Below are 57,671 nucleotides of genomic sequence, written 5' to 3'. Positions count from 1 at the left end.
GCCCGGACTCCTCCTTGGTGCGCTGGGTGTGCACCGCCGTCCAGTCCCAGCTCGCCTCCTCGCGGAGCCGGTCGACGCGCTCCCGGTCGGCGGCGGCCCGGCTGAACTGCCACAGGGCCACGGGGAGCTGGGTCGGCATGATGTTGTGGTCGAACCAGCCGGAATCGTCGTGGCGCATGGGCGCCATGAGGGTCGGCTCGTGCTCCAGCCCGCGCAGGTGGGGCCGCCAGCGCCTGGTGATGGTGGAGACGTCGGCGGGGCGGCGTCGTTCGGCCCGGCCGAGCACGACGTCCAGCGGGTTGCGGGCCAGGTCCAGGTAGGAGGCGTCGCCCGTCAGCAACGTCGCGTTGGAGGCGCCGACGATCGCCGCCGTCCCGACGGGCGGCAGGCCGTGGGGCCAGGACCAGCCGTAGTGGCCGCCGTACCAGCGGCCGTCGAGGTGCTCGCCGACCACGCCGTGCAGGCCGGCGTTGTCGGGGACGACGTCGCGGCCGTCCAGCCGCCGCCGCCAGGCGTCGACGTACTTCACCACCCAGTCGGCGTGGCGCGACTCGCCGCCGAGCAGGTAGGCGTTGGTGACGAGGCTGGTCGCGCAGAGGTTGACGATCGTGTCGCCGCGTCCCATGCGCTCCCACATCACGCGGCCGTACGCGCGGGCCCGCGCCGGGTCGGCGGCCAGGTCGTCGAAGGGCGCGGCCTCGTCGATCCAGTCGAGCGGCAGCCCGTAGGGGCGCAGGGCCAGGCTCCACGGGAAGTACACGTCGTGGTCGCTGAAGCCCCAGCGGGGGCCGGCGGCGCCGTTGTGCGGCGCGCGGATGACCCGGTGCTCGGGGTCGTAGTTGGGGCCGCCGGGCAGGTAGAGGTCGGCGAAGCGCCCGGCCAGCTCCCTGAGCTCGCCGTCGCCGGGCGTAGCGAGGCAGAGCCCGTAGAACAGCAGCATGCCCTCGCCCTGGTGGAACCAGTCGTAGCCGCGCTCGAACTCCTCGACCAGCATGCCCATCCCGGTCAGCTGGGCGGTGACGCCCCGCCAGTGGCGTCGCGCCGCCGTCAGGACGTCCGCGCTGCCGCCGAGCAGGTAGAGCGTCGGCCAGTTGAAAAACGCCTCGTAGAAGTCGTCCACCCCGTCGCGGCCGTCGAGCCCCTCCCCCAGCCTGTCGCGGAAGACCAGCCGGCCGTCGTCCTCGGTGTAGCGGTCGGAGAAGATCCGCCACGCCTTGTCCTGGACGGCGAACAGCTCCCGCTCCAGCACGGCCCACCGCGGCGGGGTCGTCAGTCCGCGGGAGGCCCGCACCTCCGGCACGCGCGCGGCGTCGAAGGCCGTCACCTCCCGCCACCGCCCTCTGCCGCGCCGCCGGGGAGTCTTGCTGCCATGCGCATGAGAACACCTGTAATCGCTGATCGATAGCCGATGATTAGAATCATCATGAGCTCGGATCAACGTGTCAATACTGGCCGAACATACGGAGCACAGGTGATCGACTGCCACGCCCACCTCTGGGACCTCGACGGCGGCTATCCGTGGATCACGCCGGAGTCACCCCATCACCGGTCGTTCACCGCCGGCGACCTGGCCGCGGCGGGCGACGGCCTCGGCCTGACCGGGACGATCCTGGTCGAGGCGTCCAGGGGCGACCGCGGCGAGACGTGGCGGCTGCGCGACCTGCGCCTGCGTCACCCCGGGCTGATCGCCGGGCACGTCGGCAACCTCAACGTCCACGCCGGGATCGAGCCGTCCCGGTTCCGGGACCTCATGGACGAGGCCCGGCCCAACGGGATGCGGCTCGGCGGCCCCTCGTGGGCGGCCACGCCCGCCTCGGCCCGCGCGCTCGTCCCCGTGCTGGCCGGGCTCGGGGTGGCGCTCGAACTCAACCTGCACGCCGCCGCGGTCGGCGTCGCGGCCGAGGTCGCCGCGCGGCACCCGGAGCTGACCGTGGTCGTCGACCACCTCGGCAACCCGCCGAACCTGCTGGCGGCCGACCCGGGCGAGTGGCGCGAGCACGTGCGGCAGGCGGCCCGCACCCCGAACGTGATCATGAAGATCTCCGGCCTGCTCACCCAGCAGCACGGCGTGCCGCCGGGACGGGTGGCCGCCCTGGTCGCCCACGTGGTCGAGACGTTCGGTCCCGATCGGTGCGTCGTCGGCTCCGACTGGCCGATCTGCCTGCCCCGCGGGTCCCGCGCCGAGTCGCTGGAGCTGGCGACGCTCGGGCTCGCCGGGCTGACGGCCGGGGAGCGCGAACGGGTGCTGCGCACCACCGCCGAACGCGCGTACCGCCTGGCACCCCCGGTTGACAACGCTCCTGAGCCCCTGCTTCGATGCGACAGTTGATCGATAAGCGATGATTGGTTAATCGATGGCCCATTTCGACCTCCCCCAGGACCAGCTCGAACGGTACCTGCCGCCCCTGCCGGAACCGGCGGACTTCGATGCGTTCTGGGCGAAGACGCTCGCCGGCGCCGACGGCATCGACCTCGCCATGACGGCCGAGCCGGTGCCGAACGGGCTGGCCACGATCGACACCTTCGACGTCACGTTCGCGGGCTACGGCGGCCATCCCGTCAAGGGCTGGCTGCACCTGCCGGTGACCAGGACCGGCCCGCTTCCCGCCGTCGTGGAGTACCTGGGGTACGGCAGCGGCCGCGGCGTGGCCCACGAGAAGCGGCTCTGGGCGTGCGCCGGTTACGCCCACTTCGTCATGGACACCCGCGGCCAGGGCGCGGAGACGCCCGACCCCGACCCGGCGACCGGCGACGTCGCGGCCCCCGGCTTCCTGACCCGCGGCGTGCTCGACCCCGAGCGGTACTACTACCGCCGCCTGTACACCGACGCCGTGCGGGCCGTCGCGGCGGTGCGCACGCATCCGGAGGTGGACGCGTCCAGGGTCGCGGTGACCGGGACCAGCCAGGGCGGCGGGATCGCCCTGGCCGCGGCCGGGCTCGTCCCGGATCTCGTGGCCGTCATGCCGGACGTGCCGTTCCTGTGCCACTTCGGGCGGGCGACGACGTTCACCGACCAGCCGCCGTACGTGGAGTTCACCCGGTTCGTGAAGCTGCACCGGGAGCACGCCGGGACGGCGATGCGCACCCTGTCGTACTTCGACGGCGCGACGCTCGGCCGCCGGGCCAACGCGCCGGCGCTCTTCTCCGTCGGCCTCATGGACCGCATCTGCCCGCCCTCGACGGTGTACGCGGCCTTCAACCACTACGGCGCGCTGCACGACCTGCCCCAGGCGCGCAAGCGGATCAGCGTCTACCCGTTCAACGACCACGAGGGCGGCGGCCCGGCGCACGAGGCCGTCAAGCTCGCCTGGCTGGCGGACCGGCTGGCCGAACAATCGATACCTGCTAACCGATGATCGCGTATCATGACAGCGGGGATCGGGGACGCGCGAGATCGCATGATGAGGACTTCATGGCATCGACACGGCAAGCCAACAGTGACTTCGCCTCCAGACTGGCCACGAGCAAAGACTCGGTCCGTCCCACCTTGATCTCCGATCGGGTGTACGAGCTGCTCCGCCAGGCCATCGTCGAGGGCGACCTCGCGCCGAACGAGCGCGTGGTGGAGTCGGAGATCGCGCGCCGTCTGGGCGTGAGTCAAGCGCCGGTTCGCGAGGCCGTCAAGCAGCTGGCCCGCGAGGGGCTGCTGGTGCACGTGCCACGCCGCGGCAACTTCGTCGTCGAGATCTCCACCGAGCACGCCGAGTACGCCCGCCAGGTGCGCGAGCCGCTCGAACGCCTCGCCGCCCAGCTCGCCGCCGGGCAGGTCACCGACGACCAGCTCGGCGAGCTGGAGGACCTCGTCGAGCAGATGCACCAGGCCGTGGCGATGAACGACGTCGGCAGGTTCCGCGACATCGACATCGCCTTCCACACCAGGGTCAGCCAGATCGCGGGGAACCCGTTCCTGACCCGGATGTGGGAGGTGCTCGAACCGAGCCTGCGCGCGCTGCGCGCCATCGCCGACCCGCTCTTCGACGGCGACTGGCACGCGATGGCCGACGAGCACGGCCGCCTGGTCTCGCTGCTGCGCGACGGCGACCCCGCCAAGGCGGCCGAGGCGTTCGCCGACCATTCCGCGGGCCGCTCCCCCGTCCCCGACGGCCGCACCCGCAAGAAGAGCACGCCCTCTGCTCGCTGAGCCCAGGATGTTGTTGTTCCAGGTGGGATTCGCCTGATCCCGCCCCCTGAATCCCGCTAACGTGGGGCACATGGCAGTTGATCAACGTGGAGGCGCGGGGGTGGCCGGCGACAGGCAGGTGGCGGTCGATCTCAAGACGAACGTGCCGCACTCGGCACGGGTCTACGACTACCTCCTGGGCGGCAAGGACAACTTCGCGGCCGACCGCGCGGCGGCCGAGGAGGTCGTCAAGATCGCCCCCTACATGCCGACGTCCGTACGCGCCAACCGCGACTTCATGGTCAGGGTGGCCCGCCACCTGGCGGCCGAGCGCGGCGTCGACCAGTTCATCGACATCGGCACCGGGCTGCCCACCTCGCCCAACCTGCACGAGGTGGCCCAGCAGGCCGACCCCGCCGCCCGGGTCGTCTACGTGGACAACGACCCGCTCGTCCTCGTCCACGCCCGCGCCCTGCTCACCAGCACCCCGGAGGGCAGAACCCGCTACATCCAGGCCGACCTGAACGACCCGGACGCCATCATCGGCTCGGCCGAGGTCCGCGACACCTTCGACTTCGCCCGTCCCGTCGCGCTGTGCCTGATCGCCGTGGTGCACTTCATCCGCGACGACTCCGACGTCCGCTCGATCATCGAGCACCTGATGAAGCCGCTGCCGCCGGGCAGCTTCCTGGCCCTGTCCACCATCACGCTCGACAGCGCGCCGAGCAGGCTGGTGAGCGAGGCCGTCGCCCAGTACAACCGGCGCGGGATCATGTCCAAGGCCCGGACCAGGGCGCAGATCGAGGAGTTCTTCACCGGGTTCGAGCTCATCGAGCCGGGTGTGGTGCCGGTGCACCGGTGGCGGCCCGACGAGCGGGCGCTGCTCGTGGAGGACTCCATGGTCTCGATGTACGGCGGGGTCGCCGTCAAGGCCTGACGGGCCCCCGGAAGGCGGTGGCGAGGGCGCCGAACTCGGTGATGCGCAGGACCCGCGCGGCCAGCGCGTAGAGGCCGGCTCCGATCGCGCCCGCGGCGCAGAGGGTGATGAGCGAGCCGGTCCAGTCCGCCCCGAGCGTGGCGCCGAGGACGCGGTTGACGACGGCCGCGGCGAGGCCCGCGACGATCGCCGCGGCGAGCATCCGGGCGTGGGTGCGAAGCAGGCGGTGTCCGTCGACCCTGCCGATCCGGCGGCGCAGCAACTGGGCGGTGAGCAGCAGCGCGGCGGTGTAGGCGACGGCGGAGCAGGCGGCCAGGGCGATGACCACGTCCGGCCCGGGCGCGAGTCGTGCGGCGGCCAGGCAGGCGGCGACGGTGACGGCGGAGACGCCGACGCTCAGCAGAGCCGGGGTGCGGGTGTCGCCGAGTGCGTAGAAGACGCGCACCATGATCTGGTAGCCGGCGAAGGGGACGAGGGCGAGGCCGTAGGCGGCGAGCACCGCGCCGGTGAGCCGGGCGGCGGCGGGCGAGGCGTTGCCGTGCGCGAACAGCACGGTCGTCAGCTGCGGGCCGAGCGCGACGAGCGCTGCGGCGGCAGGGACCAGCACCACGCCGGTGAGCCGCAGGCTCCGGGACAGATCGGCGGTCATCCCGGCGAGGTCACGGTCGGCCGCCGCCCGGCTCATCCTGGGCAGGACCGCGGTGATGACGGTGACCGCGACGACGGCGTAGGGCAGCTGGAACAGGGTGTAGGCGTTGGAGTAGACGCCGACGGCGCCGGGCCCGGCCTGCGAGGCGATCCGGGTGATCACGAGGAAGACGGCCTGGGCCGCGGCCACGGAGGCGAAGGTCCATCCGGCCAGGGCGACGATGCGCCGGACGCCGATGCCCCGCGGATCGGCGCGCAACCGCGCCCGGAACCCGGTTCGCCGGCCGGCCACCACGAGAACCGCCATCTGGGCGGCGACCCCGGCGCTGGTGCCGATCGACAGCAGCAGCACCTGCACGCCGGTCAGCGACTCCAGCCTTCCGGTGCCGCCGATCAGCAGGAAGGCCGAGGCGGTGGCGATGACGACCAGGTTGTTGGCCACCGGCGCCCACATGGGCGAGACGAAGCGGCCGCGGGCGTTGAGGATCGCGGCCAGGGTCGCGCTCACTCCGTAGAACAGGATCTGGGGCATGAAGTACCGGGTGAGGACGACCGCCAGCCGCCGCTGCTCGGGGCTGAAGCCGGGAACGTAGAGGTCCACGATCAACGGCGCGGCGATGATCGTCACGATCACCACGGCTCCGAGGCCGTAGACCACCAGCGACAGCAGCCGCTGGGCGAACAGGTCGCCGTCGATGTCGCGGTCGGCGGCCGTACGAACCAGCAGCGGGACGAGCACGCCGGCCAGCGCGCCGCCGAAGACGAGCTCGTAGACGGTGTTGGGGGTGACGTTCGCCGCGGTGTAGGCGTCCAGCAGCCGGGTTCCCAGCCCCAGCGCGGCGACCAGCGCCAGCGTGCGGACGAAGCCGGTGGCCCTTGAGACGGTGGTGGCGATCGCCATCGCCCGTCCCGTCCGCATGAGCCTGGGCCGATCAGGCATGGGCGATCTCCTCCGTCTGCGCTTCGGCGCGGGAACGACGGCGTCGAGCAGGCCGACGCCGTCCTGCCGGACGTCAAGGCCCCTGGTTCTGGGGCCTCCTTACAGATCTACTGCGTTTCCGCCGAACGCATCGCCACGTCGTCGATCCGGAACGCGGACCCGGTGGGGGCGCTCCAGACGAAGGTCCAGTCGACGCGGGTCGCGCCCGTCGGCGCGGTGAACGTGCCGGCCGCCTCGGTCCAGGCCGTCTTCCGCGGCAGGGGGACGGCGTCGGTCCGCAGCACCGAGCCGTTCTCGTCGCGCCAGCGCACGTTCCAGGCGACCGTGGGCATGGTGGCCGCGGCCTCCCGGTACCACAGCGACACGCGGTAGCTCTTACCGGCGATCACACCGCTGTACCCGGGGTACTTGTCCAGCGCCACCGCGCTGCCGGACCCCTCGGTGCTGGTCAGCTGCAGCGAGCCCGTGCCGCCGTGCGCGTCGCCGGTCTGGTGCGCCAGGCTGGATCCGTACCAGGCGGAGTAGGGCGCCGTCGAGACGTCCTCGAAGGTCTGCTCGGTGACCGGCGGCACCTCGGGCGCCTTGCCGTCGAACGTGCTGCCGGCGTCCTGGCCGTACTGGGGGCCGACCCACTCCGCGGCCGTGACGCGCCTGCCCATGTCGTAGATCCTGAACTGCCACGGTCCCGTGTAGGTGTTGTCGTGCCAGGAGTTGTTCGACTCGTGGACGATCGACTTCTCGATCTTCTCCCCCAGGTACGGCGACCAGTCCGGGTGCGCCGTGCCCCAGTTGGACAGCAGGCTCATCTGCCCGCAGTACTGCGTCGAGCAGCCGCCGCCGACGGCGCCGGGGTCGAAGGAGAACGTGTTGTGGTGGATGTCGAGGTTCTTCGTCCACCAGCGGCAGTCGGTGTAGAGCGGCTCGTCCTTGATGGCGGGCGCCGCGCACTTCGAGGTGTTGGCCGGCCCGACGATCAGCGTGCAGTCGCTGGTGGTCGAGGCTGCGCTGCCGCAGAACCGGTCGGCGTTGGCCCAGGCGGTGATCCCGCCCCAGTTGTTCTCGAGCAGGTTGCCGGTGACCTCGATCTTGCCGGTCCGCGCCGGGATGCGCGGCTCGCCGTCCGCCTCGGACAGGTAGATCGCCGCGTCGGGGAAGGAGTCGCCCTTCGCCGCCCGCTCGGCGCCCGCCTTCCAGGTGTTGCGACGGAGGGTGTTGTTCCGGATCACGGCGTTGTAGCTGATCTCGTAGAAGATCCCGATCGACTCGTTGTCCTCGATCAGGTTGTTCTCGATGAGGAAGTCGTTGTTGTTGGTGTCCGCCCAGATCCCCGGCCCGTGGTTGTGGTGCACCCAGTTGCCGGTCACGTCGGCGCCGTTCACCGCCCAGAACTTCAGGCCACCGGTGCATCCGCAGCCTTGGCCCTGGTGTTCCCAGTCGTCGGTGTTGTTGCCGGTGACCTCGTTGTCCGCCACCACCAGGCCGGTGATGTGGTCGCCGTGCTGGGACGCGTTCAGGCCGAGCTGGCCGTTGTCCTTGATGCAGTTGCCACGGATCTGGTTCCTGGCCCCCGCCATCAGCGCCGCGCCGGAGTTGTCACGGAACGTGTTGTGCTCCAGGACCCAGTCGTCGGCGGCGCTGTGGTTGACCACGGCCTCCTCCTGCGGCGCGACGAACCCGGTGACGGTCAGGTGGCGGATGGTGACGCCGGTCGCCGTGTCGCCGAACGCGTACTGGTTCACGCCCTTCCCGTCCAGCACCGCGCCGGGGGCGCCGATGAACGTGGCGTTGTCACCGGGCAGGATCTGGGCGTACTGGGCGGGCTCCAGGGTGTGCGTGCCGGTCTCGAAGTAGTACGTGGTGTTCGCCTTGCGTAAGTCCACGCCGCTGTTGTCGCCCGCGGGCACCACCACGGCGCCGGCGGGCGGTGTGGCGGGGCCGTCCAGCGACGAACTCCCGCAGACGGCCGCCTTCGCCGCCGTCGCCTTGGCTGTTGACGTCACCTTGGGTGTTGTCGTTGCCGTCGTCGCCCTGGTCGCCGGATCGCCGGCGTCGCCACTGGCCGGCGTCGCGCCGCCCATGACGACAGCGGCGAGCGCCACCAACGCCATCGGCCACGTTCTTCTCATTCATCGTCTCCTCGGGGTTTCGGCCAGCCTTTACTGCCGTTGACTGCTGGCCGTCGTCACTGTAGCCCGCACCCGCCCACAAGATCGAAGCTTGGACAAATTGGACAAACTACTGCGCACGCCGGGGGCCGGAGCTCTGGCGTCGCCTCGCATCCGGCCCGTGTTCCGGACGTGATCGGAACGCGGCAGGATCACCGTCATGAGGCGGATGATCGTGACCCTGGTGGCCTGCGCCGCCCTGCCGGCAGGCGCCGCTCCCGCTCAGGCAGTGAGCAAGGACCCCGTCCAGGCGCTGAAGGCCGTTCTCGCGGCCGGACACGGCATGCACTTCACCGAGACGACCGCCCTTTCGGACGACGCCGGCGAACGAGCGGAACGCCGGCGCACCGGAGTCTTCGAACTCGATGCCAAGGGCGGCGTCAAGGCCCTGGACGTCACCACCACCGGAGGCGAGTACGGGCGCGAACGTGTCATCGGCTTCAACCACGACATCGGCGGCACCGGTTACCGATCCGGCGGCCTCATAGGGAAATGGCTGAAGAAGGGCAAGACCTGGTGGAAGGACTCTCACCAGCTGCACCTCTGGCACACCGAGTTGCTCGGCTATGACGAGCAACTCGTCAACCCGGCCGAGCCCGCGACCCTGGCCGCCCTGCTGAAGAACGGACGGCGGAGCGGGGACACCGTCACCGGCACGATCACGTTCAAGCAGCTCGGGCCGGCTTCCCGCTGGGCGGCGCACTCGACCCACGCGGAGTGGGATGCGGACACCAGGCTCGCCTACACCGTCACGCTGACCCCCGGGGGCCTGGTCAGCAGGGTGCGGAGCGCGTTCACCTTCGCCGACGGCCTCGACGAACTGGTGGGCAAGACCCTGCATGTCGACACCCGCTACAGCCGGTGGGGCGCCAAGGTGTCGATCAAGGCGCCGGCCCCCGGCGAGACGACCACCGAGCTGTGCATCGAGGGCATCTGCAACTGGCGCCTTCCGACCTGACGACGGGACGCCGGCGCTCCGCTCGTCCTCCGGGCCTTCACGCGCCGTCGAGCCGTCCGTGCAGCTCCGCGACCCGGTCAAGGGCCGCGCGACGAACCCGGCTGCCCGGCGTTCACCGCTCAGAAATGCCTCGCCGCGTCGTCAGTACTGGCAGCCCCTCGCCACCCGCGGAAGGATTGACGACCATGACCGACACCAGGCTGCCAGGCGACGACGCGGCCACGTTCATCGCGGCGGCCCGTACGGACGACGCGGCACGGTTCGCGCTCATCACGGAGCGCCACCGGCGTGAGCTCCAGGTGCACTGCTACCGGATGCTCGCGAACTACGAGGACGCTCAGGACCTGACGCAGGAGACGTTCCTGCGGGCGTGGCACAAGCGGGAGTCGTTCAAGGGCCACTCAGCGCTGCGGACCTGGCTGTACCGGATCGCGACGAACGCCTGCCTCGACTTCCTGGACAAGCGCAACGGCCGCATACCCGTGGCCGCCGAGCTGCCGGACGCGAGCCCGGAACTGCGCCACCTGCAGCCCTACCCGGACCGGGTGCTCCCGGAGGACCCGCAGGAATCGGTGGTGGCGCGGGAGACGATCGAGCTGGCGTTCATCGTCGCCGTCCAGCACCTGCCGCCGCGGCAGCGGGCGGTGTTCGTCCTGCGCGACGTCCTCGGCTGGCCGGCGTCGAAGGCCGCCGACGTCCTGGAACTGACCGTCGCATCGGTGACCAGTGCCCTGCAGCGGGCCCGCGTGACGATGCGCGAGCAGCTGCCCGGCCGCCGCCTCGACTGGCGCAGCCCTGCCACGCACGAGCTGTCGCGGGACGAGCGCGGCGTGGTGAGGTCGTACATGGACGCCCATGAACGCAACGACCTCGACGGGCTGACGGCCCTGCTGCGCGACGACCTGCGCTTCGCGATGCTGCCCGACCCGGGCACCTTGATCGTCACGGCCAAGGACGCGGTGGACGGCTGGGTCTCCCACGGGCTCTTCCGGCGCGGCTACGACGACTGGCGCTGCATCGCCACGACGGTCAACCTCATGCCCGCCGCGGCGCTGTACCTCCGCACCCCCGGCGACCGGGAACACCGTCTGTTCAACATCGCGGTCCTGCACATCGCCGACGGGAGGATCGCCGAGCTCACCGGGTTCGACGCCACCGGCAAACCATGGCTGGGCCTGCCCGCGACGCTGTGAGCGGACGAGCCCCTCGTCCGACGGGTCCGGCGCACGGGCCGGGCGTCACCGCATCCTCTCGGCCTGGCCTCACGAGCCGGGCGTCCGGCCCGTGCTCAGCGCCGCACCTCGTACCGGGTCAGCGCCGGACGTCGTACCCGGTCAGCGCCGGACCTCGTACCGGGTCAGCGCCACGCCGCCGGGAAATGCCCGCGTCTCGACCAGTTCGAGGTTCACCCAGCTGTCCAGCGCGGTGAAGAACGGCGTGCCGCCGCCCACCAGGACCGGGTGCGTGACGATCGCGTACTCGTCGATCAGCCCGGCCCGCATGGCCGCCGCGGCGAGCGTCGCGCCGGCGATGTCCATCGGGCCGCCGTCCTCGGCCTTGAGCCTGGTGATCTCGGCGACCGCGTCGCCGGTGACCAGGCGGGCGTTCCAGTCGACCTTGTCGATCGTCGAGGAGAACACCACCTTCGGCATGTCCCGCCAGAGGCGGGCGTAGGCGATCTCCGCCGGGGTGGCGCCGGGCCGCTGGTCGGCGGTCGGCCAGTGGGGGCTCATCGCCTCCCACAGCTTGCGGCCGTACAGGGACAGCTCGCTCGCCCGCATCTGGTCGTACCACCACTGGAACAGCTCGGAGCTCGGCGAGGAGTCCGGTCCCTCGCCCCCGCTCCAGCCGATGTCGTCGCCGGGCGCGGCGATGTAGCCGTCCACCGTCACGTTCATGCCGAAGATCAGTTTCCGCATCGCGCCAGCCTTCCGTGAGTCGATCTCATCTGTAACAGACGGGCGCGGCGCGGAAACCTCATCGGTGCGCGATCTGTCACATCGGATGGTCGTCCGGGCTCATCGGTACGAGCGCAACCGTGGAGTGCGCGGGCCGCAGCGCTCGGCCGGCCGCTCGTTCTCGTCCATCGGTCACAGCGTCCCGTCGTCAGGTTCACACAGGTGAGCCCTCGGACACGGCGGATGTGACGCGGCCGGCGCCGCCACGGAACGGATCAGAGCCGGATGCCCTCGATGATCTTCGTCAGCCCCGGCACGAGAGGCGGGGTCGCCATCACGGTGACGACGACTCCGGGGCGCTCGACCCAGCCCGAGTACACACCGGCCCCCAGCGCGCCGTCACCCCCCTGGCGAAGCACCTGGCGATCGCCGATCTTCGTGGTGGTCGTGTCACCGGAGAAGGTCCCGACGTGGAACGGCGCGTTCTTGAGCTGCGCCACGGAGGTCGCCTTCGGCCAGCACACCACCCTGACCCACAGCGACCGGTGCCGGCGGCTCATGTCGTCGCGGTCGTCCGACCACTGGTAGCTGTACTCGACCATGCCGTCGTGCTTGTCGACGAGGACCTGCCCGTAGGTGAAGCCCTTCGGGATGTGGTTGACGCGGACCCCCTTCATCGCCGCCGCGCCTCTCGCGGGCTTGTCCACCTTCACAGCCGACGAGCGCCGCACGTCCGCCTTGGAGGGGGCGGGACAGCTGGGACGCTCCGCCGCCTGCGCGGGGAGGGCCACGAGAGCTGCGGCAACGGGGAGCACGGCCAGGGCCGCAAGGTTCTGAATCTTGTTCATGTCAGGGTTGGATGCGTCCGGAGCTAGAAGGGTTCGGCACTCTTTTCACGGCATTTTGGGCGGAACTTCGTCGGTCATGAATGCATCAAACGAGCGTGTTGATCGAAGGAGACCCTCAGCGGCTGGGCCGGTACTGGCTGGCCGGACGGCTCGGCGCCGGCGGCCAAGGCGTGGTGTACGAGGCCTATGGCGAGGACGGACGCCGGGTGGCGATCAAGGTGCTGCACGGCGACCAGGCGGCCCAGCTCGGCCGGGAGGCGACGGCCGCCCAGCGGGTGGCCTCGTTCTGCACCGCGCCGATCATCGAGGCCAGGCTGGAGGGCCCGCGCCCCTACATCGTCAGCGAGTACGTGGAGGGCCCGAGCCTGCGCACGGCGGGCCGGATCTTCGCCGGTGACGACCTGCACCGCCTGGCCACCGCCATCGCGACGGCGCTGACCGCCATCCACGACGCCGGGGTGATCCACCGCGACCTCAAGCCCGACAACGTGCTGCTGGGCCCGGACGGTCCCCGCGTGATCGACTTCGGCATCGCCAGGACCGCCGAGATGTCGCTCACCGCGACCGGCGTGGTGAGCGGCACGCCCACCTACATGGCCCCCGAGGTGTTCATCGGCCAGCGGGCGGACGCCTCGGCGGACGTGTTCGCCTGGGGCGCCGTCATCGTCTTCGCCGCCACCGGCCGTGATCCGTTCCACGCCGAGAACCTGGGCAGCGTCATGCACCAGGTGTTGTCGGCCACCCCCGACCTGTCCGCGCTGCCCGGGACGCTGCGCCGGCTGGTCGCCTCGGCGCTGGCCAAGGAGCCGGCCCAGCGGCCGACCGCCCGCGAGCTGCTGCTGGCGCTGGTCAGCGGCGACGGCTCCCTCGACACGGCCCGCCTGCTGGCCCAGGGCGGCCACCGGGCCGCCGGGATCGGCGCGCAGGGGCACGATCCCGCGCTCGGCACGCTGGCCGAGCAGGCGTACACGATGCTCGACCCGGCCGAGCGCGAGCTGGTCCCCGAGGTGTTCCTGCGGCTGGTGACGGTGGACGAGGCGGGCGAGCTGTCGGCCCGGCAGGCCGAGCTGGCCGAGCTCGTCGAGGGACGGGCGTCGCACGAGGTGGCCGCCGTGCGGAGGATCCTCGCCGTGTTCGGCTACCTCCTGACCAGGCAGGACGGCGGCGTACGGCTGGCCAGGCCGGCACTCCCCCATGCCTGGCCGCGCTACCGCCGGTGGATCGAGGCCAACCTCGACGGCCTGGCCGTACACCGGCAGATCCTCACCGCGGCGCGGCGCTGGGAGGCGGCGGGACGCCGGGACGGCGACCTGTTCCAGGGCAGCAGCCTGGAGAACGCGTTGCACTGGGCGGCCACCGCCCGCCGCGACATCACCCTGTCGCCCACCGAACGCGACTTCCTGGCCGCGGCGGCCACCCTGACCAGGCACAGGGCCAGGCGCGCCCGGCTGACCTCGCTGAGCCTGGGCGGGCTGCTGGTGATCGCGCTGGTGGCCGGCGGGCTGGCCGTGCAGCAGAGCGCGGTGGCCGACGACCGGGCCGAGCAGATCGCCGGGCAGCTCACCAGGTCGGAGGCGGCCAGGCTGGCGGCGGCGGCGACCATGACCCGCCGGAGCGACCCGCGCCAGGCGATGCGGGCGAGCCTCGCGGCCTGGCGGCTGGACCACACGCCGGCCACCAGAGCTGCCCTGGTGGCCTCGCTCGCCCAACGCGAGACGGCGATGTTCGGCGACCCGTCCACCGCGGGCGACACGGTACGGACGCTCGGCGCCGACGGCCGCACGCTGATCAGCGCCGACTCCAGGACGACGCGCGCGTGGGACGTGCGGAACGGCCGTCTTCTGCGGACGCTCGCCACCCGGCCGGCCGAGCCGCTGGACAGCGTGACGCTGAGCCCGTCGGGCAAGGTGCTGGTGACCGTGACGGCCAAGCGCGCCGCCGCGGTGGACCTCGTCAGCGGCAGGCCGATCAGCGACTACACCTTCCCCACGGCCAAGGACCTCACGATCGAGTGGATCGACGTGACCTTCGAGCGGGACGACTCCGTCCTGCTTGAGGAGGCTGACCGGCGGACTCGCTGGGACCTGCGTACCGGCGCCGCCAAGACGCTCGCGCCCGCCCCCACGAGCACGTTCAGCCGGGACGGGGCCTGGCGGGCCGCACAACGCGGCCGCCTGCTGGAGCTGACCAACCTGCGGACCGGGGCGAAGGACCTCATCGGCGACAAGGACGGCGCCGGCACCCAGGGCACCTGGAACGGCGGCGCGGCCGTGTTCGGCCCCGGCCTCATCGCGACGGTGACGCCGGGGTCCATCCAGTTCTGGCGCAGGTCGGACACGCAACTGCTCACCACGGTCCAGGTTCGCGGGGACGAGGAGGCGGTGCAGGGGGCCTTCGACGGGAGCACGTTCCGCTACCTGCTGGGCGACCAGGTCTTCTCGGTGGACGTGGCGGACCTGGCCGTCGAGAACGACGATCACCTCGTGGGCACGGCGGCGCTGAGCGGTGACGGGCGGCTCGTGCTCCGCGACGGCGAGCTGTCGGCCGTCGGCGGGCGGAAGGTCGGCGCGTTGCCGGAGGCGGAGAACGCGGTGTTCAGCCCGGACTCCCGCTTCATCGCCGTGTTCGGGCCCGAGGTGCGGATCGTGGACGCCGCCTCGGCCGCCGTCCAGGGCACGCTGCGCACGTCCGCCGCCCAGGTGGCCTTCTCCCCCGACGGCGCCAGGCTGGCCGTGGTCACCGAGCGGGGCGGGGTCGAGCTGTGGGATCGGCGGACCAGGCGGCGGGTGTGGTCGGCCAAGGCGGGCGCGGCGACGTACGCGGCCTTCTCCGCCGACGGCCGGACGCTGGTGGTGGCGGGCGACCGCGTGCACCTGCTGGAGACGGCCGGCGGCAAGGCCCTGGGGCCGGCGTTCGGCGGCGGCGGCAGGGACGCCGAGGGGGTGCGCGCGTATTTCACCCACTCGGGCAGGGCGGTCGTGGTGCTCGACGCGCGGCGTCGGATGACGGTCTGGGACGTGGCCACGCGCCGCAGGCTCGCCACCGCGCGCGGGTTCGCCGATCCGGCCGCCTACTCGCCGCGCGAGGACCTGCTGGCCAGCCTCCAGGTGGGCGGCAGGGTGCGGCTCGTCGACGTGATGTCGGGCACGGACCTGGGCGCGCTGCTCGACGAGGGCGGCGGCCAGGACCCGGAGATCGGGCAGCCGCTCGACGTGGCGTTCACTCCTGACGGGTCGGCGGTGCTGACCGTGGACGGCAACGGCGTCGTCAGGCGGCACGCCGTGGGCGGGGAGGCGATGGCGGCGGCGGTGTGCGCGAAGGCGGGCGGGCTGAGCGCGGCCCAGTGGCGGGCGCTCGTGCCGACGCTGCCGTACAGGAAGGCGTGTCCCTAGCCGGGGGCCGCGCGACACCCTCTCGAAGGGGAAGTCCGCCCTACCGGAACAGGAGAACCCCGGTTCCGGGGGGGCGGGCCGTTGATCACCACAATCCCCGCGGTCGGCGAGAAGGCCGCGAAGAACGCATCTCGGACGGCCAGGTCCGCCTGCGCGCCGGCACTCTCTACGCGGCCTTCGACCGGCTCCAGGAAGAGGGCCTGATCACCGAGGACCGGGAAGAGATCGTCGACGGCCGGGTGCGCCGCTACTACCGGCTGACCGGCGACGGCGCCGCGAGGCTGGCGGCGGAGGCCGAGCGGATGCGCCGGCACGCCAAGGCGGCCACCGTACGACTGCGCGCGATCGGCTCGGGAGGCACGGCATGAGACCGTTCGAAGCGCGCTACCGCCGTCTCCTGGCCGCCTTCCCGCGGGACCACCGGGCGCGGCACGAGGAAGACATGATCGGCGTGCTCCTCGCCGGTGCGCGGCCCGGCCAGAGCCGTCCCCGTCCGCCCGACGCGGCGGACTTACTGTGGGGCGCGCTGCGCGTCCACGGGCGGCGAGCCTTCGGCCCGGCATCGGCGCCGGCGTGGCGCGCCGGGCTGGCGCTCGCCGCGGCGCTGTGGCCGTTCCTGATGCTGGCAGGCGCGCTGGCGGCAGCGCTGCTGAGGAGCGCCGAAAGCGTGCGGAACGTGGAGGCCGCCGCCGTGGCGCGGCCGATCTGGATCCTGTACCTGGCCGAGCCGATCGTCGTCGCGGCCCTGCCGGTGCTGGCCGTGCTGCTCGCCCGACGGTGGATCGCCGTGCTCGCGCTGGTCGCGCTCATGCTGGATCTGGCCGGCAACCCGTACCTGCTGGATGTGGACAGGCTGCTGTTCCCCAATCACGGCCCCGTCCTGCTGGCCGAGCTCGCGACCATCGTCATCGCGTTCGCGCCCGCGGCGCATCGCGCGATCACGGCCGTTCCGCGGCGCGCGTTCCTGCTGTGGGGGCCGCTCGCCGTGGTCGGGCTGACCGCCGGCAAGGCCATCGTGAGCTGGGTGGACGTGATCACCCACCAGGACATCGTGAGCTGGAAACCCGTGCCGTGGCTCGTCGTGGTCGGGCTGGCGGCCGGGTACGCGTGCCGGTCGGCCGTGGGGCGGCGGGCGGCGCTGCTGCTGTTCGTGCCCGCGGCGGCCCTCGGCGACCTCGGGGCCCTGCCGTCGGTGCCGACCTTCACGGCCCTCGCCCAGCTCGGGTGCGCGGCCCTGGCCTTCACCGCCGCGGCCGCCCTGACCCGGCGGCGGCGGCGGAGAAGCCTGAGACGAGCTCCGGCTTCTTGAGCAAGAACCCGCCACCGAGGGCCGCGCATGCGGTCAAGGTGGACGAGCGTCACGTCGGCGTGACAGCCGCCGTCCGGGGGTCAGTCCCAGGCGTTCGGTTCTGGAGGCGTCCAACAGGGCGTTGAACGGCTTCCCCTCGCCCGAACAGCTCGCCGGGGCGGATCCCGAGACGGTCCGGCGGGCGTTCGCCCCGGTCAACGACTCCCTGCTGACCGCCACCGAACGGGAGGCGCGCGCCGGAGCCAGGATCGTCGTCTGGCCGGAGGGGGGGCGGCGCGGCGCGCGAGGCCGACAAGCAGCGGCTGATCGCCGCGATCGCCGTCAGGACGGGCAGCTATGTGAACGCCGGACTGATCGTGATCACCGGGGCGCCGCCGTGCATGCGCAACGAGACGGTGCTCGTCGATCCGGCCGGGCGGGCCCGATGGACGTACGAGAAGGCCCGCCCGGTGCCGGGCATGAACCCGTTCGCCCCCGGGGACGGCAGGGTGCCGACCGCCGACACCCCGTTCGGCCGCCTGGCCAACGTCATCTGCTTCGACGCCGACTTCCCCCGCCCTGATGAGGCAGGCCGCCGGCGTGGACCTCATGCTGGTGCCGTCCAACGACTGGCACGGCTTCGGCGCCACGCACACCGAGAAGGCGGCCGTCCGGGCGGTGGAGAACGGCTACTCGCTGATCCGGCAGGCCGGCAACGGCCTGGCCGCGGTCTTCGACCCGCAGGGCCGGACGCTCACCTCGGCCGGCTACTTCACCACCGAGCAGCAGACGATGACCGCGTACGTGCCGGTCGCCGGCGATCCGACGACATATGCGCGTATCAGCGACGTGTTCGCCTGGCTCTGCCTCGCGGCGATGGCCGCACTCGGGGTCGTCGCCATGCGCGCCAGGCCCGTCACCCCACCCGGGGTCCGATCGGACCGGTGCCGGGAGACGATCTCCTGAAGCATGTCCGATCCGTACAAGCCCGAAGCCGTTCTCGCTGAATAGCGTCACGGCTGTGCCCCTCGGCGGGCGCAGGAGGACGGCCGGACCTGGACCGTCCGGATCGTCGTGCCCCTGATGAGATCTGTTGAGACGGAGTGCTCGTGAACATTGGAATCGGTCTGCCGATCGCCGTGCCCGGACGTCCCCCGCGGGAGGTCAGGCAGTGGGCGGAGGAAAGCGAGCGCCTCGGCTTCCACTCCCTGGGATCCATCGACCGCCTGGTCTACGACATCCTGGACCCGCTGGTCTCCCTCGGCGTCGCCGCGGCGGTGACCGAGCGCGTCCAGCTGTTCACCAGCGTGCTGAACGTCGGCTGGCGGGGCAACCCGATCCTGTTCGCCAAGCAGCTCGCCACCATCGACCTGATCTCGCAGGGCCGGCTCACGGCGGGCCTGGGCATCGGCGGCTGGCCGGACGACTTCACCCTCAGCGGCGCTCCCGCCAAGGGCCACGGCAAGCTCTTCGACGACACCCTGACCGAGCTGCGCCGCGTCTGGGACGGCGAGGTCACCAGCGTCTCGGGCCCGACCCCGCTGCCCGGCGAGGGCCGTCCCAGGCTGCTCATCGGCGGCCTGATCCCCGCGGGCTACGCCCGCGCCGCCCGCTTCGGCGACGGCTGGGTGGCGCCGACGCTGAGCCTGGACCTGCTGGTGAACGGCGTTCGGGGCGTCACCGGGGCATGGGCCGCGGCCGGGCGGCCCGGCAGGCCGCACATCCTCACCGGCCGCTACTTCTGCTGCGGTCCCGAGGCCGTGCGGCTCACCGACGAGTACGTGGCCCACTACTACGGCTCCAAGGAGTCGCCGTACTACGAGGCGGTCCGCGCCGACTCGCTCGACTCCGACGAGCGCCTGCTCAAGGAGCTGATCGCGTTGTCGGACGCGGGCGTGGACGACCTGGTGCTCTACCCGGCCGGCAGCTCCCTGGACCAGGTCCATCTGCTGGCCGAGGCGCTGGAGCGGGTGGGGGTCCGGCGGAACCCGACCTTCGAGTTCACCACGGGCTGACCTGGACCGGCCGACGCCCCACTCGACGACGACACGTGAGGACATGCCCGTGATCCAGCAGATCCAGCCGACGGGTGCCCCCGCTCCGGCCGCCGGGGCGGTGACGAGACTCGCCGGCGACGTCAAGGGCCCGGTCTTCCTCCCCGGCGACCCGGGATACGCCGAGGAGGCGGAGGGCTTCGACCGCTCCGTCGTCCACCACCCGGCCGTCATCGTCGGCGCGGCGGGCGCCGGCGACGTGGTGGCCGCGGTGCGCTTCGCCCGCGACCACGGCCTGGGCGTGGCCGTGCAGGCCACCGGCCACGGTGTGGGGCCGCCCGCCGACGGGGCCCTGCTCATCTCCACGCGGCGCATGGACGGCCACCGGGTCGATCCCGGGCGCCGCACCGTGCGGCTGGAGGCGGGCGTGCTGTGGCGGGAGGTCATCAGGTCCGCCGCCCGCCACGGCCTGGCCCCGCTGAACGGCTCGGCGCCGTTCGTCGGCGCCGTCTCCTACACGCTGGGCGGCGGCATCGGCGTCCTGTCCCGCCGCTACGGTTACGCCGCCGACCACGTCCGCTCCATCGAGGTCGTCACCGCCGACGGCGAGCTGCGCACCGCCTCGGAGGCGGAGAACACCGACCTGTTCTGGGCGCTGCGCGGTGGCAAGGGCAACTTCGGGGTGGTCACCTCACTGGAGATGGAGCTGGTGGAGGTGTCGCGGATCTACGGCGGCGGCCTGTTCTTCCCGGCCGAGTCGATCCGTGAGGTGCTGCACTTCTACCGCACGTGGGTCATCGGGGTGCCCGACGAGCTCAGCTCCTCCTTCCTGATGATGCCCTGGCCCGACCTGCCCGAGGTCCCGCAGGAGTTGCGCGGGCGTTTCGCCATGCACCTGCGCCTGAGCCACCTCGGCTCGCCGCAGGACGGCGCCCGGCTGGTCGAGCCGCTGCGCCGGATCGCCACGCCGCTGCTCGACACGGTCACCGACCTGCCGTACACCGAGGTCGGCACCATCCACAACGATCCGCCGACGCCCGGTTCGTACCACATCGACAACTTCCAGCTCACCCACCTCGACCACGACGCCGTCGAGGCGATCCTGGCGCTGGTGGGCCCGGGGTCGAACAGCGCGGTCGGCATCGAGATCCGTCATCTCGGCGGCGCGCTCGCCCGGCCGCCGCGCCTGCCGAACGCGGTCGCGCGCACCACCGCCCAGTTCCAGCTGTACTCCGCCGGCGTCCTCGGCATCGGCGCGGACGAGGCCGTGCACGCCGGGCACGACCGGGTCGTCCAGGCCCTCGCCCCCTGGAACAGCGGGACGCGCACGCTCAACTTCATGGCGGGCGTCGCCCACACCGACCCGCAGGACGTGCGGCAGGCGTTCACGCCGCAGGCGTACGAGCGGCTGGTCGCCGTCAAGACGGCCCACGACCCCGGCAACATGTTCCGCTTCAATCACAACATCCCGCCGGCGGCCGGATGACGGCAGGGGCGTCGTCCCGGCCGGGGCGCTCACCGTGCCGTCATCGGTTCCGGTGCGTTGTGGGCGCGACGGTAGGCCAGCGGTGACAGGCCCAGGTAGGTGTGGAAGTGCTTGCGCAGGGCGACGGGGTCGCCGAAGCCGCAGGCGGCGGCGATCCGCGCCACGCTCAGGTCGGTGCACTCCAGCAGCAGGCGCGCGTGCGCCAGCCGCCGCTGCGCCAGCCACTTCTGCGGGCTGCTGCCCACCTCGCCGCGGAACCGCCGGGTGAAGGTGCGCACGCTCATGTGCGCGTGCCGGGCCATGTCCTCCAGGGTGACCGGCTCGGCCAGCCGGTCCAGGACCCACTGCCGGGTCGCCGAGGTGGACCGGTCGGTGTCCTGCGGAACCGGGTGCTCGATGAACTGCGCCTGCCCGCCTTCGCGCCACGGCGCCACCACGCAGTGCCGGGCGGCGGTCGAGGCCACCGCCGCCCCGTGGTCCAGACGGACCAGGTGCAGGCACAGGTCGATGCCGGCCGCGCCGCCGGCGGAGGTGAGGATGCGTCCGTTGTCGACGAACAGCACGTCCGGATCGACCTCGACGCCTGGGAACAGCCGGGCCAGCGTGTCGCACAGCATCCAGTGCGTGGTGGCTCGCCGGCCGTCCAGCAGACCGGCCGCCGCCAGCAGGAAGGCCGAGGTGCACAGGCTGACGATGCGGGTCCGCGGCCCTATCCGGCCGAGCGCCGCGGCCAGCTCCCCGGACAGCGCGCCGGTCGCGAGCAGGTGCTCGCCGGGCTCCTGAGTGGCGATGACGACGGTGTCCGCGGTCTCCAGCAGCGACTCGTCATGGTTGACGACGATCTGGTAGTCCTCGTGCGTGCGCACCGGCCGGCCGCCGAGCGAGCAGGTGCTGACGGCGTACAGAGGGGTTCCGTCCGGTGCGCGGGCCGCGTTGAACACCCGGGCCGGGATGCCCAGGTCCAGCGGCAGGACCCCGTCGAGGGCGAGCACGGCGACACGATGTGGCATGGCCGGAATAGTACGACAGATGACTTCCCGGCCACTCACCCGCCTCCGCGGGCCCGCGCCACCCTTTCTGTCTGCCGGGACGGCGGTTCCGGCGTGAAGAAAGGAAGACTGACATGAGCGAGGACGACATGCGGGCCGTCACCGTCAGGGAGTTCGGCGGGCCGGAGGTGCTGACCGTCGAGCAGGTCGCGCGCCCTGAGCCGCTGCCGACCGAGGTGCTGGTGCGGGTGCACGCCGCCGGCGTCAACCCGGTGGACTGGAAGACCCGCGAGGGCCAGGGCATGGCGGGGCTGCAGACGCTCCCGCTGATCCTGGGCTGGGACGTCTCCGGCGTCGTGGAGGAGGTCGGCTTCGGCGTCACCACGCTCGCGCCCGGCGACGAGGTGTACGGCATGCCGTGGTTCCCGCGCGCCGCCGGCGGCTACGCCGAGTACGTGACCGCGCCGGCCCGCCAGTGGGCCCGCAAGCCGTCCACCCTCGACCACGTGCACGCGGCCGCCGTGCCGCTGGCGGCGCTGACCGCCTGGCAGTCCCTGACCGACACCGCCCGCGTGCGGCCCGGCCGGCGCGTCCTGGTCACGGCCGCCGCCGGCGGGGTCGGGCACTTCGCGGTCCAGTTCGCCCGGCACCTGGGCGCCCACGTGATCGCCACCGCCAGCGCGGCCCGCCACCCCTGGCTCAAGGAACTCGGCGCCGACGAGACCATCGACTACACCACCACCCGCTTCGAGGACGCCGTCACGGACGTGGACGTCGTCATCGACCTGGTGGGCGACGCCCATGACGGGACCAGCACCCGTTCGCTCAAGGTCCTGCGTCCCGGCGGGCTGCTGGTCGCCCTCACGGCCGGCGTGCCACCGGAGCTGGCCCGCGCCGCCGAGGCGGCCGGCGTGCGCGCCACCCCGTGCCTGGTCGAGCCGGACGGCGCGGCGCTGACCACGATCGCCGGCCTGATCGACGCGGGCGAGGTGGCCGTCGAAGTGGCGGAGACCTTCCCGCTGGAGCAGGCCGGCACGGCCCACGCCCGGCTCCGGACCGGCCGCACCCGCGGCAAGCTCGTCCTCACCGTGACCGGCTGAGACCGCCCGCCGGGAGACGACCGGCGCGCGCCTCGCGCCGGTCGCCGCCCGGGGCGGGGCCGCCGTCCGGCGGCCCGGGGCGCGGTCAGCCGATCGCGTAGGCGCGGGTCACCGTCTGGGTGACGCTGTCACCGGCGGCGTCCCTGGCCGTCGCGCGCAGGGAGACGAAACCCGGCGAGCCCGGGTTGGCGACGGTCGCCGTCCAGCCGGAGGCGGCTGCCCGGGTCCTGACGGGCTGCCACGTGGCGCCGTCGTCGGTGGAGAACTCCAGCTCGACCGCGCGCACCGCGGCGCCGCGCGCGCCGGGGTTGCGTTCGGTCCAGATCGACAGGTGGGTCCGTGATCCGGGTGCGGCCCGGTTGGCGGTGTCGAGCCCTCTGGGCGCGTACCTGACCGCCGTCAGCGGCAGGGGCGTGGCCCGCGCCGTACGGGCCGAGCGGAACGTCCAGACGGCCTCGACCACCGTGGACAGGGCGTTGACGGACATGTCCCTGCGCGAGGACGCGGCGAGGGTGTAGGTGCCGGCGTCCTGCGGCAGCGTCGCGGACAGCGCGCACTGCCCGCCGTCGCCGGGCGCGCACCCGGCGATGTCGCTCGTGGCGAGCTGCCTGCCGTCGCGCGAGAGGGTCACGGTGCCGGTGGCGGTGGCGTCCATGCCGGTCAGCCCGGCGACGCCGTCGGTGTAGAGCCGGCCCGCGGAGAAGCGGAGCGTGTCTCCGTCACGGCTGCCGCCGGGCGTGGCGAACGACGGGCCCGCGACCGCCGCGTTCCAGACCTCGGAGAAGGCGCGCTCGCGCACCGGGCTCGTGCCGACCTGGCGGGAGCCGCCCGTCTGGAACTCCGAGGACCAGGCGAACCCGGGGCTCCGGTAGTGCGTCATGGCCGAGGGCAGCGGGATGTCCCTGGTGGGCAGGGTGAGCGCCCCGACGCCGGCCGGGTCCAGCGGTCCCGTCCACATGGTGCCCGTGCCGGCCGCGCCCGAGGCGCGAAACGTCTCCGACGCCTTGACCAGGTCCCTGGTCCGCACGGAATAGGTGGGGTCGTCCGGGATGCCGCCGGTACGGCGGTCGACGAGGTCGTACCGGTAGGGGCTGGGCGTGGCGCCCTTCTTGTGCCAGACGCTCCAGGACTCGTAGGTGAGCCCGGGTTGCCGGACGGGGATGACGTAGTAGCTCTCATCGGGGTCCTGGCCGGAGGAGTACCAGCCGTACTGCCATGGACCGTTGGCGAGGTAGAGGCCGAACGCCGGGTCTGCCGCGGCGGTGGGGTCGTCCACGGCGAACCGGATCCGCCTGCCTTCGCGCGCGTCGATCGTGACGCGCAGGTCGTCGTGCTCGATCGTGAGCGGCCGGTGCCCGGTCGTCAGGACGACGGGGTCGAAGTCGTAGATCTCGGTGTAGAGGTTCCAGGCGCCCTTCGGGAGCCGTGCCCTGGCCACCCCGTCGCGGAAGTTGAGGGTCCGCTGGGCGCCGCTCGCCTGGTCGTAGACCATTCCGAACACCACGGGGGGCGCGGCGCCCGACCTGCCGACCGTGCTGACGGTGACGTCGTGGGACTCCGGCTCCACGTACGCGCCCGCCGGAGTGCGGAGGATCACCTCGCCGGAGGTGGCGGTGAGCACGCCCGGGTAGTCGCCGGCGGGCTTGCCGGTGACGTCGACGGTGAGGGTGAGGGACGCCTGCCCGCCCGCCGGGACCTCCAGCCTGTCCTGCGGCAGCTTGAGCACGTCGCTGTCGGTCGTGAGGCTCAGGGTGACGGGGACGTCCCCGTCGTTGGTGTAGGTGATCGTCCGGGTCGCCCGGTCGCCACCGGCGTGCTGCCACGGGAAGGCGGCCCAGACCGTGGCGGGAGAGGCGATCACCGGCTGGGCCAGCGCGCGGGGCACGTCCACCCGCCCGGCGCCCTGATCGTAGAGGCCGGTCCCGCTGGTGGGCCTGGCGCTGCCGACCAGCGCGGCCTGAGCTGCTGCCCGGTCCAGCCGGGGTGTCGCTGGGCGAGGATCGCCGCCGCGCCGCTCACGTGCGGCGCGGCCATGGAGGTCCCGCTGTGCGCCACGTGCGGCCCGTCGGCGGTGCCCGCGGCCGCGGCGGCGACGATGTCCACGCCGGGGGCGGTGATCTCCGGCTTGATGGCGTGATCACCCGTTCTGGGGCCCTTGTTGGAGAACGTGGACACCTGGTCCGACCGGTCGACGGCGCCCACGGAGAGCGCCGCGTCCGCGGTGGACGGGCTGGTCACGGCCCCCTCGCCGCCGTTGTTGCCGGCCGCCACCACGAAGAGGGCGCCCGTCCGTTCCGACAGGGTGTTCACCGCCTGCTCGACGGGATTGTCGCCGGGTTCGTCCGCCGCGCCGAGGCTCATGTTGACGACCTTGGCGTGGGCCTCGGTGGCGGCCCACTCCATGCCCGCCAGCAACGCCGAGTCGGAGATGCCGTTGACGCCGCCCACCTTCCCCACGGCGATGCGGGCCCCCGGCGCGACGCCTCGGTACTTCGTCCCGGCCCCGGCGACGATCGAGGAGACATGCGTGCCATGGCCGACGCGGTCGGTCATGTCCGGCTCGTCGGAGAAGTTGCGCTCCTGGGTGACGACGCCCTTGAGATCGGGATGACCGGCGTCGTAGCCGCTGTCGAGCACGGCCACGGTGACGCCCTGGCCGGTGAACCCCTGCTTCCACGCCTCGGTCGCGCCGATCTGCGCGGTGCTGCGGTCCAGCGCGAACGACCGGCGCCCGTCGAGCCAGATCTTGCCCTTCCCCGCGGCCGGCGTGCGGGCCCCGCTCACCAGGTCCCGCCACGTCCGCGCGGCGGTGCTCTTCGGCACCCGCACCGCCGCCACGCCGAGGTCGTCGAGCTTGCGGGTCAGGCGGGTCCCGCTCAGCGCCGGGGCCGGCCCGTCCCCCTGGGTCTGGCTGATCAGCGGGATCTCGTTCATGTCGGCGTCGCCGTACCTCCAGGCCAGGAGCTGTGTCACGTCGAAGAGCCGCTCGTCGAGCAGCCCCTCGCTGACGAGCGGGAACGCGTCCGAGGGGATCACGTGGAGGTGTCCGTCGCGAACCTGCGCCGAGTAGCGGACCCGCCGGCCGGGGGCGCTGTCCACCCGGTGGCCACGGCCGCTGACCGTCACCTTGTCCCCGGTCAGGAGCGTCACGCTGCCGGACACGACCGGGCCGGTTTCTGCCGGGACCGCGGCGAAGGAGGGTTCCTGAGCCGTGCCGGCTCCCAGGGACCCGGCCAGCACGGCGGCCACCAATCCTGTTCGCAAAGTTGTGAATGCCACACCCCTACTTGGACGAACCGTCGTCAAGCGTTATGAGCCACGTCGCCAGCCGTCCGGCATTGAGGGATCCACCCGCCTGTGCGACAGTTGCGCCAAGCTCGCAGGGAGAGGCCGCATGAACCGTGTTCTCGAACAGCGCTACCGTCGCCTTCTGCGCGCCTATCCCGAGGCGGGCGGCGTGCCGGGGTGGGCCGACGGCCTGCACCTCGGCGCGCTGGCCGTGGCGGTCGTCACCGTCGCGCAGCTGCCCGTCCTGCCCTACCTCACCTACAAGGTGTGGACCGCGCTCGGGGTCGTCCTGGTGGTGGCGCTGGTGCGGGGATGGACGCGGGTCGCGGCTCCGCTCGCGGCGGTCGCCGCGCTCCAGGCGAGCTGGCCCATCGTCCTGGGAGGGTTCCACGACCCGGTCGTCGACGTCGGGCCGCTGTACGGCGATCTCGCGCCGGTCGCGCCGTACTGGGTGGTCGCGGTCGTGTCGGCGGTACTGGCCGTCCGGCGGACGGGGGCAGGTCGCACGTCGGGGAAGGGCCGGTGGTGGGGCGCGACGATGCCGGTCCGGTCGCCGTGGTGGCTGGTCGTCCCGCCGGTCTGCTGGGGGTTGCAGCTCGTGCACGGGCCGGTCCTGGGCGTCGTGCGGGCCGGTGTCGAGGTGGTGGTCCTGCTGCTGGTCCTGGCCGCCACGCTGGCCGCCCGGGACGGCCGCTGGGCGCTGGCCGCCGCCGTCTACCTGGTTCCCGGCCTGGTTCACCTGGGCGAGAACCTGGCGGTGACGCGGGTGAGCGGTTTCCTGTACTGGAGCGTGCTCACCGTTCTCGTGGCGGCCTCCCTGGTGGCGGCCCGGCGGGGGGCTGGGGGCGGATCAGCGGCGGTCAGGAGGTGGTGATGAGGAAGCGGTGGAGGCCGCGGCCCACCCAGCGGTCGCGGTGGTCGGGCGGCTCGGCCGCGGACAGCGCCGGGAAGCGCCGCAGGAGCAGCGGCAGCGCGATGCGGGCCTCCATGCGCGACAGCGGCGCCCCCAGGCAGAAGTGCGGCCCGGCGCCGAAGCTGAGCGGCTGGACGTCCGGACGGTCCGGGTCGAAGCGGGCCGGGTCGGGGAAGCGGCGCGGGTCCCGGTTCCCGGCGGCCAGCATGAGGACGACCTTCGTCCCGCCCGGCACCGGGACGCCGGAGACGTCGGTCGCCGTCTCGGCCCACCGGCTGGTCGCCTGGACGGGCGCCTCGAACCGCAGGACCTCCTCCACGTACGCGGCGGCGAACCCCGGCTCCCCGCGCAGCCGCGCGGCCTGGCCCGGGTGCTCGAACGCCAGCCGCAGCCCGTGCCCGAGCAGGAAGCTCGTCGTCTCGAACCCGGCGGTCAGCAGCAGCATGAGGTTGCCGACCAGCTCGTCGTGGCTGAGCCGGGTGCCGTCGTCGTGGGCGCGGACGAGCGCGGTCAGCATGTCGTCGGCGGGGTGGCGGCGGCGGTCGTCGATCAGCTCGCCGAAGTAGCCAGCCAGCTCGTCCATGGCCTTGTCGGCGATGGACAGCCTGGCGACGTTGGTGATGCCCTCCAGGGCGATCGTCAGGTCCGAGGCGACCTGGCGGAACCACTTCTGGTCCTCCTCGGCCACGCCGATGAGCGCGCTGATGACGGCGATCGGCAGCCGGGAGGCGAACTCGGCGATGTAGTCGACGGGCGTGCCGCCGGCGCCGAGGTCGGCCAGCCGGTCCAGCAGCCGGTGGACCATCCGCTCGACCGACTCCTGCATCCCGGCCACCCGGGCGGGCGTGAAGCCGCTGCTGACCAGGCGCCGGGTCTGGGTGTGGCCGGGCGGGTTGCGGTACAGCATGGAGTCGGTGTAGCCGCGCAGCGAGGAGTGCGAGCGCCAGGCGGGATAGATGTGGTCGTACCCGGCGGCGTCCTGGACGCGGAGGCGGTTGTCGCGCAGCGCGCGGTTGATCTCGGCGTACCCGACGGCGACGGTGAGGCCGGGACGTACCGGGACGACCGGGCCGTGGGCGCGCAGCAGCTCGTACAGCGGGTAGGGGTCACGGCGGCCCTCGGGGGCGACCAGGGCGGCGACGATCTCGGCGGGGGTCACGGGCCTGCCACCAGCCGGACGATCCGCAGCGCGCCCGCCGGATGCACCGAGGCGACCTCCAGGCCGCACCGCGCGGCCAGGGCCCGCAGGTCGGCGACGGCGCGCTCGCGTCCGCCGTAGTAGACGAGCATGCGCAGGTCCATCCCGGTACGCGGCGACTCGCCGTCGGGGCCGAAGTCCTCCACCACGAAGACCGAGCCGCCCGGCCCGGCCGCCTCGGCGCAGCGGCCCAGGATGACGGCGGCGTCGTCGTCGCTCCAGTCGTGCAGGATCCACGACAGCAGGTAGCCGTCGGCGCCCGGCGGCAGCGGGTCGAAGAAGCTGCCCGCCACGGCCTCGCCGCGGCCGGACAGTCCGGCGGCCGCCAGCGCCGTGGCGGCGGCCCGAGCGGTGGCGGGCTGGTCGACGACCGTGCCGCGCAGACCCGGGTAGGCGGTGAGCAGCGCGATGAGCAGCGATCCGTCGCCGCCGCCGACGTCGACGATCCGGCCGAGGCTCCCCCAGTCGTAGCCGGCCACGATGGCGGGGGCCCGGCCGGGGACCTCGGCGGCCATGCGCGCGTCGAAGGCGGCGGCGCGGCCGGGGTCGGCGGCCAGGTCCGCCCAGAACGAGCGGCCGAACTGGCGAGGGAAGGCGGCCTCGCCGGTGCGCACGCTGTGCAGCAGGTGGGCGAAGGCCAGCTCGGCCCGGCCTTCCCAGCTCTCGATGTCCAGCATGGCGCGCATCCCGGCCGGATGGTCGTCGCGCAGCTCCTCGCCGATCGCGGTCAGGGTGTACCTGCCGTCGTCGTCGCGGCCGAGCACCCCCCTGGCGGCCAGGTAGCGCATGAGGCGCTCCAGCACGCCGGGATCGGCGCCCACGGCGGGGGCGAGTTCGGCGCCGGTGGCCGGCGCCTTGGCGAGCCGGTCGGCGATCCTCAGCGTCGCGGCCACCCGGATCGCCATCGGGGTTCCCAGGTGGGCCAGCGCCCACAGGCGATGCTCAGTCACGCGGTCATCGTCACATCGGGGCGCTGGCACGGGCACCTTCCAGAATGCCGCCCGCGCCCGCGCCGGCCGAACAGCGCACATCGCGAGATGGCCGCCGCGGGCGCGGGTGCCACGCTGAGGATGCACCGTGCTGCCTGCCCTGGGAGATGTCCGATGCCCGATGCCGCGCCGAAGACCCGCCCGCTCACGGGCGGCGAGTACGTCGAGAGCCTGCGTGACGATCGTGAGATCTACCTCTACGGTGACCGCGTCAAGGACGTCACCGAGCATCCGGCGTTCCACAACCCGGTGCGGATGACCGCCAGGCTCTACGACGCCCTCCACGCCGACGGCACCCGTGAGCTGCTGACCTGCCCCACCGACAGCGGCGGCGAGGGCTACACGCACCGCTTCTTCACCACCCCGCGCACGGTCGAGGACCTGGTCGCCGACCAGCGGGCCATCGCGACGTGGGCCAGGATGAGCTACGGCTGGATGGGCCGCAGCCCCGACTACAAGGCCTCCTTCCTCGGCACGCTCGGCGCCAACGCCGGCTTCTACGCGCCCTTCGACGGCAACGCCCGCCGCTGGTACCGCGAGTCGCAGGAGAAGGTGCTGTTCTGGAACCACGCGATCGTGCACCCGCCGGTCGACCGCAACCGGCCGCCGGACGAGGTCAACGACGTCTACGTGCACGTCGAGCGGGAGACCGACGCGGGGCTCGTGGTGAGCGGCGCGAAGGTGGTGGCGACCGGCTCGGCGCTGACGCACTACAACTTCATCGCCCACTACGGCCTGCCGGTCAAGAAGCGCGAGTTCGCGCTGGTGGCCACCGTGCCGATGGACGCGCAGGGCCTGAAGCTGATCTGCCGCCCGTCCTACGGCATGAACGCGGCGCTGACCGGCGGCCCGTTCGACTACCCGCTCTCCTCCCGGCTGGACGAGAACGACAGCATCCTCGTCCTGGACAAGGTGCTCATCCCCTGGGAAAACGTGTTCATCTACGGCGACCTGGGCAAGGCGCAGCTGTTCACCGGCCAGTCGGGCTTCACCGAGCGGTTCACCTTCCACGGCTGCACCCGGCTGGCGGTCAAGCTGGAGTTCATCGCCGGGCTGCTGGTCAGGGCGCTGGAGATCACCGGCACCAAGGACTTCCGCGGCGTGCAGACCCGGATCGGCGAGGTGCTGGCCTGGCGCAACCTGTTCTGGGCGCTGTCGGACGCCGCCGCCCGCAACCCGGTCGAGTGGCGCAACGGCGCCCTGCTGCCCAACCCGCAGTACGGCCTGGCCTATCGCTGGTTCATGCAGATCGGCTATCCGCGGATCAAGGAGATCGTGCTGCAGGACGTGGCCAGCGGGCTCATCTACGTCAACTCCGGCGCGGCCGACTTCAAGAACCCGGACATCCGCCCGTACCTGGACAAATACCTGCGCGGCTCGGACGGCACCGACGCCGAGGGCCGCGTCAAGGTGATGAAGCTGCTGTGGGACGCGATCGGCTCGGAGTTCGGCGGCCGCCACGAGCTCTACGAGCGCAACTACGGCGGCAACCACGAGAACACCCGGGTCGAGCTGCTGTTCTCGCAGATGGCCGGCGGCCAGCTCGACGAGTACGCGGCCTTCGTCGACCGCTGCCTCGGCGAGTACGACCTGGACGGCTGGACGGTGCCCGACCTGTCCTCCTTCGAGGAGCTGCGGCGCACCGGCACCGGCTGACCTGCCCGACCCACCCCTGACCGAAGAAGGGCGGACCACCCATGCGTCCATTCCGCATCGACATCCCCGAGGCCGACCTGGCCGACCTGCACCGCCGGATCGACGCCACCCGCTGGCCGGACGAGCTGCCCGGCACCGGCTGGGAGCGCGGCGTGCCGCTGGGCTACCTCAAGGAGCTGGCCGACCACTGGCGGCACGGCTTCGACTGGCGGGCGGCCGAGGCCGAGCTGAACCGGCACCCGCAGTTCGTGACCGAGATCGACGGCGCCGACGTGCACTTCCTGCACGTGCGCTCGCCGGAGCCGCAGGCCGTGCCGCTGCTGCTGACGCACGGCTGGCCGGGCTCGGTCGCCGAGTTCCTGGACGTGATCGGGCCGCTCACCGACCCGCGCGCGCACGGCGGCGACCCGGCCGACGCCTTCCACCTGGTCATCCCGTCGATCCCGGGGTTCGGGTTCTCGGGGCACACCAGGGAGGCGGGCTGGCATCCGTACCGGGTGGCGCTGGCGTGGGCCGAGCTGATGCGCCGGCTGGGCTACGACCGCTACCTGGCGCAGGGCGGCGACGCGGGCGCGGTGATCTCGCTGGAGCTGGCCAGGCTGGCCCCCGAGCACGTGATCGGCGCGCACGTCAACATGCTGATGGCCTTCCCCTCGGGCGACCCGGCCGAGCTGGCCGGCCTGACGCCCGCCGAGCAGGGGCGGCTGGCCGGGCTGGCCCGGTTCGACGAGGAGCTGTCGGGCTACATGAAGCTGCAGTCCACCCGTCCGCAGACGCTGGCGTACGCGCTCACCGACTCGCCCGTGGGGCAGCTCGCCTGGATCGTGGAGAAGTTCCACGACTGGACGGACTCCGACAAGTCGCCCGAGGACGCCGTGGACCGGGACCGGATGCTGGCCAACGTGTCGATCTACTGGCTGACCGCGACGGCCGGGTCGTCGGCGCGCTTCTACTACGAGGGCGCGGCGGGGCTGAAGATGGCCGCCGAGGGGCACCGGCCGCCGCCCATCACCGTGCCCGTGGGCGTGGCGGTCTTCCCCAGGGACATCTTCGTGCCGGTGCGCCGGCTGGCCGACCGGGACATCCCGACGATCAGCCACTGGACCGAGTTCGAGCGGGGCGGCCACTTCGCCGCCATGGAGCAGCCGGAGCTGCTGGTGGGCGACGTCCGCGCGTTCGCCCGCCCGCTGAGGTAGCCGTACGGACGGAAAGGACGCCGGCGGGATCCGCCGGCGTCCTTTCGTCGTTCGGACGGGGTCAGGACTTGAGCAGCGGCACCTGCGGACGCTGCTCGGAGGCGGCGGCCGTCGCCGGGCCGCCGCCGCTCTGGCACAGGACCCGCAGCATGAGCGCGGGCCGCATGAGCGCCTGCGGCGGGTCCACCAGCCCGGCCACCCGCATGAACGCGGCCGTGACCGCGCCGTCGCGGGCCGCCGCGGCGTGCAGGCGCGCCATGTAGGCGTTGCCGATCCGCACCTTGGCGGTACGCCGCCCCTCCACCCCGGGGAAGGCGAGGTCGGCGCCGGCGGAGATGTCCCACGGGACGTCGATGACCCGCGAGATGTCCCTGAAGAAGGCCCGCCACGGCGGCACCGCGCCCGCCTGGAGGTGCTCGCGCAGGATCATCGCCTCCATGGCGGCGACGGTCATGCCCTGGCCGTAGACGGGGTTGAAGCTGCACACGCCGTCGCCCAGCACCAGCAGGCCGTCGGGGAAGGCGGGCAGGCGCTCGTAGCGGCGCCGCACGCTGGCCGGGAAGGTGAAGGTGACGCCCTCGTCGAGCGGTTCGGCGTCGCGGACGGCGTCGTAGACGTCGGGCACGGGCAGGGACTTGGCGAAGGCGAGGAAGCCCTCCAGGTCGGCCGGCGGGTGGTCGCCCAGGATACCGGTGAGGGAGAGCATGCTCATGTCGCCGGGCAGCTTGGGGAAGAACGCGCCGCGCGGGTTCGCGGGCGAGGCGACCGGGTTGATGGACAGGTCCTCGCCGTACGGGTCGCGGCGCAGGCGGAAGTGGCGGGTGGTGTAGGCGAGGCCGATCTTCACGCGGTCCTCGTCGGGCCGGGGGAAGCCGAGCTCCTGGAGCCAGGCGGGGGTGCGCGAGCCGCGGCCCGTCGCGTCCACCAGCAGGTCGCAGGCCAGGTGCTCCTCGACGCCGTCCGTCCCGCGCACGCGGACGCCGGTGACCCGGTCGCGGGCCGGCGTCGCGGTCGGCCCGAGGATGTCGGTGCGCTCCAGGAAGCGCACGTTGGGCAGGGCCGAGACGCGGTTCCTGACCTGCTCCTCCAGGACGGGCCTGGTGGCCGAGACGCTGATCAGGCCGGTGGGGGCCGGGCGCAGCCGGCGGCCGTTGAAGTACCAGCGCAGGCTGGTGGCCAGGTCTCCGGCGGGCACCCCGTCGTCGATCATCTGCTGGGTGAGGCCGGGGAACAGCTCGTCCAGGATCTGCTGGCCGCGGGCCAGCAGGGCGTGGGCGTGGCAGCCGTGCGGCACGCCCCGGCGCGGGCCCGCCGCGCCGGTCAGCGTGTCCCGGTCCACCAGCAGGACCTCGGCGCAGTGCTCGGCGAGCACGCGCGCGGCCAGCAGCCCCGCCATGCCTCCGCCGAGCACCACCGCGCGCTGTGCGACGTGAGCGGCCATCTCAGTCACGCGGGCTGTTCTGGTAGGCGGTCAGCTTCCACTGCCCGTCACGGCGGACGGCCAGCCAGGAGGCGCGGACCGCGCGCTCGGGGGCGACCTCGCTCTCGCCGGCCGCCAGCACGCCGCCCTCGGTGGTCAGCAGGCAGACGTCCTCGGCCAGGAAACGCAGGTCGATGGGCTGCCCGGTGACCTGGGTGCCCTGGTACGGCCCGGCGAAGGCGTGGGCCATGAAGGCGCGGATCTCGGCCTGGCCCTTGCGGTACACGCCGGGCAGGATCATGGAGCCGTCCTCGGTGAAGACGGCGGCGAACGCCTCGGCGTCGTGGGCGGCCCACGCGGCGATGATCTGCTGCGGCAGGGCGGCGACGGCGAGGGTCTGGTCGGGGGCGGACACGGTGGTCATGGCGATCTCCTTCAGATGTAGAGGGTGTCGGGTTCGAGGCCGCACAGAATCCGCCCGTACAGCTCGGCGTTGGTGTTGGGGTGCATGAGGGCGTGCTGGTTGACGGCGTGCACGTCGCGGGCGATGCGCTGGATGGGCACGTCGCTGTAGATGGAGGAGCCACCGCTGGCGGTGGCCAGGATGTCGACGGCCTCCTTGGCCAGGCGGCAGACGGCGCCCATGTCGGCGCGGGCGCGCACGCGCTCCTCGATCGTCCACTGGGCGGAGCCGGCGTCCTTGGCGTCCACGGTGTCGGACAGGCGGTGGGCGTGGAACTCGGCCTGGTCGATCTTGAAGGTGGCCTCGGCGACCTGGAGGTGGGTCAGCGGGGCGGCGCTCTGGCTGGCGTACCCGGTGTAGGTGATCTTGCGGTCGGGCAGCCGCTCGAAGAAGACCTCGCGGGCGGCCTTGGCCAGGCCGAGCACGGTCCCGACCGAGGAGGCGGCGGCCACCGGCAGCAGCGGCGAGCGGTAGATCGGGGAGCCGGCGTTGGCGCCGTCGGCGTGCTGTCCCTGGAGGATCGCGCCCAGCGGCATGACCCGGGCGGCCGGGACGAACAGGTCCTGGGCCACGGTGCTGACGCTGCCGGTGCCGCGCAGGCCGGAGGTGTGCCAGTCGTCGATGACGGTCAGGTCGCTCATCGGCACCAGCGCCATGACCGGCTCGGGCTCGCTGTCCGGGCCGACGACGACGGCCACGATCTCCTGCCAGTGGCTGTGGTGGGCGCCGCTGACGAAGCCCCACTTGCCGTTGACCACGATGCCGCCCTCGGCGCGCACGGCCATCGCGGTGGGGCTGAGCGTGCCGCAGATGCGCACGTCGGGGGTGGCGAACACCTCGTCCTGGACGGCCTCGGGGAAGTGGGCGGCCATCCAGGTCGGGATCCAGTAGACCGAGGCCGTCCACGCCGCGGCGCCGTCGGCGCGGCCCAGCTCGGCTGCGACCTCGACGAGGGTGCGCGTGTCCGCCTCGAAACCGCCGTAGCGGCGCGGCGTCCGCAGCCTGAAGACGCCGGCCTCGGCCAGCGCCTCGATCGTCTCCTCGTGCAGCCTGCGGTTCTCCTCCGCCCAGGCCGCGTTCCTGCGCAGGACAGGGCCTGCCTCCGTCGCGCGGCGGACGAGGTCTTCCCGCGCCGGAGCACCTGTCATCAACACCATGTCCTCCCGGGACGTCAGTCGGGACACTGCTTCCTGAACGTCCCATTCGCCGGTTGACGGGCGCATCTTCCGGCGTGCGGGATTGCCGGGCACGCACGGAGATGCGAAGGTCACCGGCGCCGGGCGAGCCTTGGGGGAAAACCCGAGACGAAGGGTTCGCGCAGCATGACAGCCGTCACCCACGCCCCCATGGCTCCGCCCGAGCCCGGGCTCACCCCCGACGAGATCGTCGCCAGGGCCGAGGCCATGGTGCCCGCCCTGGTCGAGCGCCAGGCCGAGACGGAGCGGCGCACCTACTACGCCCCCGACACCCACGAGGCGTTCGCCAGGGCGGGCTTCTACCGCATCCTGGTCCCCCGCCGCTTCGGCGGCTACGAGTTCGGCGTGGAGACCTTCATGCGGGTGTCGATGACGCTCGCGCGGGGTTGCCCGTCCACCGGCTGGATGTACTCCTTCGGCTCGGCGCACACGCTGGCGGTGGCCACGCTGTTCGGCGAGCGGGCCCAGAGCGAGCTGTTCGCCTGCGGGGACTTCGTCTGCCCGGCCACGGTCGCGCCCGGCGGCTCGGCCCGTCCGGACGGCGAGGGCGGGTGGCTCCTCGACGGCACCTGGAGCTACTGCTCGGGAGCCCCGTACGCCACCCACTTCATGGGCCACGTCGTCGTGGACGGGCAGCCGATGCTGTTCGTCGCGCCGCGCGACCAGTGGCGGCGGCTGGACGACTGGGGCGGCCAGCTCGGCCTGAAGGGCAGCGGCTCGCACAGCATCGCCATGGCGGGCGGCCGCGTCCCCGGCCACCTCACGCTGCCGATCCACCTCAGCCAGGCCGTCGTCACCGGCGGCACCCCGGGCCGGGACCTGCACGGCAACCCCGAGTACGGCGGCGGGCCGCTCAGCGTCATGCTGCTCGGCAGCGCGGCCGTCGTGCTCGGCATGGCCCAGGGCGCCCTGGACGCCTACGAGGAGCTGATGCGGACCAGGACGACCATCTTCCCGCCGTTCACCACCCGCGCCGAGGACCCCGACTACCAGTTCTGGTACGGCGAGGCCGCCGGCATGCTCGCCGCCGCCGAGGCGGCCATGACGAACGCCGTCCAGCAGTGGAGCCGGACCTGCGCGGCGGGCCCGGAGGCGTTCACCAGGGAGCGGGACGTGCGCCTGGCCACCGTCAGCCGCGAGGTCGCCCGGCTGGCCTGGCGGGCCGTGGAGGGCTGCCTGTTCCCGACTGCCGGTTCCAGCGCGGTCAGGGACGGTCAGCGCATGGAGCGGATCTGGCGGGACATGTCCACCACGCACAGCCACGCCGGGTTCGCGATCTACCTGGCGGCCCTGGCCAACCGGGAGCTGTCCCGCGCCCGGTTCGGCCTGGACTGAGCCCTCGGACGACCAAGGCGGGCCCGGTTCCCCGGGCCCGCCTTCCCGTGCGCTCAGGCTCGTACGGCTGCGCTCAGTCCACCAGGACGGGCTCCTGGTCCGGCTGGTGGTGGCCGTCGTGCACGCCGGCGAAGGGCGCCACTCCGCGCAGGCGGACCAGCGCGAGCACGGCCAGCACGGCGCACAGGGCCGCGCTGGCCCACGCGACCGCGTGCAGCCCGGCGGTGAACGCCTCGCGGGCCGCGCCGAGCAGCGCCGCGCCCTGGTCGGCGGGCAGTTGCCCGGCCACGGTGACCGCGCCGGTGATGCCGTCCTGGGCGAGCGCCGGGGTGCCGGCGGGCGGGCTGAAGGTGCCCCGGTAGACCGCGGTGCCGAGGCTGCCCAGGGTGGCGACGCCGAGCGCGACGCCGAACTCGCCGCCGGTGGCCACCAGCGAGGCGGCCGAACCGGCCTGCTCCGGCGGGCTGGTGCTCATCGCCACCTGGTTGATCATGCCGCCGACCGGCCCGACGCCGAAGTAGCACACGCCCAGGAAGACGATCAGCGCGGTCACCGCGCCCACGACGACCTGGGTGAGCAGGAGCTGCCCGACGACCGCGATCACCATGCCGCCGCCCAGCAGGTACGCCGGCCGCACCCGGCTGGCCAGCCGCGGGGTGAGGTTGATCGAGACGATGAGCGCGACGGCCGGGCCCAGCAGCCACAGCCCCGCCTCCAGCGGCGACATGCCCTCGACCGTCTGGAGGAACAGCGCGACCTCCATCCCGGTCCCGGTCTGCAGCGCCCCGCACAGCAGCCCGATCAGCACCGCGGCGGTGAACGCGCGGTGGCGGAACAGCCGCACGTCCAGCAGCGGGTGGGCCAGCGCGCGCTGCCGGTGCACGAACACCGCCCCCACCAGCAGCCCGGCGGCGACCGCGACGGCCGGACCGGCGCCCCATCCGTCGCGGGCGACCGCCTTGAGGCCGTAGATCAGCGGCAGGATCGCCGCCAGCGACAGCACGACGCTGACCAGGTCGATCCGGCCGCCGGCCGGATCGCGGAACTCCGGCAGCAGCGGGGCCGCGGCCAGCAGCAGGAGCATGACCGGCACGCCCATGAGGAAGACCGACCCCCACCAGAAGCGCTCCAGCAGCGCGCCGCCGACCACCGGGCCGAGCGCGATGCCCAGCATGAAGGCCGTGCCCCAGGCGGCCATGGCCAGGCCGAACTGCCGGGGGTCGCGGAACATGACGCCGATCAGCGACAGCGTCGAGGGCAGCAGCGTGGCCCCGGCGACGCCGAGCAGCGCGCGGGCCACGATCAGCATCTCGGGGCTGGTGGAGAAGGCGGCCAGCAGCGACAGCAGGCCGAAGGCCGCGCCCCCCGCCAGCAGCAGCCGCCGGCGGCCGATCCGGTCGCCGAGCGAGCCCATGGTGACCAGGAACCCCGCGGTCATGAAGCCGTAGATGTCGGTGATCCACAGTTGCTGGGTGGCGTCCGCGCCCAGGTCTGCGCTGAGGTGCGGCAGGGCCAGGAACAGCACGCTGATGTCCAGGGCCACGAGCATCGTGGGCAGGAACAGCGCCACCAGCCCGAGCCACTCTTTCCGCCCCGCGCGCGGGGCGCCGTCGTCGGTCACGTCCTCACTCCTTGTTCCCTGGGTTCATGTGGTCAGCTCGATCCGCGTGTGGTCGCCGACCACGAGACGGTGGTCGCTGCGGCCGGGAGCGACGGTGGTGTAGCGCCCGATGAGCGAGCCGCGCAGGCCGCTGGCGGCCACGATGGAGGCGCCGTCGAGCACGATGGAGTCGGACAGGCGGGTGGAGCGCACCACGCAGTCGCGTCCGATGGAGGTGCCGGGCCCGATGTGGCTGTCCACGATCAGGGTGTCCGGGCCGATGATCGCCGGTCCCTCGACGACGGAGGCCACCACCCGCGCGCCGGGGCCGAGCACGACGTCGCCGCGTACCAGGCTGGCGGCGTCCACGTGGCCGGCGATGTCGCGGGAGAGCCGGGCCAGCAGCCGCCGGTTGCACTCCAGGACGTCCTCGACGCGGCCGGCGTCGCTCCAGTAGCCGCGGTAGAGGCTGGCCCTGACCTCCTGGCCGGAGGTCAGCAGCCACTGGACGGCGTCGGTGATCTCCAGCTCGCCCCGGCGTCCGGGGACGATGCGGTCCACCGCCTCGTGGACGGCCGGGGTGAAGAAGTAGACGCCGGTCATGACCAGGTCGCTGCGCGGCCGTTCCGGCTTCTCCACCACCCGCAGCACCGCGCCGGTCTCGTCGGTCTCGACGACGCCGAACGGCCGGGGGTCGGCCACCCGGTGCACCACGATCTGGGCGGCCGGGCGCAAGGCGTGGAACTCCTCGGCGATCGGGCCGATGCCGTCGGCCAGGACGCAGTCGCCGAGGTACATGACGAAGTCGTCGCCGCCGAGGAAGGGTCGCGCCAGCTTGACGCAGTGGGCCAGCCCCAGCGGGCGGAGCTGGCGGATGTAGGTGACGCGCGTCCCGAACCGCGAGCCGTCGCCGACGACCTCGGCGATCTGCGCCTCCCTGTCGCCGACCACGAGGCCGATCTCGGTCACGCCGAGCCCGCGCAGGCTCTCCAGCACGTGCTCCAGGACCGGTTTGTTGGCGATCGGGATGAGCTGCTTCGGCATGGAGTGGCTCAAGGGACGCATGCGGGTGCCGGACCCGCCGGACAGCACCAGAGCCTTCATGCTCGCCAGAATCCCAACGGCGGGCCCCCGCGGGCATCTCTGACAGTGCGGGATGCCGGCGGAGAAAGGCCGGCTACCCGATGCCCTCCACCAGCCCGGCGCCCGAGGACAGGCCGTCGCGCAGCCGCTGACCGGCCCGTTCGTCGACCGTGTCGGCCAGTTCGTGCACCCGCGACAGCGCCCGTTCGGCCGCGCTGGCGTCGCCGAGGGCGACCAGCACCTCGCTCAGCATCGTGAGCGTCTGCGCCTCGAACAGCGGCGCGCGCATCTGGCGGAACAGCGTGACCGCCTTGCGCAGGCGGCCGATCGCGTCGCCGGGCTCGTTCGCGGTGACGGCCAGCTCGCCCAGCCCGGCCAGGGCGTGCGCCTCGGCCAGGCGGTGGCGGGCGGTCTCGGCCACGGCCAGCGCCCGGCGCAGCAGGTCGTTCGCCTCGCGCAGGCGTCCCCTGCGCAGGTGGGCGATGCCGAGGCCGTGCAGGGCGAAGGACTCGCCGACGGTGTCGCCGATCTCCTCCACCAGCGTGAGCGCCTCCTCGAACGCGCCGGCCGCCAGCGCGAACTCCTCGGCCTGCAGGTGCACCCGGCCCATCCGGTGCAGGATCTGCGAGATGATGCGCCGGCTGCCGCCGCTCTTGCCGCGGACCAGCGCCTCGGCCAGCATGATCTTGGCATCGTCGATGTCGCCGCACTCCGACCTGATGGCGGCCAGGTTGTCCAGCGTGTGCGCGGCCGAGATCTGGTCGCCGATGTCGGTGAAGATGGCCAGCGCCTGTTCCAGGTGCGTCGCGGCGGCGTCCAGCTGGCCGTTCATGCGTTCCAGGAACGCCAGGTTCCGCCGGGACCGGGCGATCTGCACGACGTTGCCGGTCTTCTCGAACAGCGTCAGGGCCGCCTCGAAGTCGCGTCTGGCCTCGCCGAAGTGCTGTTCGGTCTGGGCCAGCGTGCCGCGCACGCACAGCATCTCGGCCTGGCCGCGCTCGTCCCCCGCCCGGCGGGCCGCCTCCAGGGCGATCTCCTGGATCTCGCGCCAGTCGTCGAGGTAGACGTGCAGCTCGAAGAAGGGCTCGGCGTTCATGGCGGTGCGCCAGCACAGCTCCACGAACCCGGCCTGGGCGGCCTGGCGGATGCCGGCCAGCAGCACGTGGCGCTCGCGTTCGAACCAGCCGATCGGGTCGGCGACCAGCCGCTCCACCAGCTCGGCCGGGAGCGGCGAGTCGGGGCCTGGCCGCAGGTGGGGGCCGGCGGGCGGGCCGTACTCGCGGGTCCTGGCGGTCTCGGTGAGCCGGTGCAGCGCGTCGAGCACGCGGGCCAGCGCCGCGCTGCGCTCGGCGGGCGGCTCCTCGGCGGCCAGGCGCTCGTGGGCGTAGACGCGGATGAGGTCGTGGAAGCGGTACTGGACGTTGACGTTCCTGCCGACGCCGGCGACCTCGATGAGCTGGGCGTCGACCAGGTCGTCGAAGAGGTCCTGGGCGTCGGCCAGCGGCCGGTCGAGCAGGGCGGCGCCGGTCCAGGCGGAGAAGATGTGCGAGTGCAGGATCGCCAGCCGGCGGAACAGGCAGCGGGCCTGCTCGGCGAGCGCGTCGTAGGTGAGCGACAGGCTGGCCCTGATGCCCATGTCGCCGTGCTTGAGCTCGTCGAGCCGGCGGGCCTCGTCGCCGAGCCGGTCCACGAGCTGCTCCACGGCCCAGTGGGGGCGCGAGGCCAGACGGGCGCCGGCGATGCGCAGCGCGAGGGGCAGGAAGCAGCACAGCTCGGCCAGGGCGGCGGCCGACTCCGGCTCGGCCCGTACGCGCTCGGCCCCGGCGATGCGGGACAGCAGCTCGACGGACTGGGCGGCGTCGAAGAGGTCGACGTCCACGTGGGTGGCGCCGGCCAGCCCGCCGAGCCGGGTCCGGCTGGTGGTGATGACGGCCGAGGTCGGGCTGCCGGGTAACAGCGGCAGCACCTGGCTCTCGGCGGCGGCGTCGTCGAGCACGATGAGCATCCTGCGGTCGGCCAGCAGCATGCGGTACAGCTCGGCCCGCTCGCCGAGGGTGTCGGGCAGCGCCGTACCCTGCACGCCGCAGGCCCGCAGGAACCGGTCGAGCACCTGCATCGGGTGGACCGGGCGGGAGACGCCGCCGTGCAGGTCGGCGAAGAGCTGGCCGTCGGGGAAGTGCGCGGCGACGCTGTGCGCGGCGTGCACGGCGATCGTGGTCTTGCCGATCCCGGCCCGCCCGGCGACCGCGATGACGGGCACGGCGAAGCGGCCGTCCCCGGCCAGGGGGACGGTCACCCGCTGCCTGATGACGTCGAGCTGGGCCTGCCGCCCGATGAAGTCGGCGATGTCGGAGGGGAGCATGCCGGGCACCGCGGGCGGACGGGCGGGCGGCTCGGCCGGGGCCGCCGCGGGGGGTGGCTGCGCCTCCAGGCTCTCGTCGGAGGTGAGGATGGCCGATTCGAGCTGCTGCAGCCGTTCGTTGGGCTCGATGCCCAGCTCCTCGACGATGACCCGCCGGGCGTCGCGGTAGACCTGGAGGGCCTCGGCCTGCCGTCCCGAACGGTAGAGGGCGACCATGAGCTGGGCGGCCAGCCCCTCCCTGAGCGGGTGTTCCTGGACCAGCGCGGCCAGCTCGCCGACGAGCTCGTGGTGGCGGCCGAGGTCCAGTTCGAGCTGCACGCAGTCCTCGTTGGCGGTGACGCGCTGCTCGGCGATCCCGCTGGCCAGCGCCTGCACGGCCCTGCTGTCGATGCCGTCGAAAGCCGGGCCGCGCCACAACGCCAGCGCCTCGCGGTAGTGCTGGATGGCCTCGGGGAAGGAACGTCCGTCGCGAGCCTTGCGGGCCCGGCTCACAAGACTCTCGAAACGGCGTGCGTCGATCGCGTCGGCGGGGGCGCGCAGCATGTAGCCCTGCCGGGTGGTGACGATCATCTCGGGGTGGCCGTGGGCGCTGAACAGGCGCCTGAGCGCGGAGATGCAGATCTGCACCTGTGCGCGCGACGTGGCCGGAGGGTCCTCATCGTAGATCGCCTCGACGAGGCGGTCCAGTGTGACCGAGTGATTGGCGTTCAGGATCAGGACGGCGAGGACGATCTGCTGCCGCGCCCCGCCGAGATCGAGCTGTCTCTCGCTCGCGGTTACCTCGAGCGCACCCAACACGCGAAACTCCACCCGCATCCCCTCAAACAAATCATCGCCCTCGGTCAATGATCTTTCCCGAAGCGACCGGAATCCGGGCGTGATTGCCATGATGAGCGGCGTAACTGGTGCTTACCCCTCAAAAGTTTCTGCCATGGTTGGGTGGATGGTACAACGCCATTGGGTACGTGGCCAGTTTTGGAGCGTTTCAGGGTGATCCGGGTTGCCTGTCACCGTCAGCGCTGAAAGACGCCCTCGATCAGGCCCCACGGCCAGTCCATGGTGCCGTTGACGGTGTCGTGCTGCGCGGCGGACGGAACGGCGTGCGCGGGGGCCGGCGCGGCGGCGATGGCGGCGAAGCCGGCCAGCGCGGCCAGCAGCAGCGCGAGGGTGAGGCGGACGCGGGCGGTGATGGCGGTGGTCGCGGTCATTTCGATCTACCTCCGGGTGATTACCGCGGTCTTCGTCCGCGGCTTCGGAAATGACGCTCACACGGTGCGCAATTCGCCCTTTATCCATCTTCTTTTCACCGGCCATCAGCGCACGTTGGACGCTGTGCACCCCCATCCCCGCACCCGCCGGCGATAGCGGGGATAGCGCGAAATAAGGCGGCCGCCTCTTTTCGCGCTCGGCGGCAATCGGACGGCGATAGCGCGGCGATAGCGGCCGGAGGTCCGGCGGATAGGCGGCGGCGGAAGCCTGGGGCGCGAGCCCGGGCGGCGCGACCTGTCGTCGTCCGGGTGGCCATGTGCGCGGACGGCCCGCGCGGACCACTCGGAGAGGTTCGATGGGAATAGCGGTGCAAGCCCAGGACGCGGTCTACGGCCGGGGGGCGGCCGACCTGCACGTACGCCTGGACCATGACGCCGACGGGCAGTGGGTGCTCGAAGCCGAGACCCGTACGGACCAGGACGGCTCGGTCAGCGAGTGGGCCGACCGCCCGCTCGACCGCGGCCTGTACCGCATCGTGTTCGCCACCGACCCGTACTTCGTCGGGCTCGGGCTGCGGCCGGCGTATCCGGAGATCGTCGTCACCTTCCGCATGGTGGACGAGACCGCCGTGAACCACATCGTCGTGCTGATCTCGCCGCATTTCTCGACCGTCTATTTCGGATCGCTCAGCTGAGGGACAGTGAGGCCGGACATGAAGATCAGCCGCTATCGACCCTTCCCCCGGATGCCGCTCGGCGACCGCGCCTGGCCGGACGCCGAGCTCACCGCGCCGCCGCGCTGGCTGTCCACCGACCTGCGGGACGGCAACCAGGCGCTGCCCAGGCCCATGGACCCCGGCCGCAAGCTGGTGCTGTTCGACCTGCTGGTGGGCATGGGCTACAAGGAGATCGAGGTCGGCTTCCCGGCGGCGAGCCAGGACGACTACGACTTCGTCCGGCTCCTGGTCGAGCGCGACCGCATCCCGGACGACGTGTGCGTGACCGTGCTGACCCAGGCGCGCGACGAGCTGATCGAGCGCACGGTGGAGAGCGTGAGCGGGGCGCCCGGGGCGACGATCCACCTCTACAACGCGACCTCGCCGCTGGCGCGGCGGCTGGTGTTCGGGATGAACCGGGACGAGTGCAAGGACCTGGCGGTCCAGGGAACCCGACTGGTCATGAAATATGCCGATAAATTACTCGAAGAGGGTGATGTTCGGTTTCAGTACTCGCCTGAGCATTTCCACGACACCGAGCCTGACTTCGCGCTGGAGGTCTGCGCGGCCGTCATGGACGTCTGGCAGCCCGGCCCCGACCGGCCGATCATCCTGAACTTCCCCACGACGGTCGAGCGCTCGACGCCCAACGTCTTCGCCGACCAGATCGAGTGGCTGCACCGCAACCTGCCGCACCGCGAGCACGTCTGCCTGTCGGTGCACACGCACAACGACCGCGGCACCGGGGTCGCGGCGGCCGAGCTGGCGATGCTGGCCGGCGCCCAGCGCGTCGAGGGCTGCCTGTTCGGCAACGGCGAGCGGGCGGGCAACGTCTGCCTGGTGACGCTGGGCCTGAACCTGGCCACCCAGGGCGTCGACCCCGGCATCGACTTCTCCGACCTCGACCGGGTGCGGCGCGTCGTCGAGGAGTGCACCGGGCTCGCGGTGCCGCCGCGCCACCCGTACGGGGGCGACCTGGTGTTCACCGCCTTCTCCGGCGGCCACCAGGACGCGATCAAGAAGGCGTTCGACGCCATGGACCGGGAGGCGGCCCGTACCGGGGGCGATCCGGCGGGGCTGCCGTGGGAGGTGCCGTACCTGCCGGTGGACCCGCGGGATCTCGGGCGCACGTACGAGGCGGTGGTCCGGGTCACCAGCCAGTCGGGCAAGGCCGGCCCGGCGTACCTGCTGAACGCCCGGTACGGGATCACGCTGCCGCGCGGGCTGCAGATCGAGCTGGGCCGGGCCGTCCAGGCGATGGCGGAGGCCGGGCAGGGCGAGGTCGAGCCGGAGCGCATCAGGCGGCTGTTCGAGCAGGAGTACCTGCCCCCCGGCGACCCCGGCGGCCTGCCCGGCGATCTCGCCGGGACGGTGGCCACGCTGCACGTCGACGGCGGCGCGTACGGGCAGGCCCGATCGGAGACGGCGGCGGCGCTGCGCGCGGCGCTGGAGGCCGCCGGCGTCCGGGTCCGGGCCGTGCACCACCTCGACGGCGCGGCCGTCGCCGCCGGCGGCGGGGTGACCGTCTACGCCCGGTGCGGCACAGACGGCGGCTCAAACGGCGGCACAGACGGCGGCACGGCGTGGGGCGCCGGGACCGCGCCCGACGCGGTCGCCGCGGCCCTGGCCGCCGTGGGCACGGCCGTGGCCCGCGCCCGCCGCGCGGACCCGCCGCCGGCCTCCGCACCCGCCTCCCCCGCCCCTGAGCTGCCCCTTCCCGAGCCCGGACGCCGGCGCGCGGCCAGGAACCGGCGGCTGATGGCGGGACGATAGAGATCGAATACCACCCCGGCCTAGCGTGAGCGCAACACGACATGTGGGGAGACGGCCATGACTCTCATCGAACGGCAGGAGGAGATGTCCTGCCTGGAGTCGCTCGTCGCCAACGCCATCCTCGGCCGTGGACGGGTCGCGCTGGTCAGCGGGCCCGCCGGGACGGGCAAGAGCGCGCTGCTGCGCGCGTTGTCCGAACAGGCCATAGAGCTGGGCGCGCTCGCGGTGACGGCGACAGGATCGCGCATGGAGCAGGACCTGCAACTGGGCCTGCTCCGCCAGCTCATCCAGGACGCCCCCTTGGTCGAGGAGGAGCGCGAGCGCTCGGAGAAACTGCTGGCGGAGGGCGTGCGGACCGCGACCGCGGCGCACGCCGACGCCGAGCGGCTGCTCGACCCGCAGGTCGTGCACGCCCTCGTCACGGTGCTGCTCGACCTGTCCGAACGCTGCCCGCTGGTGGTCGTCGTGGACGACGTGCACCACGCCGACCGCACCTCCCTGCTCTGCCTGGCCTACCTGGCGCGGCGGGTGCGCAACGCGCGGATCGTGGCGGTGTTCGCGCTCAACGACCGGCAGGGCACGGACGGCCCGCTGGAGACCGACCTGCTGCGGCTGCCGCACTGCCTGCGCCTGCAGCTCGCCCCGCTGTCGCGCAGGGGCGTGGCCGCGCTGGTGGCGGGCCAGGTGGGGCTCAGCGCGACCGAGCGGTTCGCCGACGAGTGGCACACGATCAGCGGCGGCAACCCGCTGCTGGCCGGCGAGCTGGCCGCCGACTACCGCCAGCACCTGCGGGCCGTGGAGGAGCCGCCGCGCGAGCTGGTCGTCGGCGACCGGTTCGTCCGGGCGGTCGAGACGTGCCTGCGGCGCAGCCACCCGCGTACCGTCCGGGTGGCGCAGGGCCTGGCCATCCTCGGCGAGGCCGACGGGCTGGCCGAGATGCTCGAACTGCCCGCGGTGGACGTCGGCAGGGAGCTGCTCACGATCGGCGCGACCGGCCTGCTGCGCGGCGGCGGCTACCGGCACGAGGCGGTGCGCTCGGCGGTGCTGGCCGGCATGGACCTGTCGGAGCGCAAGGAGCTGTACCGCCGCGCCGCCGAGCTGGCCTACACGCGCGGCGTGCGGCCCGGCGTGGTCGCCGACCGCCTGCTCCAGGCCGCCAGGGTCGAGGCGCCGTGGGTGGTGCCGACGCTGGAGGAGGCCGCGCTGGCCGCGCTGCGCAAGGGCGAGGTGGAGTCGGCGGTGGCCTACCTGAAGCTGGCCTGGCGCGAGTGCACCGACGAGCTCCAGCGCTCCAAGCTGATGACCATGCTCGTCCGCGCGGAGTGGCGGATCAACCCGGCCGCCCCCGCCGGGCACCTGGACCAGCTCGCCGAGGCGCTGCAGAAGGGCAGCCTGCACGGCAGCGACGCCGTCGTGCTGGCCCGCGCGCTGCTGTGGCACGGCCGCTTCGAGGACGCCCGCGACGTGCTGGAGCAGCTCAACCAGGAGGCGTCGGCGTCCGACCACGCGACGCTGGCCGAGCTGGTCGTGGCGCAGCTGTGGCTGCGGGTGACCTGCCCGCCGCTGGCCGCGTACGTGGCCAACCCGCCGCGCGAGCACATCCTGGCCGGGATGGTGTCGGTCGCCGTCAACCGGCGGCTGGAGTCCACGCTCGCCCTGGCCGAGGTGCTCACCCACGGCCCGCGCGAGCACAACCTCGACGCCGTCGAGCGCATCCTGGAGGGCGAGCGGCTGGACGAGATGTCCCTGGACGTCGTGGAGAACTCGCTGCTCGCCCTCACCTACGCCGGGCGCTGCGAGCGCGCGGCGCCGCTGTGCGACCTGTTCGGCGACGAGGCGGCGGCCCGGCAGGCGCCCAGCCGCCGGGCCCGGCTGGCCGCCATCCGGGCCGAGATCGCGATCCGCCAGGGCGACATGCCCGCGGCCGAGCGGCACGCCCGCATCGCGCTGGACACGATCCCGATGAGCAGCTGGGGCGTGGCCATCGGCGGCCCGCTGGCCAGCCTGATCATCGCGCTGACCGCGATGGGCCGGCACGAGGCCGTGCGCGACCCGCTGGACCGGCCGGTCGCCGAGGCCATGTTCCAGACCCGTTACGGCCTGCACTACCTGTACGCCCGCGGCCGCTACAACCTGGCCGGCGAGTCGTTCGTGGCCGCCCTGCACGACTTCCTGCGCTGCGGCGAGCTGGTGACGGCCTGGGGCCTGAACAACCCGGCGCTGATCCCCTGGCAGGCCGACGCGGCCGAGGCGTGCCTGCGGATGGGCCAGACCGAGGAGGCCAGGGAGCTGATCAAGGCCCACCTGGACGGCTGCGGCCCCGGCGCCTACCGGGGGCGCGGCATCGGGATGCGGCTCAAGGCGGCCGTCTCCGAGCCGGCCCGCCGTCCGGCGCTGCTGCGCCAGGCGGTGGAGTACCTCCAGCTCGCCGGCGACCGGTACGAGCTGGCCAGGGCGCTGTTCGACCTGGTGGAGGCGTACGAGGCGCTGGGCGAGTTCCGGCGGGCCCGCACGGTGGCCGGACGCGCGCAGGCGGCGGCCCTGGAGTGCGGGGCCGAGCCGATGATCGGCGCGCTCAGCCGGGCGGCGGACGCGGACGGAGCCCCGTCCCCCCTGCCGGGCGACCTGATCGGCGTGCTGAGCGTCGGCGAGCGCCGGGTCGCCGCGCTGGCGGCGGCCGGTTACAGCAACCGCGAGATCGCGGCCAAGCTCTACATCACGATCAGCACCGTCGAGCAGCACCTGACCCGCACCTACCGCAAGCTGAACATCCGCCGCCGGGCCGACCTCCCGCTCGTGGTGGAGTTCGACGACACCGCCCAATCCTGACCGCCCGATCCTGACCCGGGCTGAACCGGTCCGGCGAGCCTTCCGCCGCCGGACCGGGTTCACCCGTGCTCACCTGTGCTCCCGGTGGGCACCGGGCATCCAGGAAGTTGCGGCCGCGCGGGCCCGCGGGCGAGCGTCGAAGGCATGGAACTCACCGTGGTGCGGGGGCAGGCGACCCCCGAGGAACTCGAAGCGGTCGTCGCGGCGGTCTTCCGCCGCCTGGCCGAGGCGGCCGAGCGCGAGGCGTCGGCCTGGTCCGACCCGTCCGTCCTGGTGCCCAGGCCGCTGTCCGGCGGCGACTGGCGGCTGGCGGCCTGGGCGAGCTGACCCGGGTCTTCACGGTACTGGAGGAGGAGCACACCATGTCGTCTCTGCTCGGTTCGCTGCGCCGGCTCGTGCTGGCGCCATCCCTGGCCGACGTGACCTTCGGCGCACGCGGCTTCCCCGTCGTCCCCTCGGCGCTCACCGGCCGCCTGGAGGCGATCCCGCAGGCCGTCGTGTGCGGCTTCGAGTGGGGCATCGACGTCCGTGACCAGTGGGAGATCGAGCGCCGGCTGTCCCTGGTGGACGTCGAGCAGCGCGGCTTCGCCTACGAGGGCGCGACGATGGCCTTCACCGTGCTGGACGCCATGGGCGGCGGGCGCGGGCGGCGTACCCGGGACCTGCTCATGGGCCCGGGGCAGCCGCACATCTTCCTGGCCTACATCGGCATCGGCTTCGCCATGGCCCGGCTGCCGCGGGTGTTGTGGAAGAAGGTGCTGCCCGACCTGGACGGCACCCCGTACCACCCGGTGATGAGCTGGCTGGCCGTGGACGGGTACGGCTTCGACCTGGCCTACTTCCACACCCGCCGGTACGTCGACGGGCAGCAGGTGCCGGCCCCCTACCCCTGGCAGGGCGACGCGGCCTACTTCCCGCGCGCCGTGGACCAGGGCGTCGGCCGGGCGTTGTGGTTCATCCACGGCGGCAGGCCGGGCGACGTGGCCGCGGCGGTGCGCGCGTTCGCCGCGGGCCGGCAGGCGGACCTGTGGAGCGGGGTCGGGCTGGCGGCCACGTTCGCCGGGTGCGCGGCGGGCGCGGCGGCGGTGCTGCGCGAGGAGGCCGGGGAGCACCGGGGCGAGCTGGCCCAGGGCTCGGTGTTCGCGACCAAGGCCCGGCACTACTCGGGGTTCGTCCCGGAGCATTCGGCGGCCACCGGCGCGGTGCTGACCGGGCTCGACGTGGCCGGCGCGGTCGCGCTGGCCGACGAGAGCGCAGTCGCGGCGGGCACGTCGGAACGCGTGCCGGATTACGAGCTGTGGCGCGGCAGGGTGCGCGCGCATTTCGCGGCCGAGGCCGAGATCCCGGCCCGCTGACCGCTTCCCGGAATAAGCACGTCATTCGCTTTCGCACGCCCAAAAATGAGCCTCCGAGCTGAGCAAACCCGAAGTTGTCCGGCCACCGGGCGGCATGTGTCAATGAAATTGGATTGTTCGGGCTATAAGCGGCGGAGGCTCAATTGGCAAGCGCATTGCGGTCACTGAGACGCAGAATTCTGGTGCCGGACGTCGGCGAGACGAAAGTCGAAACGCGCGGCTTCTGGGTGAAGAACGCGGCGTCCACTGAATTACTGGAGACGATCGGCGAATACTTTCTCGCCGGTTACGCCCACGCCGTGGAGTCACGCACCGTCGCCGAGGCCGAGGACCGGCTCGAAGAGGTGCCCGCCCGCTTCCGCGGCTTCGCCTACGAGGGCGCGGGCATGGGCTTCGCCATCCTGGACTGCCTGACCTTCGGCGACCTGCGCCGGGTCAACGCCTGCCTCCAGGGACGCGGGCACCACCACAACTACATGATCTACGTGGGGATCGGCTGGGCCATGGCCCGGCTCCCCCGCTTCCTGTGGCCCAAGCCCCGGCTGCTGGACCCGCTGCTGCTGTGGCTGGTCCACGACGGGTACGGCTTCCACCAGGCCTACTTCCACACCGACCGGTACGTGCACCAGCAGGTGCGCGAACCCCGCTTCTCCTGGCCGGCCGGCCAGGAGGACTACGCGGCCCACGCCCTCGACCAGGGCATCGGCCGCGCACTGTGGTTCGTCGCCGGCACCAGCGCCGAGCGGGCGGTCACGCTGCTCGAACGGTTCCCCGAGTCCCGCCACGCCGACCTGTACGCCGGCATCGGCCTGGCCGCCACCTACGCGGGCGGCGCCGACGACGCCGAGCTGCGGTGGCTGCGCGAGCGCGCCGGAGCGCACCGGGGGCCGCTGGCCCAGGGCAGCGTGTTCGCCGCCGAGGCCAGGATCCGCGCCGGGCTGCTCTTCCCGCACACCGAGTCGGCCGTGGGCGTTCTCTGCGGCACCACGGCGGAGCGGGCGGCCGAGGTGAGCCGCCTGACCCGCCCCACCGCGACAGCACAGGACTCGCCGCCCGCCTATGAGGGGTGGCGCCGGCGCATCGCCGAGACGTTCGTCTTCCATGGAGGTGTTCCCTCGTGAGCTCGGTAGCCGCGTGGTTGCGCAAGCAGGCGGCGGGAGTCGCCGCACTCGCGCTGATGATCGCCGTCTTCGCGATCGGCCACCCGACCTTCGCCTCCGACGCGACCAAGGCCGAGATGGCCGGCGCGTACGGCTTCAAGTCCCTGGCGATCGCCATGCCGGGCGGCGGCTCGGCCAAGACCGTCCGCAAGGTGAACCAGGCATACAAGCACATCGACGCCTGGATCTCCTCGGTGGGGGCCGCGATCGCGCTGAACGACCTCGACGGCAACGGCAGGGACGACGACCTGGTGATCGTGGACCCGCGTACCGACCAGGTGGTCGTCACCCCGGCGCCGGTCGAGGGCGGCGGCGAGCGGTACCGGCCGTTCGCGCTGTCGCTCGGCTCGCTGCCGGTCACCGACGCGATGGCGCCCATGGGCGCGGTGCCCGCCGACTACAACGACGACGGCCGGACGGACCTGCTGGTCTACTGGTGGGGCCGCACGCCCACGCTGCACCTGCAGCGGCCCGCCGCGACCCGGTTCGAGGCCGCCGCCTTCGACGCGGCCGAGCTGGTGCCCAACCCGGGCGGCGCGAAGTACGCCGGCGAGGTGTGGAACAGCAACGTCGCGACCGTCGCCGACTTCGACGGTGACGGCAAGCAGGACATCTTCGTCGGCAACTACTTCCCCGACGGCAGCCCGGTCCTCGACAGCCGCGTGGACGGCGGCGTGCAGATGAACCACTCGCTGTCCAAGGCCGTCAACGGCGGCCGGGACTACTTCTTCCGCGGCACCGGCAACGGCGGCTTCACCCGCCTGGACGGCGTGCTGCCGCCGGACGTCTCCACCGGCTGGGAGCTCGGCGCGACCAGCGCCGACCTGGACGGCGACGGCCTGCCCGAGCTGCTGCTGAACAACGACTTCGGGCCCGACCACCTGCTCTACAACACCTCCTCCCCCGGCACCATCAAGTTCTCCGCCACCGTCGGCTCGCACGAGATCGGCGTGCCCAAGTCGAAGGTGCTCGGCGAGGACTCCTTCAAGGGCATGGGCTCCGACGCCGGCGACCTCAACCACGACGGCGTCCTGGACTTCTTCGTCAGCAACATCACCACCCCGTACGGCATCCAGGAGAGCAACTTCACGTTCCTGTCCACCGTCAAGACCCAGGCCGAGCTGCGCGAGAAGCTGCGGCAGGGCGAGGCGCCGTGGAAGGACCTCAGCGCCGAGCTGCGCACCGCCTGGTCCGGCTGGGGCTGGGACCCGAAGATCGAGGACTTCGACAACGACGGCGAGAACGAGATCGTCCAGGCGACCGGGTTCGTCAAGGGCGACGTCAACCGCTGGCCGCCGCTGCAGGAGCTGGCCGCCGCCAACGACGGCGTGACCAGCAACCCCAAGTCGTGGCCGAACGTCACCGAGGGCGGCGACATCGCCGGCGCGCAGACGCTGGCCTTCTTCGCCAAGGGCCCCGACGGCCGCTACGCCAACCTGTCGGAGCAGCTCGGCCTGGCCGTGCCGGTGCCGACGCGCGGCATCGCGACCGGCGACGTCAACGGCGACGGCCTGATCGACTTCGCGGTGGCCCGCCAGTGGGAGGCCCCCGCCTTCTACCTCAACACCAGCCGGTCGGCCGGCTCGTTCCTCGGGCTGCGCCTGCTGCACGACACCCCCTCCGCGGCCGGCCCGCTGCCCGCCGCCGGCTCGCCGGTGATCGGCGCGACGGTGACCGCCACCACCCCCGACGGCCGCTCCTTCATGGGCCGCGTGGACGGCGGCAGCGGCCACTCCGGCAAGCGCGCGCACGCGGTGCACATCGGCCTCGGCGCGAACGTCACCGGCCCCGTGCGGGTCAAGCTGAGCTGGCGCGACCGCGCCGGGCAGCGGCACCAGCAGGAGCTCACGCTCACCCCCGGCTGGCACACCCTCCAGCTCGGCTCGCAAGCGAAGGAGAAGTGACGGCATGGCCGCCAAGACGATCACCCCGCCACGTCACGATCCCAAAGTGATCACGGCGCTGCGCCGGTTCGCGATCTCGATCACCATCTTCAACATCCTCGGCTACACCGTGCTGGGGTTCGAGCAGCCGTGGTCGTGGCCGTTCGTGGCGCTGGCCACCGGCTACACCGTGGAGATCATCCTTGAGGTGATCGGCGCCCGCCAGGAGGGCCGCGCGCCGCGCTTCCTCGGCAACGGCCCGCGCGGGCTGATGGAGTTCCTGTATCCCGCGCACATCACCTCCATCGCGCTCAACATGCTGATCTACGTCAACGACCAGGTGCTGGTCATGATGTTCGGCGTGACCGTCGCCGTGGGCGCCAAGTGGGTGCTCAAGGCGCCGGTGCGCGGGCGGATGCGGCACTTCATGAACCCGTCCAACTTCGGCATCGCGATCATCCTGCTGCTGCTGCCGTGGGCCAGCATCGCGCCGCCGTACCACTTCACGGAGAACGTCGACAACCCGATCGACTGGATCATCCCGGGGATCATCATCATCGGCGGGACCATGATCAACGGTAAGCTGACCGGCCGCATGTGGCTGATCGGCGGATGGGTGGGCGTCTTCGCCCTCCAGGCCGTGGTGCGCGGGCTGATCATCGACGACATCTCCATCCTCGGCGGGCTGTCGATGATGACCGGGGTGGCGTTCATCCTGTTCACCAACTACATGATCACCGACCCGGGCACCAGCCCGTCCAGGCCGCTGTCCCAGGTCGCCTTCGGCGGCGGCGTGGCCGTGGTGTACGGCCTGCTCATGGGGATGAACATCCCGTACGGGATCTTCTTCGCCACGGCGGCGGTCTGCCTGATCCGCGGCGGCTTCCTGTGGGCGCTGCACATCGTGAACAAGGCGCGCGAGCTCGACGCCGCCAGGGTCAGCGCAGCCGCCGCCCAGGCGCTGCAGCACGCGCGGGAAGAGGTCGCGAAGGCATGACGAGGATCGCGATCGTCGGCATGGCCTGCCGGTACCCCGACGCCGCCTCTCCCCGGGAGCTGTGGGAGAACGCGGTGGCCGGCCGCCGGGCCTTCCGCCGGCTCCCGGACGAGCGCATGCGGCTGGAGGACTACTGGGACCCCGATCCCGCAGCGCCGGACCGCTTCTACGCCAAGACCGCCGCGGTCATCGAGGGCTACGCCTTCGACCGGGTGGCACACAAGATCGCCGGCAGCACGTACCGGTCGACCGACCTGGCCCACTGGCTGGCCCTGGACATGGCCGGCCGGGCCCTGGCCGACGCCGGGTTCGCCGGCGGCGACGGGCTGCCGCGCGAGCGCACCGGGGTCGTCGTGGGCAACACGCTCACCGGCGAGTTCACCCGCGCGAACGTGCTGCGGCTGCGCTGGCCGTACGTGCGGCGCACCCTGGCCGCGGCCCTGAAGGAGCAGGGCTGGGACGACGACCGCCTGGCCGCGTTCCTGGCCGACTACGAGGAGTCCTACAAGAGCCCCTTCCCGCCGGTGGACGAGGACACGCTGGCCGGCGGGCTGTCCAACACGATCGCCGGGCGCATCTGCAACCACTTCGACCTCAACGGCGGCGGCTACACCGTGGACGGCGCCTGCTCCTCGTCCCTGCTGTCGGTGGTGACGGCCGGCAAGGCGCTGGCCGACCGCGACGTGGACGTGGCCCTGGCGGGCGGCGTGGACCTGTCCATCGACCCGTTCGAGGTGATCGGGTTCGCCAAGACCGGCGCGCTGGCCAAGAGCGACTTCCGCCTGTACGACCGGCACTCCAACGGCTTCTGGCCCGGCGAGGGCTGCGGCATCGTCGTGCTGATGCGCGAGGAGGACGCGCTGGCCGCAGGGCGGCGGATCTACGCCACGATCGCCGGCTGGGGCGTCTCCTCCGACGGCAAGGGCGGGATCACCCGTCCGGAGGTGAGCGGCTACCTGCTCGCGATGCGCCGCGCGTACGACAAGGCCGGGTTCGGCCCGGAGAGCGTCGAGCTGTTCGAGGGCCACGGGACGGGCACGGCGCTCGGCGACGCGACCGAGCTCACGGCCCTGTCGCGGGCCAGGGCCGCGGCCGCGCGGCCGGCCGCGGTCGGCTCGATCAAGGGCATGATCGGCCACGCCAAGGCGGCCGCGGGCGTGGCGGGCCTGATCAAGGCGGCCATGGCCGTGCACGAGCAGGTGCTGCCGCCGACCATCGGGTGCGTCGACCCGCACCAGGTGCTCACCGACGAGGGCGCCACGCTGCGGGTGCTGCGCACGGCCGAGCCGTGGCCGCAGGGCGCGCCGCTGCGCGCCGCGGTGACCGCCATGGGCTTCGGCGGCATCAACACCCACGTGGTGCTGGAGAACACCGGCCCGCGGCGGCGGGTGTCCAGCCGGGTCAAGGCGCTGGCCGCCGCGTCCCAGGACGCGGAGCTGTTCCTGCTGGACGGCGGCACCTGGGACGAGCTGCGCGGCCTGGTGTCGGAGCTGCTCGACTTCGTGCCCAAGGTGTCCTACGGCCAGCTCGCCGACCTGGCCGCCACGCTGCGCGGGCGGCTGCGCGGCCTGCCGTTCCGGGCGGCCGTCGTGGTCTCCTCGCCCGACGACGCCGTACGGCAGCTCACCCGCGTGCTGACGGCGCTGGAGTCCGGTGAGAACGCGCTGTCCACCCCCGACGGCAAGGCGTTCCTCGGCCGCGCCTCGGCCCGGCCGCGGATCGGCTTCCTCTTCCCCGGGCAGGGCTCGGGCCGCGGGACCGACGGCGGCGCGCTGGCCCGGCGCTTCGCCGACGTCGCCGAGGTGTACGCCACGGCGGCGCTGCCCGCCGACGGCGACATGGCGGCCACCGAGGTCGCCCAGCCGCGCATCGTCACCGGCTCGATGGCGGGCCTGCGCGCGCTGTCGCTGCTCGGCATCGAGGCGGACGCGGCCGTCGGGCACAGCCTGGGCGAGCTGTCGGCCCTGCACTGGGCTGGCGCGATGGACGAGGACGCGCTGCTGCGCGTGGCGACCAAGCGCGGCCGGGCGATGCGGGAGCGCAGCGAGCCGGGCACGATGGCCGGCGTGCGGGCCGCGCCGGAGACCGTGCCGGCGCTGCTGGGCGACCTGCCGGTGGTGATCGCCGGGTACAACGGGCCGCTCCAGACCGTCGTCGCCGGGCCGGTGGCGGCGGTGGAGGAGGCCGGCCGCCGGGCCGAGCGCGCCGGGCTCACCTGGACCAGGCTGAACGTCTCGCACGCCTTCCACTCGCCGCTGGTCGCCCCGGCGGCCGAGGCGCTGGCCGGCTACCTGGCCGAGGAGCGGTTCGGGCCGGTCGCCCGGCGGGTCGTCTCCACCGTCACCGGGGACGACCTGGCCGCCGGGACCGACGTCCCGGCGCTGCTGCACCGGCAGATCACCGCACCCGTGCTGTTCGCCCAGGCGCTGGCCGCCGTGGCCGCGGACGCGGACCTGCTGGTCGAGGTGGGCCCCGGCCGGGTGCTCAGCAGGCTGGCGGCCGAGCTGACCGACGTCCCGGCCGTCGCGCTGGACACCGACAGCGAGTCGCTGGCCGGGCTGCTCGGCGTGGCCGGCGCCGCGCACGTGGCGGGCGTGCCCGTCGCCTGCGAGGAGCTGTTCCACGGGCGGCTGGTCAAGCCGCTGGAGATCGGCGCGGCGTTCTCGTTCTTCACCAGCCCGGCCGAGCAGGCGCCGCAGGTGCGCGTCAAGGCCGCCGCCCCGCAGCCGGCGGAGCGGACGGCCGAGCAGGCCGGCGAGGCGAGCGGCAACGGGACGAGCGCCGGGACGGCGGCGAAGCCGGGCGAGTCCACGGTCGAGCTGCTGCGGCGGCTGGCCGCCGAACGCGCCGAGCTGCCGCTGGAGATGGTGACCGAGGACAGCAAGCCGCTGGACGAGCTGCACCTCAGCTCGGTCACCGTCATGCACATCATCGACCAGGCCACCCAGCACCTGGGCGTGCCCGCGGGCATGGCGCCGGCCAACGTCGCCACCGCGACGCTCCAGGAGCTGGGCGAGGCCCTGGACCGGCTGGCCGCGCAGCCGCGCGCGCAGTCGGCCCGGGGCGTGGCGGGCGCGGCGCCGTGGGTGCGCCCGTTCGCCGTGGACCTGGACGAGCAGCCGCGGCCCCGGCGGACGGCCGAGGAGCGCGCGGGGTCGTGGCAGGTGTTCGCGCCCGCCGGCGCGCCCCTGGCGGGGCCGCTGCGCGAGGCACTCGAAGGGGAGAAGATCGGTTCCGGTGTCCTGGTGTGCCTACCCGCGCGGTGCGCGGCCGACGACCTGGAGCAGGCGCTGCTCGGCGCCAAGGCGGCGCTGGCCGGCGGACCGGGCACCCGGTTCGTCCTGGTCCAGCACGGCCGGGGCGCGGCCGGGCTGGCCAAGACGTTCCACCTGGAGAGCGGCCTGCCCACCACGGTCGTGCACCTGCCGCAGGACGCGCCGCAGGCCGCCGCGCTGGTAGCCGCCGAGGCCGCGGCCACGACGGCGTTCAGCGAGGTGCACTACGACGCCGCCGGCGTGCGGCGGGTGCCGACGCTGCGAGCGCTGCCGTACCGGCAGGAGCGGGCGCAGGAGCCGCTGACCGGCTCCGACGTGCTCCTGGTGACCGGCGGCGGCAAGGGCATCACGGCCGAGTGCGCCATGGCCATGGCGGGCGAGGCCAAGGTGGCCGTGCTCGGCCGCTCCGACCCCGCCCGGGACGAGGAGCTGGCCGCCAACCTGCGGCGCATGGCCGCGACCGGGCTCACCGTCCACTACGCCAGGGCCGACGTCACCGACGCCGCCCAGGTGCGGGCGGCCGTGGCCGCGGCCGAGCAGGCGCTCGGGCCGGTGACCGCCGTCCTGCACGGCGCCGGGCGCAACGAGCCGGAGGGCATCGCCGGGCTGGACATGGACGCCTTCCGCCGCACGTTCGCCCCCAAGGTGGACGGCCTGCGCAACGTGCTGGAGGCGGTCGAGCCCGGACGGCTGCGGCTGCTGGTGACGTTCGGCAGCATCATCGGCCGGGCGGGCCTGCACGGCGAGGGCCACTACGCCACCGCCAACGAGTGGCTGGCCGACCTGACCCGCGAGGCGGGCGAGCGGCACCCGGGCTGCCGGGCGATCTGCATGGAATGGTCGGTCTGGTCCGAGGTCGGCATGGGCGAGCGGCTGTCGGTCGTGGACCGGCTGGTCGAGCAGGGCATCACGCCGATCCCGGTGGACCGCGGCGTGGAGATCATGCGCCGCCTGGTGAGCGATCCCGACGCGCCCGGCGTCGTGGTGATCAGCGGGCGCACCGAGGGCATCCA

Annotated in this window: 44 protein-coding genes (2 of these 44 only partly in view); 26 read left to right on the top strand and 18 right to left on the bottom strand. The window is 73.0% G+C overall.

Annotated features, from left to right (window positions below; translation table 11 throughout):
• A protein-coding gene (locus ACIBQ8_RS34155) for a hypothetical protein (protein WP_397194010.1) crosses the window boundary here: on the bottom strand, positions 1-1,324 show its 5' portion. The gene continues 578 nt to the left of window position 1, outside the view; only the first 1,324 of its 1,902 coding nucleotides appear in the window; its start codon is at positions 1,322-1,324; the stop codon falls past the left edge of the window.
• 147 nt (positions 1,325-1,471) lie between these two features.
• Here ACIBQ8_RS34155 and ACIBQ8_RS34150 point away from each other — a divergent pair, with 147 nt between their 5' ends.
• The 4 genes from ACIBQ8_RS34150 to ACIBQ8_RS34135 all read left to right on the top strand — a co-directional run bounded on the left by ACIBQ8_RS34150 (position 1,472) and on the right by ACIBQ8_RS34135 (position 5,057).
• Positions 1,472-2,329: an amidohydrolase family protein gene (locus ACIBQ8_RS34150; protein ID WP_397194009.1), complete on the top strand. Its 858-nt coding sequence runs from the start codon at positions 1,472-1,474 to the stop codon at positions 2,327-2,329.
• 25 nt (positions 2,330-2,354) lie between these two features.
• Entirely contained in the window at positions 2,355-3,356 is a 1,002-nt protein-coding gene (locus tag ACIBQ8_RS34145) for an acetylxylan esterase (RefSeq protein ID WP_397194008.1), read from the top strand.
• A 56-nt stretch (positions 3,357-3,412) separates the two neighbouring features.
• On the top strand, positions 3,413-4,141 hold the full coding sequence (locus tag ACIBQ8_RS34140) for a GntR family transcriptional regulator (RefSeq protein ID WP_397194007.1): 729 nt from the start codon (positions 3,413-3,415) through the stop codon (positions 4,139-4,141).
• Between the two features lie 70 nt (positions 4,142-4,211).
• Positions 4,212-5,057, top strand: coding sequence for an SAM-dependent methyltransferase (locus tag ACIBQ8_RS34135; protein ID WP_397174678.1), 846 nt, complete (start codon positions 4,212-4,214; stop codon positions 5,055-5,057).
• On the opposite strand, the gene murJ is transcribed toward ACIBQ8_RS34135, so the two are convergent.
• The gene (murJ, locus tag ACIBQ8_RS34130) at positions 5,047-6,645 is read right to left on the bottom strand and encodes a murein biosynthesis integral membrane protein MurJ (RefSeq protein ID WP_397194006.1); all 1,599 of its coding nucleotides are present in this window, start codon (positions 6,643-6,645) and stop codon (positions 5,047-5,049) included. The two genes, ACIBQ8_RS34135 and murJ, sit on opposite strands and share 11 nt — an antisense overlap.
• A 107-nt stretch (positions 6,646-6,752) precedes the next feature.
• Positions 6,753-8,771 (bottom strand): right-handed parallel beta-helix repeat-containing protein, encoded by a 2,019-nt coding sequence (locus ACIBQ8_RS34125; RefSeq protein ID WP_397194005.1) that lies wholly within the window; start codon positions 8,769-8,771, stop codon positions 6,753-6,755.
• 199 nt (positions 8,772-8,970) lie between these two features.
• On the opposite strand from ACIBQ8_RS34125, the gene ACIBQ8_RS34120 reads away from it, so the two are divergent.
• Together ACIBQ8_RS34120 and ACIBQ8_RS34115 are read left to right on the top strand one after the other, a co-directional pair.
• Positions 8,971-9,768 carry a hypothetical protein gene (locus ACIBQ8_RS34120; RefSeq protein ID WP_397194004.1) on the top strand — a complete coding sequence of 266 codons (798 nt, stop codon included), beginning with the start codon at positions 8,971-8,973 and terminating at the stop codon, positions 9,766-9,768.
• A 185-nt stretch (positions 9,769-9,953) separates the two neighbouring features.
• Positions 9,954-10,961 carry an RNA polymerase subunit sigma-70 gene (locus tag ACIBQ8_RS34115; protein WP_397194003.1) on the top strand — a complete coding sequence of 336 codons (1,008 nt, stop codon included), beginning with the start codon at positions 9,954-9,956 and terminating at the stop codon, positions 10,959-10,961.
• Between the two features lie 141 nt (positions 10,962-11,102).
• On the opposite strand, the gene ACIBQ8_RS34110 is transcribed toward ACIBQ8_RS34115, so the two are convergent.
• Complete coding sequence (locus ACIBQ8_RS34110; RefSeq protein WP_397194002.1) at positions 11,103-11,687, bottom strand: dihydrofolate reductase family protein; 585 nt, start codon at positions 11,685-11,687, stop codon at positions 11,103-11,105.
• Positions 11,688-11,941: 254 nt separating this feature from the next.
• A complete protein-coding gene (locus ACIBQ8_RS34105) occupies positions 11,942-12,514 on the bottom strand; it encodes a hypothetical protein (protein ID WP_397194001.1) in 573 nt (190 codons plus the stop codon).
• A gap of 95 nt (positions 12,515-12,609) precedes the next feature.
• On the opposite strand from ACIBQ8_RS34105, the gene ACIBQ8_RS34100 reads away from it, so the two are divergent.
• Genes ACIBQ8_RS34100 through ACIBQ8_RS34090 form a run of 3 tightly spaced genes read left to right on the top strand, consistent with a single transcriptional unit; the run spans position 12,610 to position 17,215 of the window.
• On the top strand, positions 12,610-15,906 hold the full coding sequence (locus ACIBQ8_RS34100; RefSeq protein WP_397194000.1) for a serine/threonine-protein kinase: 3,297 nt from the start codon (positions 12,610-12,612) through the stop codon (positions 15,904-15,906).
• Positions 15,825-16,274 (top strand): PadR family transcriptional regulator, encoded by a 450-nt coding sequence (locus ACIBQ8_RS34095; protein ID WP_397193999.1) that lies wholly within the window; start codon positions 15,825-15,827, stop codon positions 16,272-16,274. The genes ACIBQ8_RS34100 and ACIBQ8_RS34095 overlap by 82 nt, the downstream gene beginning before the upstream one ends.
• Positions 16,271-17,215, top strand: coding sequence for a hypothetical protein (locus ACIBQ8_RS34090; RefSeq protein ID WP_397193998.1), 945 nt, complete (start codon positions 16,271-16,273; stop codon positions 17,213-17,215). Before ACIBQ8_RS34095 ends, ACIBQ8_RS34090 begins: the two co-directional genes overlap by 4 nt.
• A gap of 334 nt (positions 17,216-17,549) precedes the next feature.
• Here the strand turns inward: ACIBQ8_RS34090 and ACIBQ8_RS34085 are convergent, their stop codons facing one another.
• Entirely contained in the window at positions 17,550-17,741 is a 192-nt protein-coding gene (locus ACIBQ8_RS34085) for a hypothetical protein (RefSeq protein ID WP_397193997.1), read from the bottom strand.
• 35 nt (positions 17,742-17,776) lie between these two features.
• Here ACIBQ8_RS34085 and ACIBQ8_RS34080 point away from each other — a divergent pair, with 35 nt between their 5' ends.
• The 3 genes from ACIBQ8_RS34080 (at position 17,777) to ACIBQ8_RS34070 (ending at position 20,674) form a co-directional block, all read left to right on the top strand.
• Positions 17,777-18,160 carry a hypothetical protein gene (locus ACIBQ8_RS34080; RefSeq protein ID WP_397193996.1) on the top strand — a complete coding sequence of 128 codons (384 nt, stop codon included), beginning with the start codon at positions 17,777-17,779 and terminating at the stop codon, positions 18,158-18,160.
• A 143-nt stretch (positions 18,161-18,303) separates the two neighbouring features.
• Complete coding sequence (locus ACIBQ8_RS34075) at positions 18,304-19,209, top strand: LLM class flavin-dependent oxidoreductase (protein ID WP_397174663.1); 906 nt, start codon at positions 18,304-18,306, stop codon at positions 19,207-19,209.
• Between the two features lie 49 nt (positions 19,210-19,258).
• Positions 19,259-20,674, top strand: a complete 1,416-nt coding sequence (locus tag ACIBQ8_RS34070; RefSeq protein ID WP_397193995.1) for an FAD-binding oxidoreductase — start codon at positions 19,259-19,261, stop codon at positions 20,672-20,674.
• A gap of 29 nt (positions 20,675-20,703) precedes the next feature.
• Here the strand turns inward: ACIBQ8_RS34070 and ACIBQ8_RS34065 are convergent, their stop codons facing one another.
• On the bottom strand, positions 20,704-21,684 hold the full coding sequence (locus tag ACIBQ8_RS34065; RefSeq protein ID WP_397193994.1) for a GlxA family transcriptional regulator: 981 nt from the start codon (positions 21,682-21,684) through the stop codon (positions 20,704-20,706).
• 113 nt (positions 21,685-21,797) lie between these two features.
• Here ACIBQ8_RS34065 and ACIBQ8_RS34060 point away from each other — a divergent pair, with 113 nt between their 5' ends.
• Complete coding sequence (locus ACIBQ8_RS34060) at positions 21,798-22,763, top strand: NADP-dependent oxidoreductase (protein ID WP_397193993.1); 966 nt, start codon at positions 21,798-21,800, stop codon at positions 22,761-22,763.
• An 85-nt stretch (positions 22,764-22,848) separates the two neighbouring features.
• Here the strand turns inward: ACIBQ8_RS34060 and ACIBQ8_RS34055 are convergent, their stop codons facing one another.
• Positions 22,849-24,654, bottom strand: a complete 1,806-nt coding sequence (locus ACIBQ8_RS34055; protein ID WP_397193992.1) for a hypothetical protein — start codon at positions 24,652-24,654, stop codon at positions 22,849-22,851.
• Positions 24,621-26,027: a S8 family serine peptidase gene (locus ACIBQ8_RS34050; protein WP_397193990.1), complete on the bottom strand. Its 1,407-nt coding sequence runs from the start codon at positions 26,025-26,027 to the stop codon at positions 24,621-24,623. The genes ACIBQ8_RS34055 and ACIBQ8_RS34050 overlap by 34 nt, the downstream gene beginning before the upstream one ends.
• 130 nt (positions 26,028-26,157) lie before the next feature.
• Between ACIBQ8_RS34050 and ACIBQ8_RS34045 the strand changes: the two genes are divergently transcribed.
• Complete coding sequence (locus ACIBQ8_RS34045; protein WP_397193989.1) at positions 26,158-26,925, top strand: hypothetical protein; 768 nt, start codon at positions 26,158-26,160, stop codon at positions 26,923-26,925.
• Here the strand turns inward: ACIBQ8_RS34045 and ACIBQ8_RS34040 are convergent.
• Both ACIBQ8_RS34040 and ACIBQ8_RS34035 read right to left on the bottom strand, forming a co-directional pair.
• Complete coding sequence (locus tag ACIBQ8_RS34040; RefSeq protein WP_397174651.1) at positions 26,912-28,123, bottom strand: cytochrome P450; 1,212 nt, start codon at positions 28,121-28,123, stop codon at positions 26,912-26,914. The two genes, ACIBQ8_RS34045 and ACIBQ8_RS34040, sit on opposite strands and share 14 nt — an antisense overlap.
• The gene (locus tag ACIBQ8_RS34035) at positions 28,120-29,112 is read right to left on the bottom strand and encodes a methyltransferase (protein WP_397193988.1); all 993 of its coding nucleotides are present in this window, start codon (positions 29,110-29,112) and stop codon (positions 28,120-28,122) included. The genes ACIBQ8_RS34040 and ACIBQ8_RS34035 overlap by 4 nt, the downstream gene beginning before the upstream one ends.
• 153 nt (positions 29,113-29,265) lie before the next feature.
• Between ACIBQ8_RS34035 and ACIBQ8_RS34030 the strand changes: the two genes are divergently transcribed.
• Both ACIBQ8_RS34030 and ACIBQ8_RS34025 read left to right on the top strand, forming a co-directional pair.
• Positions 29,266-30,807, top strand: a complete 1,542-nt coding sequence (locus ACIBQ8_RS34030) for a 4-hydroxyphenylacetate 3-hydroxylase family protein (RefSeq protein WP_397193987.1) — start codon at positions 29,266-29,268, stop codon at positions 30,805-30,807.
• Positions 30,808-30,848: 41 nt separating this feature from the next.
• Positions 30,849-32,003 (top strand): epoxide hydrolase family protein, encoded by a 1,155-nt coding sequence (locus ACIBQ8_RS34025; protein WP_397174646.1) that lies wholly within the window; start codon positions 30,849-30,851, stop codon positions 32,001-32,003.
• A 61-nt stretch (positions 32,004-32,064) separates the two neighbouring features.
• Here the strand turns inward: ACIBQ8_RS34025 and ACIBQ8_RS34020 are convergent, their stop codons facing one another.
• From ACIBQ8_RS34020 to ACIBQ8_RS34010, 3 genes are read right to left on the bottom strand one after another with little or no spacing between them, the layout of a single operon-like run.
• Positions 32,065-33,444, bottom strand: coding sequence for an FAD-dependent oxidoreductase (locus ACIBQ8_RS34020; protein WP_397174869.1), 1,380 nt, complete (start codon positions 33,442-33,444; stop codon positions 32,065-32,067).
• 1 nt (position 33,445) lies between these two features.
• A complete protein-coding gene (locus ACIBQ8_RS34015; RefSeq protein WP_397193986.1) occupies positions 33,446-33,847 on the bottom strand; it encodes an SgcJ/EcaC family oxidoreductase in 402 nt (133 codons plus the stop codon).
• 11 nt (positions 33,848-33,858) lie between these two features.
• The gene (locus ACIBQ8_RS34010; protein ID WP_397193985.1) at positions 33,859-35,034 is read right to left on the bottom strand and encodes an acyl-CoA dehydrogenase family protein; all 1,176 of its coding nucleotides are present in this window, start codon (positions 35,032-35,034) and stop codon (positions 33,859-33,861) included.
• 174 nt (positions 35,035-35,208) lie between these two features.
• On the opposite strand from ACIBQ8_RS34010, the gene ACIBQ8_RS34005 reads away from it, so the two are divergent.
• Positions 35,209-36,417 (top strand): acyl-CoA dehydrogenase family protein, encoded by a 1,209-nt coding sequence (locus tag ACIBQ8_RS34005; RefSeq protein WP_397174641.1) that lies wholly within the window; start codon positions 35,209-35,211, stop codon positions 36,415-36,417.
• Between the two features lie 73 nt (positions 36,418-36,490).
• Here ACIBQ8_RS34005 and ACIBQ8_RS34000 read toward each other — a convergent pair whose 3' ends face one another.
• The 4 genes from ACIBQ8_RS34000 to ACIBQ8_RS33985 all read right to left on the bottom strand — a co-directional run bounded on the left by ACIBQ8_RS34000 (position 36,491) and on the right by ACIBQ8_RS33985 (position 42,670).
• A complete protein-coding gene (locus tag ACIBQ8_RS34000) occupies positions 36,491-37,966 on the bottom strand; it encodes an MFS transporter (RefSeq protein ID WP_397194102.1) in 1,476 nt (491 codons plus the stop codon).
• Positions 37,967-38,062: 96 nt separating this feature from the next.
• Entirely contained in the window at positions 38,063-39,121 is a 1,059-nt protein-coding gene (locus ACIBQ8_RS33995; RefSeq protein WP_397174639.1) for a glucose-1-phosphate thymidylyltransferase, read from the bottom strand.
• Positions 39,122-39,194: 73 nt separating this feature from the next.
• On the bottom strand, positions 39,195-42,260 hold the full coding sequence (locus tag ACIBQ8_RS33990; RefSeq protein ID WP_397174637.1) for a BTAD domain-containing putative transcriptional regulator: 3,066 nt from the start codon (positions 42,258-42,260) through the stop codon (positions 39,195-39,197).
• A gap of 215 nt (positions 42,261-42,475) precedes the next feature.
• Complete coding sequence (locus tag ACIBQ8_RS33985; protein ID WP_397174636.1) at positions 42,476-42,670, bottom strand: hypothetical protein; 195 nt, start codon at positions 42,668-42,670, stop codon at positions 42,476-42,478.
• A gap of 368 nt (positions 42,671-43,038) precedes the next feature.
• Here ACIBQ8_RS33985 and ACIBQ8_RS33980 point away from each other — a divergent pair, with 368 nt between their 5' ends.
• The 9 genes from ACIBQ8_RS33980 to ACIBQ8_RS33940 all read left to right on the top strand — a co-directional run.
• Entirely contained in the window at positions 43,039-43,365 is a 327-nt protein-coding gene (locus ACIBQ8_RS33980) for a hydroxyisourate hydrolase (protein ID WP_357982008.1), read from the top strand.
• Positions 43,366-43,383: 18 nt separating this feature from the next.
• Complete coding sequence (locus tag ACIBQ8_RS33975) at positions 43,384-45,159, top strand: 2-isopropylmalate synthase (protein WP_397193984.1); 1,776 nt, start codon at positions 43,384-43,386, stop codon at positions 45,157-45,159.
• Between the two features lie 57 nt (positions 45,160-45,216).
• Positions 45,217-47,988 carry an AAA family ATPase gene (locus ACIBQ8_RS33970; RefSeq protein ID WP_397174632.1) on the top strand — a complete coding sequence of 924 codons (2,772 nt, stop codon included), beginning with the start codon at positions 45,217-45,219 and terminating at the stop codon, positions 47,986-47,988.
• Positions 47,989-48,132: 144 nt separating this feature from the next.
• Positions 48,133-48,315, top strand: coding sequence for an acyl-CoA carboxylase epsilon subunit (locus ACIBQ8_RS33965; protein ID WP_397174630.1), 183 nt, complete (start codon positions 48,133-48,135; stop codon positions 48,313-48,315).
• Positions 48,316-48,350: 35 nt separating this feature from the next.
• Positions 48,351-49,343 (top strand): DUF1702 family protein, encoded by a 993-nt coding sequence (locus ACIBQ8_RS33960; RefSeq protein WP_397174628.1) that lies wholly within the window; start codon positions 48,351-48,353, stop codon positions 49,341-49,343.
• Between the two features lie 143 nt (positions 49,344-49,486).
• On the top strand, positions 49,487-50,464 hold the full coding sequence (locus ACIBQ8_RS33955) for a DUF1702 family protein (RefSeq protein ID WP_397193983.1): 978 nt from the start codon (positions 49,487-49,489) through the stop codon (positions 50,462-50,464).
• Complete coding sequence (locus tag ACIBQ8_RS33950; protein ID WP_397193982.1) at positions 50,461-52,407, top strand: CRTAC1 family protein; 1,947 nt, start codon at positions 50,461-50,463, stop codon at positions 52,405-52,407. The genes ACIBQ8_RS33955 and ACIBQ8_RS33950 overlap by 4 nt, the downstream gene beginning before the upstream one ends.
• A gap of 4 nt (positions 52,408-52,411) precedes the next feature.
• Positions 52,412-53,383 (top strand): enediyne biosynthesis protein, encoded by a 972-nt coding sequence (locus ACIBQ8_RS33945; RefSeq protein WP_358007565.1) that lies wholly within the window; start codon positions 52,412-52,414, stop codon positions 53,381-53,383.
• Positions 53,380-57,671, top strand: partial view of a type I polyketide synthase gene (locus ACIBQ8_RS33940; protein ID WP_397193981.1) — the 5' portion only. 1,423 nt of this gene lie beyond the right edge of the window; the window shows 4,292 of its 5,715 coding nt (coding positions 1-4,292); it begins with the start codon at positions 53,380-53,382; its stop codon lies off the right edge, out of view. The genes ACIBQ8_RS33945 and ACIBQ8_RS33940 overlap by 4 nt, the downstream gene beginning before the upstream one ends.

The sequence above is a fragment of the Nonomuraea sp. NPDC049646 genome, from assembly GCF_044465525.1.
In the GTDB taxonomy this organism is placed as follows: Bacteria; Actinomycetota; Actinomycetes; order Streptosporangiales; family Streptosporangiaceae; genus Nonomuraea.
This window is presented reverse-complemented; position numbering and strand designations above follow the sequence as displayed.

Bases quoted from the DNA above. Each gene is read 5' to 3' on its own strand.
- ACIBQ8_RS34135 (WP_397174678.1), top strand. From the start codon at position 4,212: ATGGCAGTTGATCAACGTGGAGGCGCGGGGGTGGCCGGCGACAGGCAG.
- ACIBQ8_RS34025 (WP_397174646.1), top strand. From the start codon at position 30,849: ATGCGTCCATTCCGCATCGACATCCCCGAGGCCGACCTGGCCGACCTG.
- ACIBQ8_RS34080 (WP_397193996.1), top strand. From the start codon at position 17,777: ATGAGGCAGGCCGCCGGCGTGGACCTCATGCTGGTGCCGTCCAACGAC.
- ACIBQ8_RS34045 (WP_397193989.1), top strand. From the start codon at position 26,158: ATGAACCGTGTTCTCGAACAGCGCTACCGTCGCCTTCTGCGCGCCTAT.
- ACIBQ8_RS34110 (WP_397194002.1), bottom strand. From the start codon at position 11,687: ATGCGGAAACTGATCTTCGGCATGAACGTGACGGTGGACGGCTACATC.
- ACIBQ8_RS33965 (WP_397174630.1), top strand. From the start codon at position 48,133: ATGGAACTCACCGTGGTGCGGGGGCAGGCGACCCCCGAGGAACTCGAA.
- ACIBQ8_RS34115 (WP_397194003.1), top strand. From the start codon at position 9,954: ATGACCGACACCAGGCTGCCAGGCGACGACGCGGCCACGTTCATCGCG.
- ACIBQ8_RS33985 (WP_397174636.1), bottom strand. From the start codon at position 42,670: ATGACCGCGACCACCGCCATCACCGCCCGCGTCCGCCTCACCCTCGCG.
- ACIBQ8_RS34000 (WP_397194102.1), bottom strand. From the start codon at position 37,966: ATGCTCGTGGCCCTGGACATCAGCGTGCTGTTCCTGGCCCTGCCGCAC.
- ACIBQ8_RS34005 (WP_397174641.1), top strand. From the start codon at position 35,209: ATGACAGCCGTCACCCACGCCCCCATGGCTCCGCCCGAGCCCGGGCTC.
- ACIBQ8_RS34125 (WP_397194005.1), bottom strand. From the start codon at position 8,771: ATGAGAAGAACGTGGCCGATGGCGTTGGTGGCGCTCGCCGCTGTCGTC.
- ACIBQ8_RS34090 (WP_397193998.1), top strand. From the start codon at position 16,271: ATGAGACCGTTCGAAGCGCGCTACCGCCGTCTCCTGGCCGCCTTCCCG.
- ACIBQ8_RS34015 (WP_397193986.1), bottom strand. From the start codon at position 33,847: ATGACCACCGTGTCCGCCCCCGACCAGACCCTCGCCGTCGCCGCCCTG.
- ACIBQ8_RS33995 (WP_397174639.1), bottom strand. From the start codon at position 39,121: ATGAAGGCTCTGGTGCTGTCCGGCGGGTCCGGCACCCGCATGCGTCCC.
- ACIBQ8_RS34120 (WP_397194004.1), top strand. From the start codon at position 8,971: ATGAGGCGGATGATCGTGACCCTGGTGGCCTGCGCCGCCCTGCCGGCA.
- ACIBQ8_RS34060 (WP_397193993.1), top strand. From the start codon at position 21,798: ATGAGCGAGGACGACATGCGGGCCGTCACCGTCAGGGAGTTCGGCGGG.
- ACIBQ8_RS33975 (WP_397193984.1), top strand. From the start codon at position 43,384: ATGAAGATCAGCCGCTATCGACCCTTCCCCCGGATGCCGCTCGGCGAC.
- ACIBQ8_RS34020 (WP_397174869.1), bottom strand. From the start codon at position 33,444: ATGGCCGCTCACGTCGCACAGCGCGCGGTGGTGCTCGGCGGAGGCATG.
- ACIBQ8_RS33960 (WP_397174628.1), top strand. From the start codon at position 48,351: ATGTCGTCTCTGCTCGGTTCGCTGCGCCGGCTCGTGCTGGCGCCATCC.
- ACIBQ8_RS33945 (WP_358007565.1), top strand. From the start codon at position 52,412: ATGGCCGCCAAGACGATCACCCCGCCACGTCACGATCCCAAAGTGATC.
- ACIBQ8_RS34140 (WP_397194007.1), top strand. From the start codon at position 3,413: ATGGCATCGACACGGCAAGCCAACAGTGACTTCGCCTCCAGACTGGCC.
- ACIBQ8_RS34010 (WP_397193985.1), bottom strand. From the start codon at position 35,034: ATGACAGGTGCTCCGGCGCGGGAAGACCTCGTCCGCCGCGCGACGGAG.
- murJ (WP_397194006.1), bottom strand. From the start codon at position 6,645: ATGCCTGATCGGCCCAGGCTCATGCGGACGGGACGGGCGATGGCGATC.
- ACIBQ8_RS33970 (WP_397174632.1), top strand. From the start codon at position 45,217: ATGACTCTCATCGAACGGCAGGAGGAGATGTCCTGCCTGGAGTCGCTC.
- ACIBQ8_RS34105 (WP_397194001.1), bottom strand. From the start codon at position 12,514: ATGAACAAGATTCAGAACCTTGCGGCCCTGGCCGTGCTCCCCGTTGCC.
- ACIBQ8_RS34145 (WP_397194008.1), top strand. From the start codon at position 2,355: ATGGCCCATTTCGACCTCCCCCAGGACCAGCTCGAACGGTACCTGCCG.
- ACIBQ8_RS34065 (WP_397193994.1), bottom strand. From the start codon at position 21,684: ATGCCACATCGTGTCGCCGTGCTCGCCCTCGACGGGGTCCTGCCGCTG.
- ACIBQ8_RS34030 (WP_397193987.1), top strand. From the start codon at position 29,266: ATGCCCGATGCCGCGCCGAAGACCCGCCCGCTCACGGGCGGCGAGTAC.